The 57671-nt window shown below is 40.4% G+C and carries 55 protein-coding genes and 1 riboswitch (2 of these 56 cut by a window edge); of the genes, 38 read left to right on the forward strand and 17 right to left on the reverse strand.

Going from position 1 to position 57671, the window contains the following annotated elements; genetic code table 11:
- Positions 1 to 617 carry the start of a TrkH family potassium uptake protein gene (locus tag ACYVQ1_RS07980; RefSeq protein WP_048790667.1) on the reverse strand. 823 nt of this gene lie to the left of the window's left edge, so only the first 617 of its 1440 coding nucleotides appear in the window; its start codon is at positions 615 to 617; its stop codon lies off the left edge, out of view.
- A gap of 6 nt (positions 618 to 623) precedes the next feature.
- Positions 624 to 1973 (reverse strand): Trk system potassium transporter TrkA, encoded by a 1350-nt coding sequence (gene trkA, locus ACYVQ1_RS07985; protein ID WP_201041271.1) that lies wholly within the window; start codon positions 1971 to 1973, stop codon positions 624 to 626.
- A 277-nt stretch (positions 1974 to 2250) separates the two neighbouring features.
- Between trkA and ACYVQ1_RS07990 the strand changes: the two genes are divergently transcribed.
- From ACYVQ1_RS07990 to ACYVQ1_RS08015, 6 genes are all read left to right on the forward strand, one after another.
- Complete coding sequence (locus tag ACYVQ1_RS07990) at positions 2251 to 2760, forward strand: tRNA (cytidine(34)-2'-O)-methyltransferase (protein ID WP_461250356.1); 510 nt, start codon at positions 2251 to 2253, stop codon at positions 2758 to 2760.
- Between the two features lie 106 nt (positions 2761 to 2866).
- Positions 2867 to 2989, forward strand: a riboswitch (FMN riboswitch).
- An 80-nt stretch (positions 2990 to 3069) separates the two neighbouring features.
- Positions 3070 to 3627 (forward strand): ECF transporter S component, encoded by a 558-nt coding sequence (locus tag ACYVQ1_RS07995; protein WP_461250357.1) that lies wholly within the window; start codon positions 3070 to 3072, stop codon positions 3625 to 3627.
- 2 nt (positions 3628 to 3629) lie between these two features.
- Entirely contained in the window at positions 3630 to 4280 is a 651-nt protein-coding gene (locus ACYVQ1_RS08000) for a phosphatase PAP2 family protein (RefSeq protein WP_461250358.1), read from the forward strand.
- A 178-nt stretch (positions 4281 to 4458) separates the two neighbouring features.
- Positions 4459 to 5358, forward strand: coding sequence for a helix-turn-helix transcriptional regulator (locus ACYVQ1_RS08005; protein ID WP_049545716.1), 900 nt, complete (start codon positions 4459 to 4461; stop codon positions 5356 to 5358).
- Positions 5359 to 5532: 174 nt separating this feature from the next.
- Positions 5533 to 7629, forward strand: coding sequence for a peptide cleavage/export ABC transporter (locus tag ACYVQ1_RS08010; protein WP_461250359.1), 2097 nt, complete (start codon positions 5533 to 5535; stop codon positions 7627 to 7629).
- A 110-nt stretch (positions 7630 to 7739) separates the two neighbouring features.
- On the forward strand, positions 7740 to 8072 hold the full coding sequence (locus ACYVQ1_RS08015; protein ID WP_070838885.1) for a DUF805 domain-containing protein: 333 nt from the start codon (positions 7740 to 7742) through the stop codon (positions 8070 to 8072).
- Between the two features lie 67 nt (positions 8073 to 8139).
- Here the strand turns inward: ACYVQ1_RS08015 and ACYVQ1_RS08020 are convergent, their stop codons facing one another.
- On the reverse strand, positions 8140 to 9531 hold the full coding sequence (locus tag ACYVQ1_RS08020) for a DUF4153 domain-containing protein (protein WP_461250360.1): 1392 nt from the start codon (positions 9529 to 9531) through the stop codon (positions 8140 to 8142).
- Positions 9532 to 9921: 390 nt separating this feature from the next.
- On the opposite strand from ACYVQ1_RS08020, the gene ACYVQ1_RS08025 reads away from it, so the two are divergent.
- The 10 genes from ACYVQ1_RS08025 (at position 9922) to ACYVQ1_RS08070 (ending at position 20468) form a co-directional block, all read left to right on the forward strand.
- On the forward strand, positions 9922 to 10770 hold the full coding sequence (locus ACYVQ1_RS08025) for an amino acid ABC transporter substrate-binding protein (RefSeq protein WP_347105730.1): 849 nt from the start codon (positions 9922 to 9924) through the stop codon (positions 10768 to 10770).
- A 159-nt stretch (positions 10771 to 10929) separates the two neighbouring features.
- A complete protein-coding gene (locus ACYVQ1_RS08030; RefSeq protein ID WP_461250361.1) occupies positions 10930 to 11832 on the forward strand; it encodes a MetQ/NlpA family ABC transporter substrate-binding protein in 903 nt (300 codons plus the stop codon).
- Positions 11833 to 11892: 60 nt separating this feature from the next.
- Positions 11893 to 13266, forward strand: a complete 1374-nt coding sequence (locus ACYVQ1_RS08035; RefSeq protein WP_461250362.1) for a M20/M25/M40 family metallo-hydrolase — start codon at positions 11893 to 11895, stop codon at positions 13264 to 13266.
- Positions 13259 to 14326, forward strand: a complete 1068-nt coding sequence (locus ACYVQ1_RS08040; protein WP_195413375.1) for a methionine ABC transporter ATP-binding protein — start codon at positions 13259 to 13261, stop codon at positions 14324 to 14326. The genes ACYVQ1_RS08035 and ACYVQ1_RS08040 overlap by 8 nt, the downstream gene beginning before the upstream one ends.
- Positions 14326 to 15018: a methionine ABC transporter permease gene (locus ACYVQ1_RS08045; RefSeq protein WP_002883771.1), complete on the forward strand. Its 693-nt coding sequence runs from the start codon at positions 14326 to 14328 to the stop codon at positions 15016 to 15018. Before ACYVQ1_RS08040 ends, ACYVQ1_RS08045 begins: the two co-directional genes overlap by 1 nt.
- Positions 15019 to 15140: 122 nt before the next feature.
- The gene (sstT, locus tag ACYVQ1_RS08050; protein ID WP_461250363.1) at positions 15141 to 16349 is read left to right on the forward strand and encodes a serine/threonine transporter SstT; all 1209 of its coding nucleotides are present in this window, start codon (positions 15141 to 15143) and stop codon (positions 16347 to 16349) included.
- Positions 16350 to 16499: 150 nt separating this feature from the next.
- The gene (locus tag ACYVQ1_RS08055) at positions 16500 to 17348 is read left to right on the forward strand and encodes an SAM hydrolase/SAM-dependent halogenase family protein (protein WP_461250364.1); all 849 of its coding nucleotides are present in this window, start codon (positions 16500 to 16502) and stop codon (positions 17346 to 17348) included.
- A 9-nt stretch (positions 17349 to 17357) separates the two neighbouring features.
- Positions 17358 to 17903 carry an ECF-type riboflavin transporter substrate-binding protein gene (locus ACYVQ1_RS08060; RefSeq protein WP_060973167.1) on the forward strand — a complete coding sequence of 182 codons (546 nt, stop codon included), beginning with the start codon at positions 17358 to 17360 and terminating at the stop codon, positions 17901 to 17903.
- Positions 17904 to 17968: 65 nt separating this feature from the next.
- Complete coding sequence (locus tag ACYVQ1_RS08065) at positions 17969 to 19645, forward strand: ABC transporter ATP-binding protein (protein WP_461250365.1); 1677 nt, start codon at positions 17969 to 17971, stop codon at positions 19643 to 19645.
- The gene (locus ACYVQ1_RS08070; protein WP_461250366.1) at positions 19638 to 20468 is read left to right on the forward strand and encodes an energy-coupling factor transporter transmembrane component T family protein; all 831 of its coding nucleotides are present in this window, start codon (positions 19638 to 19640) and stop codon (positions 20466 to 20468) included. Before ACYVQ1_RS08065 ends, ACYVQ1_RS08070 begins: the two co-directional genes overlap by 8 nt.
- 87 nt (positions 20469 to 20555) lie before the next feature.
- Here the strand turns inward: ACYVQ1_RS08070 and ACYVQ1_RS08075 are convergent, their stop codons facing one another.
- The 3 genes from ACYVQ1_RS08075 to rsmG all read right to left on the reverse strand — a co-directional run bounded on the left by ACYVQ1_RS08075 (position 20556) and on the right by rsmG (position 23413).
- Entirely contained in the window at positions 20556 to 21227 is a 672-nt protein-coding gene (locus ACYVQ1_RS08075) for a potassium channel family protein (RefSeq protein WP_461250367.1), read from the reverse strand.
- 39 nt (positions 21228 to 21266) lie between these two features.
- Positions 21267 to 22631 carry a TrkH family potassium uptake protein gene (locus ACYVQ1_RS08080; protein ID WP_461250368.1) on the reverse strand — a complete coding sequence of 455 codons (1365 nt, stop codon included), beginning with the start codon at positions 22629 to 22631 and terminating at the stop codon, positions 21267 to 21269.
- Positions 22632 to 22699: 68 nt separating this feature from the next.
- Entirely contained in the window at positions 22700 to 23413 is a 714-nt protein-coding gene (gene rsmG / locus ACYVQ1_RS08085) for a 16S rRNA (guanine(527)-N(7))-methyltransferase RsmG (protein ID WP_048673867.1), read from the reverse strand.
- 298 nt (positions 23414 to 23711) lie between these two features.
- On the opposite strand from rsmG, the gene ACYVQ1_RS08090 reads away from it, so the two are divergent.
- The 8 genes from ACYVQ1_RS08090 (at position 23712) to ACYVQ1_RS08125 (ending at position 31407) form a co-directional block, all read left to right on the forward strand.
- Complete coding sequence (locus tag ACYVQ1_RS08090; RefSeq protein ID WP_455454864.1) at positions 23712 to 24248, forward strand: DUF177 domain-containing protein; 537 nt, start codon at positions 23712 to 23714, stop codon at positions 24246 to 24248.
- A gap of 155 nt (positions 24249 to 24403) precedes the next feature.
- Positions 24404 to 25093, forward strand: a complete 690-nt coding sequence (locus ACYVQ1_RS08095) for a response regulator transcription factor (RefSeq protein ID WP_002883757.1) — start codon at positions 24404 to 24406, stop codon at positions 25091 to 25093.
- Positions 25090 to 26619 (forward strand): HAMP domain-containing sensor histidine kinase, encoded by a 1530-nt coding sequence (locus ACYVQ1_RS08100; RefSeq protein WP_461250369.1) that lies wholly within the window; start codon positions 25090 to 25092, stop codon positions 26617 to 26619. The genes ACYVQ1_RS08095 and ACYVQ1_RS08100 overlap by 4 nt, the downstream gene beginning before the upstream one ends.
- 121 nt (positions 26620 to 26740) lie before the next feature.
- Positions 26741 to 27220 carry a transcriptional regulator NrdR gene (gene nrdR / locus ACYVQ1_RS08105; RefSeq protein ID WP_002883820.1) on the forward strand — a complete coding sequence of 160 codons (480 nt, stop codon included), beginning with the start codon at positions 26741 to 26743 and terminating at the stop codon, positions 27218 to 27220.
- Positions 27217 to 28392, forward strand: a complete 1176-nt coding sequence (locus ACYVQ1_RS08110; RefSeq protein ID WP_461250370.1) for a DnaD domain protein — start codon at positions 27217 to 27219, stop codon at positions 28390 to 28392. Before nrdR ends, ACYVQ1_RS08110 begins: the two co-directional genes overlap by 4 nt.
- A gap of 3 nt (positions 28393 to 28395) precedes the next feature.
- Positions 28396 to 29298, forward strand: coding sequence for a primosomal protein DnaI (gene dnaI, locus ACYVQ1_RS08115; RefSeq protein WP_461250371.1), 903 nt, complete (start codon positions 28396 to 28398; stop codon positions 29296 to 29298).
- 105 nt (positions 29299 to 29403) lie between these two features.
- Positions 29404 to 30714 carry a ribosome biogenesis GTPase Der gene (gene der, locus ACYVQ1_RS08120; RefSeq protein WP_084870047.1) on the forward strand — a complete coding sequence of 437 codons (1311 nt, stop codon included), beginning with the start codon at positions 29404 to 29406 and terminating at the stop codon, positions 30712 to 30714.
- A gap of 63 nt (positions 30715 to 30777) precedes the next feature.
- Positions 30778 to 31407, forward strand: coding sequence for an HI_0552 family protein (locus ACYVQ1_RS08125; RefSeq protein WP_461250372.1), 630 nt, complete (start codon positions 30778 to 30780; stop codon positions 31405 to 31407).
- Between the two features lie 34 nt (positions 31408 to 31441).
- On the opposite strand, the gene serS is transcribed toward ACYVQ1_RS08125, so the two are convergent.
- The 9 genes from serS to ACYVQ1_RS08170 form a co-directional block, all read right to left on the reverse strand.
- Positions 31442 to 32719, reverse strand: coding sequence for a serine--tRNA ligase (gene serS, locus ACYVQ1_RS08130; protein ID WP_461258412.1), 1278 nt, complete (start codon positions 32717 to 32719; stop codon positions 31442 to 31444).
- Between the two features lie 209 nt (positions 32720 to 32928).
- Positions 32929 to 33303, reverse strand: a complete 375-nt coding sequence (locus ACYVQ1_RS08135) for a DUF956 family protein (RefSeq protein WP_060972160.1) — start codon at positions 33301 to 33303, stop codon at positions 32929 to 32931.
- Positions 33304 to 33381: 78 nt separating this feature from the next.
- Positions 33382 to 34293, reverse strand: coding sequence for a PTS system mannose/fructose/sorbose family transporter subunit IID (locus ACYVQ1_RS08140; RefSeq protein ID WP_014633591.1), 912 nt, complete (start codon positions 34291 to 34293; stop codon positions 33382 to 33384).
- 14 nt (positions 34294 to 34307) lie between these two features.
- Positions 34308 to 35123, reverse strand: coding sequence for a PTS mannose/fructose/sorbose transporter subunit IIC (locus tag ACYVQ1_RS08145; protein ID WP_038675304.1), 816 nt, complete (start codon positions 35121 to 35123; stop codon positions 34308 to 34310).
- Between the two features lie 67 nt (positions 35124 to 35190).
- On the reverse strand, positions 35191 to 36183 hold the full coding sequence (locus tag ACYVQ1_RS08150) for a PTS sugar transporter subunit IIB (RefSeq protein ID WP_455468517.1): 993 nt from the start codon (positions 36181 to 36183) through the stop codon (positions 35191 to 35193).
- 265 nt (positions 36184 to 36448) lie between these two features.
- Entirely contained in the window at positions 36449 to 36835 is a 387-nt protein-coding gene (locus ACYVQ1_RS08155; protein WP_347096125.1) for a DUF956 family protein, read from the reverse strand.
- A 12-nt stretch (positions 36836 to 36847) separates the two neighbouring features.
- Positions 36848 to 37762, reverse strand: a complete 915-nt coding sequence (locus tag ACYVQ1_RS08160) for a PTS system mannose/fructose/sorbose family transporter subunit IID (RefSeq protein WP_414358922.1) — start codon at positions 37760 to 37762, stop codon at positions 36848 to 36850.
- Between the two features lie 15 nt (positions 37763 to 37777).
- On the reverse strand, positions 37778 to 38578 hold the full coding sequence (locus tag ACYVQ1_RS08165; RefSeq protein ID WP_002886606.1) for a PTS mannose/fructose/sorbose transporter subunit IIC: 801 nt from the start codon (positions 38576 to 38578) through the stop codon (positions 37778 to 37780).
- 17 nt (positions 38579 to 38595) lie between these two features.
- Positions 38596 to 39603 carry a PTS sugar transporter subunit IIB gene (locus tag ACYVQ1_RS08170; protein ID WP_461250374.1) on the reverse strand — a complete coding sequence of 336 codons (1008 nt, stop codon included), beginning with the start codon at positions 39601 to 39603 and terminating at the stop codon, positions 38596 to 38598.
- Between the two features lie 378 nt (positions 39604 to 39981).
- Between ACYVQ1_RS08170 and ACYVQ1_RS08175 the strand changes: the two genes are divergently transcribed.
- Positions 39982 to 40713: a cyclase family protein gene (locus ACYVQ1_RS08175; RefSeq protein WP_461250375.1), complete on the forward strand. Its 732-nt coding sequence runs from the start codon at positions 39982 to 39984 to the stop codon at positions 40711 to 40713.
- 44 nt (positions 40714 to 40757) lie between these two features.
- On the opposite strand, the gene ACYVQ1_RS08180 is transcribed toward ACYVQ1_RS08175, so the two are convergent.
- Complete coding sequence (locus ACYVQ1_RS08180) at positions 40758 to 41570, reverse strand: Cof-type HAD-IIB family hydrolase (protein WP_461250376.1); 813 nt, start codon at positions 41568 to 41570, stop codon at positions 40758 to 40760.
- A gap of 208 nt (positions 41571 to 41778) precedes the next feature.
- Between ACYVQ1_RS08180 and ACYVQ1_RS08185 the strand changes: the two genes are divergently transcribed.
- From ACYVQ1_RS08185 to ACYVQ1_RS08235, 11 genes are all read left to right on the forward strand, one after another.
- Entirely contained in the window at positions 41779 to 43200 is a 1422-nt protein-coding gene (locus ACYVQ1_RS08185; protein WP_070655576.1) for an NCS2 family permease, read from the forward strand.
- 273 nt (positions 43201 to 43473) lie between these two features.
- Entirely contained in the window at positions 43474 to 43917 is a 444-nt protein-coding gene (gene tsaE / locus ACYVQ1_RS08190) for a tRNA (adenosine(37)-N6)-threonylcarbamoyltransferase complex ATPase subunit type 1 TsaE (RefSeq protein WP_155211774.1), read from the forward strand.
- Positions 43910 to 44431 (forward strand): GNAT family N-acetyltransferase, encoded by a 522-nt coding sequence (locus ACYVQ1_RS08195; RefSeq protein ID WP_461250377.1) that lies wholly within the window; start codon positions 43910 to 43912, stop codon positions 44429 to 44431. The genes tsaE and ACYVQ1_RS08195 overlap by 8 nt, the downstream gene beginning before the upstream one ends.
- Positions 44432 to 44439: 8 nt before the next feature.
- Positions 44440 to 45693: a glycopolymer--peptidoglycan transferase LytR gene (lytR, locus tag ACYVQ1_RS08200; protein ID WP_155211770.1), complete on the forward strand. Its 1254-nt coding sequence runs from the start codon at positions 44440 to 44442 to the stop codon at positions 45691 to 45693.
- Between the two features lie 152 nt (positions 45694 to 45845).
- Complete coding sequence (gene rimP / locus ACYVQ1_RS08205) at positions 45846 to 46319, forward strand: ribosome maturation factor RimP (RefSeq protein WP_022496349.1); 474 nt, start codon at positions 45846 to 45848, stop codon at positions 46317 to 46319.
- A gap of 65 nt (positions 46320 to 46384) precedes the next feature.
- On the forward strand, positions 46385 to 47527 hold the full coding sequence (nusA, locus tag ACYVQ1_RS08210) for a transcription termination factor NusA (protein ID WP_461250378.1): 1143 nt from the start codon (positions 46385 to 46387) through the stop codon (positions 47525 to 47527).
- Between the two features lie 20 nt (positions 47528 to 47547).
- Positions 47548 to 47844, forward strand: coding sequence for an RNase P modulator RnpM (gene rnpM / locus ACYVQ1_RS08215; RefSeq protein ID WP_002883779.1), 297 nt, complete (start codon positions 47548 to 47550; stop codon positions 47842 to 47844).
- A complete protein-coding gene (locus tag ACYVQ1_RS08220) occupies positions 47837 to 48139 on the forward strand; it encodes a YlxQ-related RNA-binding protein (protein WP_002883776.1) in 303 nt (100 codons plus the stop codon). The genes rnpM and ACYVQ1_RS08220 overlap by 8 nt, the downstream gene beginning before the upstream one ends.
- 18 nt (positions 48140 to 48157) lie before the next feature.
- Positions 48158 to 50974 carry a translation initiation factor IF-2 gene (infB, locus tag ACYVQ1_RS08225; protein WP_461250379.1) on the forward strand — a complete coding sequence of 939 codons (2817 nt, stop codon included), beginning with the start codon at positions 48158 to 48160 and terminating at the stop codon, positions 50972 to 50974.
- 93 nt (positions 50975 to 51067) lie between these two features.
- Positions 51068 to 51421, forward strand: coding sequence for a 30S ribosome-binding factor RbfA (rbfA, locus tag ACYVQ1_RS08230; protein WP_002883798.1), 354 nt, complete (start codon positions 51068 to 51070; stop codon positions 51419 to 51421).
- Positions 51422 to 51485: 64 nt separating this feature from the next.
- Positions 51486 to 52049, forward strand: a complete 564-nt coding sequence (locus ACYVQ1_RS08235) for an LOG family protein (protein WP_461250380.1) — start codon at positions 51486 to 51488, stop codon at positions 52047 to 52049.
- A gap of 19 nt (positions 52050 to 52068) precedes the next feature.
- On the opposite strand, the gene ACYVQ1_RS08240 is transcribed toward ACYVQ1_RS08235, so the two are convergent.
- Positions 52069 to 53514 carry a UDP-N-acetylmuramoyl-L-alanyl-D-glutamate--L-lysine ligase gene (locus ACYVQ1_RS08240; RefSeq protein ID WP_461250381.1) on the reverse strand — a complete coding sequence of 482 codons (1446 nt, stop codon included), beginning with the start codon at positions 53512 to 53514 and terminating at the stop codon, positions 52069 to 52071.
- A gap of 94 nt (positions 53515 to 53608) precedes the next feature.
- On the opposite strand from ACYVQ1_RS08240, the gene ACYVQ1_RS08245 reads away from it, so the two are divergent.
- Complete coding sequence (locus ACYVQ1_RS08245) at positions 53609 to 55240, forward strand: putative polysaccharide biosynthesis protein (protein WP_037610593.1); 1632 nt, start codon at positions 53609 to 53611, stop codon at positions 55238 to 55240.
- A 115-nt stretch (positions 55241 to 55355) separates the two neighbouring features.
- Positions 55356 to 57671 carry the 5' portion of a cation-translocating P-type ATPase gene (locus ACYVQ1_RS08250; protein WP_461250382.1) on the forward strand. The gene runs 465 nt beyond the window's last position, so 2316 of the gene's 2781 nt are visible here — the first part of the coding sequence; the start codon lies at positions 55356 to 55358; its stop codon lies off the right edge, out of view.

Genomic DNA, 57671 nt, shown 5'->3' on the forward strand with positions numbered 1-57671 from the left:
ATTGGCATACCGCAAAGCCAGAGAATAACAGCAAAAATAACAAACATAGTCAGATAGATGATGTAAAGAATCTGAGCTGTATTTTTGAGCTTGGCAACGACTTTACCAAATACTGGACCAGGCACCTCTGCACGCATAACCTCATGGTGACCATTTTTACTGTTGTTCATGATGGCTAGGGCAAAGACCAATACCCCCATCCCTCCAATCAAGTGGGCGAAGCTTCGCCAGAAAAGTAGGGAGTGGGTAAGTACTCCAGTATCTGTGAGAATAGTAGCCCCCGTGGTTGTGAAACCAGAGCTCATCTCGAAAAAGGCATCAATGACACTTGGGATCTGACCAGCAAAGACGAAGGGCAATCCTCCAAAGAAAGACCAGAGCACCCAACAGAGGGCTACAATAAGCATTCCTTCTTTGGTGTAAATATGGTAGTTCTTCGGTTTAAAGAGAGTACCAAGCACCCCGAGAAAGAAGAGAATCCCCATCGTACCCAAGATGCTGGCAAATACTTTAGCATCTTCTTGATAAATAAGAGCGACGATAAGTGGCACAACCAAGAGAGCAGCCTCAATCAGTAGGAGCTTGGCAATAAGAAAACGGACAATAGATCGATTCATGGTGGCTTACCTCTTCAACAAGTCGTAAATGTGAGTTACATTTTGTAAGAGTGTAACGACCACGATTTTATCCCCAATAGCGAGTCTGTCTTCTCCTGTTGGGAAAATAGATTTTCCATTGCGGATAATAGCAGCGATAAGGACACCGTTAGCAAGTTCAAGCTCAGAAAGTTTCTTTCCGGCGATTTTGTTATTTTCCTTAATTTGGAATTGCAAGGTTTCGATACGACCATTAGCCACATGGTGAAGGGCATCAAGACTAGAGTCTTTGGCATTAAAACGCCCGCGTACAAAGTGCATTACAGTGTCAACAGCGATACTCTTAGGAGTGACAATTGTTGTTGTCTCACGTGGATCGATAATCTCTAAGAGACTAGTACGGTTAACCTTAGTAATATTCTTGTGAATACCAAGGCTTTCGAGGAACATAGAGGTAATGATATTTTCCTCATCTACTCCAGTTAGGGTAGCTACGGCATCATAACTGGCTGCACTTTCCTCGAGAAGAAGGTCTTTAGCAGTACCGTCACCTAAGATAACAGAAACTTCAGGGAAGACCTGACTAAAGGTTTGCGCACGGTCCATTTTTTGCTCAATCAATTTGACCTTAATACGATTGTTTTTCAAGATATTGAGCAAGTAGTAGGAGATGCGCCCAGCACCAATCAACAAAAGTTTTTTGATGCTTTTTGGCTTGATGTAACTGTGGAAAAGTGCCATATCAACACGTTTACCAGTGACATAAATCTTATCCCCAATTTGCATGGTAGCATTTCCATCTGGAATGATGAGTTCACCCTGACGGTGAATCGTACAAACTAGAATATTACCGAATTTCCTACGGAATTGTTCCATTGTCATACCAGATAATTGGCTATTTTCAGTAACTTTAAATGCCATAAGAATAACGCGTCCATTAGCAAAAGTTTCAACTGATAGGGCGTTTGGAAATTCAACTGTATTGGCAATATAGCGAGCTGTTAAAAGTTCAGGGTTAACTACTAATGAGAATCCAAGAAAGTTCTTGTCTTTGAAATAAGCATTAGAGTATTCTGGGTTACGTACGCGAACAATAGTTTCTTTGGCACCCATTTGTTTAGCCAGAACCGCTGAAATCATGTTCACCTCATCTTTATCGGTCATTGCGATAAAGACGTCACAGTTGCTAACCTCGGCTTGTTCCAAAATTTTAAAATTAGCCCCATTTCCAGCAAAGCCCATAACATCATAGCGTTTGCTGAGGCGTTTGAGGACCTCTTCCTTTTCTTCAATTAAAATAACATCGTGCTTTTCTTCAACAAGAGAACGACAGAGTGCGGTACCGACCTTACCGGCACCTACGACAATAATACGCATGAGTTACCTCCAAATAATCATTACTATGATACTCTATTTTAGCGGAAAAATCACCCTTTTCAGCTAGCTTTATCAACTATTCTTATTTAAGTGAATAAAGGTAAAATTTTTCTTTAAATTGTCTTGACTTTTAGACCAGAAGTGCTAAAATATATTCAAAGATTCGTTATTTTAAATCTAACCTGTCATGATTTAAGCTAATGAACGTCCACAACCATGTCGTCTGCTGAGCTTGACTCCGGGCGACATGGTATTTTTTATGTCTAGGAGAATTGAGATGTCACGTAATCATATTGTCTTGTTTGAACCTCGTATTCCACAAAACACCGGAAATATTGCCCGTACCTGTGCAGCGACTAATAGCTCTCTTCATATCATCCGTCCTATGGGCTTTCCAATTGATGACAAGAAAATGAAACGTGCAGGTTTAGACTACTGGGATAAGCTTGACATCACTTATTATGACAATTTGGCAGATTTCATGTCTAAAAATCAAGAGGGGCGTTTGCATTTAGTCACGAAATTTGCGGATAAGACTTATTCAGAAGAGGCCTATGCCGATGGTGAGGACCACTATTTTATGTTTGGTCGTGAGGATACAGGCCTACCTGAAGATTTTATGCGTGAGCATCCTGAAAAAGCTATTCGTATTCCGATGAATGATGAACATGTACGTAGTCTAAATGTGTCCAACACTGTTTGTATGATTGTTTACGAAGCGCTTCGTCAGCAACAATTTGAGGGGCTAGAGCTGAGTCACCGTTATCAGCATGATAAATTAAAATAGATACTTCATTTTGTTTTAAAAGAATAATTATAGTCATTGACTATCAACAGATTAGAAATCCATAATTTGAGAACCTTGTCACCAAGGTTTTTTTATGTTATCCTTAAAAGGTCTTCAGGGCAGGGTGAAACTCCCGACCGGCGGTGATTCTTTGGATAAGTCCGCGAGCGCAAGCTGATGAGGTGTAATTCCTCAACCGACAGTACAGTCTGGATGGAAGAAGACCAGTCTTTTTGCGTAGGCTCTTTTTGGCATGGGCAAATCCATTGGGAACTTCTTTCAAATTGTTAAAATTTGGAGGAATTTTTTATGACAAACACACGTAAATTGGCTTACATTGCCATTTTATCCGCAGTTTCATTCTTGTTGCTTTATTTTTCATTTCCATTGATTCCAGCAGCAGATTTTTTGAAGGTTGATTTTTCAATCCTTCCTGTTCTTATTGCCTTGGTTATCTTTGATTTTAAGAGTGCCATTGGTGTTCTCTTGCTTCGTTCATTGTTGAAGCTCTTGCTAAACAATGGTGGACCAGGATCAATGATTGGACTTCCTATGAATTTTGTTGCTCTAGGCGTCTTTGTTTGGGGCCTAAGCTATTTTTGGAAGAAAAATCAAACAAGCAAGAATTATATTCTTGGTTCTGTTTTAGGAACTGTTTTGCTTACAGTTGCTATGGTTATTCTTAACTATATTTATGCAGTACCACTCTATGCTAAATTTGCCAACTTTGATATTGCGCAATTTATAGGTCTCTATAAATACCTTTTCGCTATGGTAGTACCTTTCAATTTACTTGAAGGTTTGATTTTTGCGCTAGCCTTTGCTTTGATTTATGCTCCACTTAAGTCTATTCTAGTAAAATTATAAATATGAAACACAAACACACACATTATACTTATGCTTCTTTTGCCTTATTGTTATTTGTTGCTCTCGGTTATATGGTTAAGTTCTATCCTGAAGCCTTGACAGGATTTGATAGCAACATTCAAACTTGGGTTCGAGGAGGCTTACCAGTAGGATTGACACGCTTTTTTAAAACGATTACCATACTTGGGAATACGCCTGTACAGGCTATTATTGCAATCGTAGCAGTCATCTGGCTTTATCTACGTCAATATAAATCAGAAGCTATCTTTGTGGGAGCCAGTGGGCTTCTCGCTAGTATCTTGATTGTAAGTTTGAAGTATATTTATCAGCGTCAGCGCCCATCAATTACGCATTTAGTGCACGCTAGTGGTTATTCTTTCCCTAGTGGTCATTCTTTGGGAACCTTTATGATTCTTGGAGCAATTGCCATTGTCCTTGCTCAGCGTTTGGAGAAAAAAGAATCTAAAATAGTAGTTTATGCTATTACTGGGCTTCTGATTTTCCTTGTTGGACTTTCGCGTATTTATGTAGGTGTTCATTATCCAACAGATGTTTTAGCTGGCTTTACCTTAGCCTTTGGGTTGCTTAATGCGATTTATCCAACTTATGACCGCATTCGCTTTGAATGGCGATTCCAAAGTAAACAGAAATAAAAAAACATGTAGTTTTAAACTGCATGTTTTTTTGATACAAAGGAAGGTCTTTCCTATATAAAATGTATAAAAATAGCTTATTTTGACTATTGTTCTGTTAAAAATGCATTAACCGTATATTAATTATATTACAATTATGATATAATGTTTTTAAAATTTCGAAATAAAGGAGTGTCTCTTGAACATAAAAGACAGCATTGGACTAAGAATCAAAACTGAGCGTGAACGCCAGCAGATGTCACGTGAAGTGCTATGTTTAGATGGTGCGGAATTGACTGTTCGTCAGTTAATTCGCATTGAAAAAGGGGAGTCGCTCCCGTCTTTGGATAAATTATCTTATATTGCAAAACGTCTAGGAAAAAATATGACCGATTTATTGGATCATGATAATATTACTATCCCTGACGAATACTACGAGATGAAGAATCGTCTGATTAAGTTTCCAACGTATAGAAATCCAGAAAGAATAAAGGCTAAACTTGCCTTAATTGAGGAGGTCTATGAGAAATTCTTTGAACTTCTCCCAGAAGAAGAATTGTTAACTCTAGATATTTTGGAAAATATTTTGAGCTTTACTAGTTGGGAAGAGAGTCCTAAAGTTGAGGAGATATATGAAGACTTGTTTGAACAAGTCAAAAGGAAGAGGAAATTCTCAACTAACGATTTATTAGTTATTGACTACTATTTCTTCCATCTTTATGGAAGAAAACAGTATGATAAAAAACTTTTTGAAAGAATCGTAAAGAGAGTATTAAATCAGGAAATTTGGACAGATGATGTCTATAATATTGTTTTGTTTAATGATTTGATGGCTATCGCTGCTTTGAAGATTTTTCACAATTCCTTCTCAGACTTCTTAACAGTTGTGGATAAAGCCTTAGCTGTTATAGAAAAATCGCAATTCTATAGCTATAAACCTAGTGTTTTTGTTCTCAAAGCCAAATATGAACTTCTTCATAAAGGAAACAAGAAAGAGGCTGCAGAAAATTACGATAAGGCCATAATGTTTGCTTCCGTTTTAGAAGACTCGGTGCTAGAAGAAAGTATAAAGGCAGGTAAAGCGGCAGATGGTTTATAGAAATGGTGGTGACATAAATGTCACTACTTTTTTAATGGTTAAATGTTTACTATAGAAACATAAATAACAGTTAAAAGGAGTTTTATTTTGAAAAAACTAAAATTATTTACACTATTCTCACTACTTATCACTATCTTGCCTTATTTTGCAGGTTGTCTTTAATAAGGAGTCACCATGTCAAAATATCCATATATTTCACAGGTTGATCAGCGTGATTGTGGTGTCGCTGCCTTGGCCATGATTCTTAAACACTATGGTTCATCTTATAGTTTAGCTTATTTGCGAGAGTTGGCTCAGACTTCTCGTGAAGGTACTTCTGCGCTTGGTTTGGTGGAAGCGGCCAAGCAGTTGGGTCTTGAAACTCAGGCTATTCGTGCGGATTTAGACTTGTTTAAACAAGAAAACCTATCTTATCCTTTTATTGTACATGTGGTTAAAGAAGGTGGGCTGCAACATTATTATACGGTGTTTGGTCAAATCAAGGGGCAGCTTGTTATTGGTGATCCAGATCCTAGCAAGAAGGTCATTAAAATGCCCTTAGAGGAATTTGCCAAAGAGTGGACGGGAGTTGCTCTCTTTTTTGTTCCAGGAGAAGCCTATACTAAATACAAAGAAGATGTACCTGGACTTCTTTCATTTTTACCAATTTTGTTTCGTCGTAAGGGTTTGATTGCAGTTATTGTCTTGCTGAGTTTTCTAGTGACCCTAGTTAATATTATTGGTTCTTATTATTTGCAAGCTATTATCGACCGCTTGATTCCTCAGGAAGCCTATAATCTTCTGACCATGATTTCGCTAGGCTTATGTATCTCTTATCTTGCTCAACAAGTTTTTACTTTTTTCAAAGATTATCTTCTACATCGATTGGGTAATTACCTGTCCATTGCTGTCATTCTTCCTTATATCAAGCATGTCCTTTCCTTACCTATTAGTTTCTTTAGTTCACGTCGTACTGGTGAAATCACGTCACGTTTTGGAGATGCCAACACCATTATCGATGCTCTAGCTTCAACGATTTTATCGATTTTCCTAGATGTGACCATTGTGATGACTCTAGCTGTGGCTCTTATTGTACAAAATCAGTCACTTTTTGTGATGACTCTCACAGTAGTTCCTCTTTATGTTTTAATCATTCTGGCATTCTATAAGCTTTTTGAGAAAGAAAATTATCAATTGATGGAGGCAAATAGTCAGGTCAATACCGCTGTTATTGATGATTTGCGAGGCATTGAAACCTTAAAATCCTTGAGGGTTGAGGAAAGACGTTATCGGGAAATTGAGGTGAAATTCCATGACTATTTGAAGAAGTCCTTGTCTAAGGCCAAGTGGCAATTAACGCAGGATGGGTTAAAGACAGGGGTTCAGTTAGTTTCTAATGTCTTTATCCTCTGGTATGGGGCACAATTGGTCATGGAAAGGCAACTTTCTGCGGGTCAGTTGATTACCTATAATATGTTGTTAAATTATTTTACAACTCCTTTAATTAATATCATCAATCTCCAATCTAAAATTCAGCAAGCCAAAGTCGCCAATAATCGTCTTCAAGAAGTTTATGTTGTAGACAAGGAAGAAAAAGGAAAACTTAAAGAGTTATCTTTTAAACAACTTGCTTTTAAAGGAGTCAGTCACCGTTTTAGTTATCAGCAAGAGACTCTTAGTAAGATTGATTTAACGATTCATAAGGGTGAGAAAATCGCCCTCATGGGTAAAAGTGGATCTGGAAAAACGACCTTAGCTAAAATGTTGTCAGGTTATTATACGAAATCTAGTGGTCATGTAACCCTAGATAAAGATGCTATTAGCCATGCGGAGTTGCGCCAGTTGGTAACCTATGTTCCACAACAGACCTATGTGTTTACGGGAACCATTTTAGAAAATCTGCTATTAGGATTTGAAGGAGAAGTTGACGAGAAAAAGCTTCTTAAGGTTTGCCAACAAGCTGATATCTTAGAGGATATTCAAAAAATGCCACTAGGCTTTCAGACCCAACTATCTGAAGACGGTGGTCTATCAGGTGGTCAAAAACAACGCTTGGCTATAGCGAGGGCTCTCTTGTCCAAACAGCCTATCTTGATTTTTGACGAAGCTACCAGTGGTCTCGATAGTGATACTGAAAGCAGGGTCATGGCTAACCTTGCTAAGATTAAACGAACAATGATTTTTATTGCTCACCGCAATAGTGTACGTCAACATGTCAGTCGTGTAGTGACCATGGTGAGTGGCCAGATTGAGTCAGACAGTCCTAATTTCAATCCATTCCAGTTTATTTAAAATAATCTTCCTATTATATATGTAGAAAACTTAAGAAGTCTAAATTTTCACATCTTGCACCTATCTTATTAATATAGTATACTGGTAGCAGACTATTAAGAGGTGTAAACATGTTAGAGGCATATAAAAATTTTTGGTTAGGCTATCTCGATTTTTATGGTCGTACAAAACGATCAGACTATTGGTGGGTTGTCTTGATTAATGGAATTATCGGTAGTTTGATTTTCCTACTGATGGACTTACTTGGGGAAACAAGAGCTGCTGGCTTTACATTGACAGCTTTCATTCTATTTATAGCAGCAACGGCGCTTCCTACAATTTCTATTCAAATTCGTCGTCTGCGTGATGCCAATTTCAATGTTGCTTGGATTGTATTAAAAGCAACTCCATTAACAGTAGCTCTTTGGGTGATGTATGCCTTTCCCACAAGAGATTCAAAATAACTCCAATATAAAAAGGGTGAAACTAGTTAATCTAGTTCCACTCTTTTTTCTTATAAAATAAAGCTACCTATAAAATAAAGCTACCTAAGAGGCTAACCAAGGTGAAGCTGATAGTTGCATAAAATATAGCGAGACGGGTTGCCTGGATAGGCTTATAAAGTCTAATAAGTGTTAGGACACACCAAATAAAGAGTACTGTGACAAACCAACCTGATAGTAAGCGACGTGGCGTTACACCATAGAGTGCTATATAAACGCCAAAGAGTTTCCAGCCGGCGATAAGGGCAAAGAGGCTAGCAAAAGTAAAGAGTAGGGTACTCAGCAAACGAAGCCCCTTGTGGGTGAAGAAGTTTTCTTTAGAAAAAATGTAAAGTCCAGCTAGGATTCCCAAGTTAAGGGTAGAGACTCGAACTAATTGCCAGAAGCCCTGAACAGCAATATGTGAGGCTTGATGGGCTGGAATGTTGACTTGGTTGAGAGAAAGGAGTTCTCCCATTTGACTAGTGGCAGTTAATATGAATAGGGCATAAGTAAGGCAGAGGCTTCCGAGTACGATATAAGCTGCTACTTTTGGAAACTGACGGGTTGTTTTAAGACGGCCTTCAAATCGTTTTTGACTAAGTGGCTTTTCTTTTGCCAAATAGGTTGCAATGAGTTGAGCAAAAAGTCCTAGAGCCAGAGGGATACTAGTTATTAAACGAGAGAACAATAATCCGTTATCCTTGAAGGTGATAGTAAAATCAAGTAGAGTAGCAAGTGTCTGGAAGAACTGTTGCCAAAGTTGTCCGAAAGCAGGCAAGACCTGACTAAGCTGACTAGCAGCGAATACAGTCAGTACCAAGGCAATCATGATACTAATGAGAATCATCCATTTGTGGTTCTGAACTGCGTGTTTTTCTTCTTCAGAGAGCTCTTGTTTAGGTGCTGTTTTATAGAGTAGTGTCCAGGCTCCGATAAAGAAATATTTCAGTGGGAAGATGCAGCTAGTGTATATGAGGTCTAGCCAAACCATAATTCCCAAACGGTCTTGACTACTTTGTTCAGTACGTGCCATTAAGTAAAGGAGGATACTCGCATGAAGGCAAAGAATCTGAGCGTTCTCCCAGTTGTCGTGCAGACCCCAAAGACTAATTTGTAAACCTTGTAGTAGACTAGTGACCATAAATATTGCCGATTCAAGTCGCATTCCCTTTGCTTTTCCACCTAATAGACGGCAGCCCAGTTCAATCGTACTTATCAAGACAACGGTTGCTGGAAAGGCAAAGGAAAAATGGGTCAAGTAAGTGACATATAGGAAGCAGGCCACGAGACAGGCGACAATCAGTCCCTTAATTTTCCAAATGTCTTTTGGTGAAAAATATTCCAAGAGTTTCTTGGTTCTGGTTTGAAGACTAGTCTTTTCGTCGGAATATTCCTGGGAGACTAGCTGTAAATTAGTAGTATAGTTATTTGTTTCCATCATAATTCTCCTTTTGGATGTTAGTCCAAAAAAGACTTTATCATAAAAAAAGTTTGATTTTGACACCCAACTGTAAAATTACTAAAAATAGGTCTATGGACTTAGGTCTGGAGAATGAGTTGGAAAAATAGGTGAGTAAAAAATATTGTGCTCACATTGAATGATAGATTGTACGGGCTATATTGTCAGAAACTGTCAAATGCTAAAGATAGTTTTTTAGAGATTAACTGTTTGTATCCATTATTAGATATTGGAAAAGACTTTTTCTTTGTCAAACAATTGATATTTTTAGGTGATAGTATTTTCTTATCACCTTGATTATGTTTAAGTATTAGTTAAGCTTAGTGAATTCTGTTACAATAAAAACAATCAATCTCAAAGGAGAGTATTATGAAACTTAAAAAAATTCTTGGAATCACAGGTGTAGCCATTGCTTCAGTAGCTTTGCTTGCTGCATGTTCATCTAAATCATCAAAAGAAGCATCTAAATCTTCAGGTGCTAAAGAAACAATTAACTTTGCCACTGTTGGGACAACAGCACCGTTCTCATATGAAGAAAACGGTGAATTGACTGGTTACGATGTGGAAGTGGCTAAAGCAGTCTTCAAAGACTCTGACAAATATGAAGTGAAATTCCAAAAAACAGAATGGTCTTCAGTCTTCACAGGTCTTGACTCAGCTAAATACCAAATGGCTGGGAACAATATCTCTTATTCAGAAGAACGTGACCAAAAATATCTCTTCTCATATCCAATTGGTACCACACCAGCTGTTTTGACTGTTCCTAAAAATAGTGATATCAAGAAATATGATGATATTGCTGGACACTCAACGCAGGTTGTTCAAGGAACATCGACAGCTACTCAATTGACAGAGTTTAATGATAAACATTCAGACAAGCCAGTTGAACTTAACTACACAAATGAAAATATTACACAAATGTTGACAAGTTTGAATGAAGGCAAGTACGACTTCAAGATCTTTGATGCACCAACTGTTAATGCAATCATCAAAAACAATAAATTGAGCAACTTGAAGACTATTGAGCTTAAATCTGATCAACAACCATACATCTATTTCTTGTTCGCAGATAACCAAAAAGATCTTCAGAAATTTGTAAACAAACGTTTGGAAGAACTCCAAAAAGATGGTACTTTGGCTAAGTTGGCTGAAAAATTCCTTGGAAATAAAGATTATATTCCAACTAAAGACGCTTTGAAAGTTCCAAGTAAAAAATAAGAAAGGAGCTGGGAATGATTCTCAGCTTTTTCATATAATTAAAATCTAGGACACGTTATAGTTAAAAACTATAGATATATACAATTATAAACAATTTGCTACAATTCTTATCCTATGGGATAATAATTTTACACTTAAAACAATTAAAGGGAGTTCATTATGAAACTTAAAAAAATTATTGGAATTACAGGATTGGCAGTCGCTTCAACAGTAGCTTTGGCTGCTTGTGGTGCTGGCGGTAACAAATCAGCTAAGGATGATAAAACTTTGACAGTTGGTGTCATGACTTTGGATGACACTACTGAGCCATTGTGGGATAAAGTCAAAGAATTGGCTAAAGACAAGGGTGTTACTATCGAGTTGAAAGAGTTCACAGACTACAACCAACCAAATGAAGCCCTTAAAAACGGCGAAATCGATGTTAATGCTTTTCAACACATTTATTTCTTGAACAACTGGAACAAAGAAAATAAAGGGGATGTTGTTGCAGCAGCTGACACACTTCTTAGCCCAATCCACCTTTTCTCAGGAACTGAAAACGGTAAAGCTAAGTATAAGGATGTTAAAGAGCTTCCAGAGGGAGCTACTATCTCAGTACCTAACGATGGTACAAACGAAAGCCGTGCGTTGACACTTCTTCAAACAGCTGGTTTGATTAAGTTGGATGTTAAAGATGGTGAATTGGCAACTATCAAGAACATTTCTGAAAATCCAAAGAAATTGGATATCAAAGAAATCGCAGCTGAACAAGCTGCCCAAACTCTTTCATCTGTAGATGCAGCAGTTGTTAACAACTCATACGCACAACAACAAAACGTTGACTATGACACAACTCTCTTCCAAGAAGATCCAAGCCAAGATTTAAAAGATTGGGTCAATATCATTGCAGCTAATAAAGATTGGGAAAAATCAAATAAAGCTGATGCTATCAAGACTTTGATTAAAGCCTACCAAAATGATGAAGTAGCGCAAATCATCTATGATGCATCTAACAAGGTTGACCTTCCAGCATGGAAAGGTGCCCCAACACAAGATCAATTGAAAGCTAATTCAAAGAAATAAGCTAAGGACAGAGGGCGTGTGAGAGCACGCCGTTTTGTCGTGTATGAAGGAGACGATTTGATGGCATTTTCAAGTGAAGAAGAGCAGCTACGAAAATTTCGTAACGATGAAATTGCTCAGCACTATTTTGAAGTTTTGCGGACTTTGATTTCTAAAAAATCTATTTTTGCTCAAAATATTGGTCTCTATGATGTGGCTGCTTATCTTGGTGAGATTTTCTCTGGTGTTGGCGCAGAGGTGACAATTGACGAGACCTATACGGCACCTTTTGTCTTGGCGAAATTCAAGAGTCCAAATCCAGATGCGAAAACAATTATTTTCTATCAACACTATGACACTGTTCCTGCGGACAATGATCAGCCATGGACCGATGAACCTTTCCGTCTGACTATTCGAAAGGGATATATGTATGGTCGTGGTGTCGATGATGATAAGGGGCATATTACAGCTCGTCTGACAGCCCTTCGGAAATATATTCGAGAAGTTGGTGATCTTCCTGTAAATATTACGTTTATGATGGAAGGTGCTGAAGAATCTGCATCAACAGACCTTGAAAAATATTTAGAAAAATACCGAGATGACCTTCTTCCAGCAGACCTATTGGTTTGGGAACAAGGAAACCGAAATAGTAAAGGTCAATTGGAAATCACAGGTGGCAACAAGGGGATTATTACCTTTGACTTGTCTGTCGAGAGTGCTGATGTTGATATCCACTCTAAATTTGGTGCAGTGATTGAATCGGCGTCATGGTACTTGCTTAATGCTATCTCAAGCATGAGAGATGACCAGGGACGTATCCTTATCGACGGCATCTATGAAAAGATTGTCCAACCAAACGAACGAGAGATGAATCTTATCGAAACTTATGCCATTGAAAATGCAGACAGTCTTCGTAGGATTTACGGCTTAAAACTACCCATTTTAGAAAGTGACCGCCGAGCGTTCTTAAAAACTTACTATTTTGAGCCTGCTCTTTCTATTGAGGGAATTTCAACAGGTTATCAGGGGCAAGGGGTTAAGACCATCTTACCAGCTCAAGCCAGAGCTAAGATGGAGATGCGTTTGGTCCCTGGCTTGACACCTGAGTACGTTTTGGAATGTATTAAGGCTCACCTCAAAAAAGAAGGATTTGACCGTATCAAGGTAACCTTCACTCTTGGTGAAGAAAGTTATCGAAGTGATATGTCTGATCCAGCTATTGTCAATGTTATTGAGTTAGCAAAAGGCTTTTATGAAGAAGGTGTCGCTGTCCTTCCAACAGCAGCAGGTACGGGGCCTATGCATATGATTCATCAGGCTTTGGGTGTTCCTATGGCAGCCTTTGGTATAGGGAATGCTAACAGTCGTGACCATGGTGGGGATGAAAATGTTAGTCTAGCAGATTACTACACCCATATTGAACTAATTAAGGAGTTAATTGCAAGTTATGAGTAATGTCATTATTGATTTGAAAAATATTGATATCACCTTTACGCAGAAACGCCGCACTATTCAAGCGGTTAAGGATGTGTCTATCCAGATTGAAAAAGGTGATATTTACGGAATCGTTGGTTATTCAGGGGCTGGTAAATCTACCCTTGTGCGTGCGATCAATCTTTTGCAAGTGCCTACAGCTGGTAAAATCACTATCGGTAAAGATGTGACTTTTGCAGATGGTAAGGTCCAATTGTCGACAAAAGAATTGCGTCAGAAACGTCAAACAATTGGGATGATTTTCCAACACTTTAACCTTATGGCTCAAAAGACGGCTTATGAAAATGTAGCCTTTGCCCTTCGTCATTCTAAACTAAGCAATGAAGAGAAAGACAAAAAAATTCGTGGTCTTTTGGAATTGGTTGATTTGGCTGATCGTGCCGAAAACTATCCTGCACAATTATCAGGTGGTCAAAAACAACGTGTAGCGATTGCGCGTGCCTTGGCTAATGATCCTGAAATCTTGATTTCAGATGAGTCTACATCAGCTCTTGACCCTAAAACAACTAAGCAGATCCTTTCACTTTTGCAGGATTTGAATAAAAAGCTTGGTTTGACAGTGGTTATGATCACCCACGAAATGCAAATTGTTAAAGACATTTGTAACCGTGTGGCTGTTATGCAAAATGGTCAACTTTTGGAAGAGGGCAGTGTTCTTGATATCTTCTCAAATCCACAAGAAGATTTGACACAAGAATTTATTGAAACTGCAGCAGGGATTGAAGATGCTTTGACTAAGATTAATGCACAACCCTTAGTGAAAAACTTACCAAGCTCAGCCCTTCTCGTTCAACTTAAATATGCTGGTTCTTCAACAGATGAGCCACTCTTGACTGAAATTTTCAAAGATTACGGAGTTTCAAGTAACATCCTTTACGGTAACGTTGAGATTCTAGGTGATACACCTGTTGGTGAATTGGTCGTTGTATTGGATGGTGAGGCAGATAAGGTTCTTGCTGCTCAAAAAGCGATTGAAAATGCAGGTGTCAGCTTGCAAGTACTTAAGAAAGGAGCCCAATAATGGCAGATTGGATTCAACAAAACTTTCCAGATATTTATCGTATTGGTATGCAGGGGGTTAACTCTTGGCCAGATGCCATCTATGCGACTCTCTATATGACAGTTATTTCCTTTATCATTGGGGGGCTTCTTGGTCTTGTTATGGGGCTCTTCTTGGTATTGACAGGTCCTCGTGGAGTCATTGAAAATAAATTTGTTTTCCAAATCTTGGATAAAATCACTTCAATCTTCCGTGCCATTCCTTTCATCATCCTCTTGGCAATTTTGAAAGGCTTCACTTACTTTATCGTGGGGACTAACCTTGGTATGACAGCGGCCTTGGTTCCATTGTCAGCTGCGACTTTCCCATTCTTTGCACGTCAAGTACAGGTGGTGCTTGCAGATCTTGATCGTGGCGTTATTGAAGCAGCACAAGCTAGTGGCGCAACACTTTGGGATACGATTAAAGTTTACCTTGGTGAAGGTCTACCTGAGTTGGTTCGTGTATCAACCGTAACTCTGATTTCCCTTGTGGGTGAAACTGCCATGGCCGGTGCTATCGGTGCCGGTGGTCTTGGTTACATCGCTATCTACTATGGATATAACCGTTCTAGTACCTCAGTTACCATTTTGGCAACTTTCTTGATTTTGATTTTGATTTTCCTTATCCAATTCTTGGGTGATTTCTTGACCCGTAAATTGAGTCATAAATAGGATTTGAGAGCCTGTATGCCACAGGCTTTTCTCATGTCTTGACGATTTCAGATATTTATCATAGTATGGAAGCTATCGAATACTTTATGGTTGAGCTAACCATAAAAAGGAGTTAATGAGTTATGAAACGATTTATTTCAACTTGGAATAGGACCAGTCTAATCAAGCGTATTGCCATTGGTGTGGTAATTGGAGCTGTACTTGGTTTGCTTGTTCCTAAGTTTACGGTGATTGGTCTCTTAGGGGATATGTTTGTTGGTGGCTTGAAGGCAATTGCTCCACTCTTGGTCTTTGCCTTGGTAGCCAATGCCCTTTCTCAAACGCGAGAAGGGCAACAAAGCAACATGAAGACAGTTATTGTTCTTTATCTCTTTGGGACCTTTGCGGCAGCATTGACGGCTGTGATTTCTCACTATGTTTTTCCAATTTCTCTGAAGTTGGGAGCAGCGGCAGCGACTAAAGCGACGGCACCTCAAGGTGTGGGAGAAGTCTTTAAAGATTTGTTGCTTAAGATGGTGGATAACCCTGTCAATGCCTTGGCCCAAGCCAACTACATTGGTGTTTTAGTATGGGCGGTTGTCTTTGGTTTCGCCATGCGAACAGCTAGCAATCACACGAAAGATTTGCTACATACCTTGGCAGAAGTAACTTCACAAATCGTTCGTTGGATTATTAACTTGGCACCATTTGGTATCCTTGGTCTTGTCTTTAATACTATTTCTGAGAATGGTGTTGGTGTTTTGGTGGATTATGGTGTCCTAATCCTTGTTTTAGTGGGAACAATGGCCTTTGTTGCCTTGGTTGTTAATCCTATCATTGCTTTTGTGATGATGGGTAAAAATCCTTTCCCACTGGTTTTCCGTTGTTTGAAAGACTCTGGGATTACAGCCTTCTTTACTCGCTCGTCAGCAGCTAATATTCCTGTTAACCTTCAGCTTTGTAAAGATCTTGGTTTAAATCCTGATACCTATTCAGTTTCTATTCCTTTGGGGTCAACTATTAATATGGCTGGGGCAGCCGTGACAATCAATGTCTTAACTCTTGCTGCAGTAACGACTTTGGGAATTCAGGTCGATTTTGCGACAGCACTCATTCTTAGTGTGGTTTCAGCTATTTCTGCCTGTGGTGCCTCAGGTATTGCTGGAGGATCCCTTCTATTAGTGCCAGTAGCATGTAGCCTCTTTGGTATCTCAAATGATTTGGCCATGCAAGTTGTTGGTGTTGGCTTTATCGTAGGTGTCATCCAAGACTCTTGTGAAACAGCCCTTAACTCTTCAACAGACGTGCTTTTTACAGCAGTAGCAGAAAAGAGCCGTTGGAAGAAAGTATAGATAATTGTATAAGGTCGGCCTATTTGGCTGGCTTTTTGATTTTGGAGAAAACATAGTCAAAGACTATAGCTAGCTCAAGAATCTATCATCTTTAAAAAGCCCATAAAATATGATAAAATAAACCGTTCAAAGAGAGAAGGTGAAACATTTATGACTAATAATTTATTGGTGCTTCAATCAGACTTTGGTTTGGTTGACGGTGCTGTTTCGGCCATGATTGGTGTGGCCCTTCAAGTAGAACCAAGTTTGGGAGTTCATCACCTTACACATGATATTACACCCTACAACACTTTTGAAGCTTCCTATCGTCTGTTTCAGACTGTCGAGTACTGGCCAAAGGGAACAACCTTTGTTTCGGTAGTTGATCCAGGTGTAGGCTCATCACGTAAAAGTGTGGTTGCCTTAACAAAGACGGGGCAATATATCGTCACACCAGATAACGGAACACTTTCTTATATCAAGAAGGATGTCGGTATCGTTGCTGTCCGTGAAATTTCAGAAGTTGAGAATCGTCGTAGTAATACGGGGCTGTCTTATACCTTCCATGGTCGTGATGTTTATGCCTATACAGGTGCCAAATTAGCTTCTGGTCATATCAGTTTTGAAGAAGTAGGTCCTGAGTTACCTGTGGACAAAATTCTAGAGCTTTCAGTGGTTGAAACCATCATAGAGGATAATTTGGTTCGTGGTGCAATTGACATTTTGGACGTCCGTTTCGGCTCTCTTTGGACCTCTATCACACGTGATGACTTTTATGCCTTGGAACCAAACTTTGGTGATCGATTCGAGGTGACCATCTTTAACAATGATATGTTGGTCTACCAAAATCAAGTTACCTATGGGAAATCTTTTGCGGATGTTCGTATCGGTCAGCCAATTATTTATATCAATTCCCTTTATCGTGTTGGCTTAGCCATAAACCAGGGGTCTTTTGCCAAGGCCTATAATGTTGGTGTGGGGGCTAACTGGCACATTGAAATCAAACATTTAGGAGATTAAAGTAAGATTATGAAAAATAATTCAATTCGTACAGTAGTTGCGACAGGTATTGGTGCAGCACTCTTTATTATCATTGGTATGTTTGTTAATATTCCTATTTTTGGGAATACCAGCATCCAACTTCAGTATGCTGTTCAAGCCCTATTCTCAGTGATTTTTGGGCCTATTACTGGTTTCTTTATGGGCTTTATTGGGCATGCGCTTAAAGATGGTATTCAATACGGAAATATCTCATGGGCTTGGGTGTTTGCAAGTGCCATTACAGGTCTTGTAATTGGTCTATTCAACAAAAAATATGATGTGACAACTGGCAAGTTTTCTTTGATGAGTATGATTTGGTTTAACCTAGCACAAGCATTGGCCCTCCTTATTGCCTATGGTATCGTTACCCCTATTGGTGATAGACTCCAATTCGCACAAGCCTGGTCATATCTTTATGCACAAAGTTTTGTAGCTGGCGTAGCCAACTTTATTACAATTGCAATCGGAGGAACCCTCCTTCTTGCAATCTATGCTAGCTCACGTACACAATCTGGTAGTCTTACCAAAGACTAGCATGAATCATAGGAGAGTGGGACTGTCAGTTTGCTTTGATACCTCCTCTCTTTTTTAGTAGAAACATGGATAAATACATTAGTTTTAATCAGTTTACATTTCAATATGATGCGCAAGCAGAAGCGACGCTTAAAGATATCAGCTTTGATATTGTCAAAGGCGAGAAAGTGCTCATTTTAGGCCCTTCTGGTAGCGGAAAGTCTACCCTGGCTCAGTGTCTCAATGGTATCATACCTAATATCCATAAAGGCCAGGCACAAGGCCAGGTAAGGATAGCTGGACAGAATATTTTCAAGCAATCTATCTATGATAAGTCACAGTTAGTATCTACGGTATTGCAGGATCCAGATGGTCAGTTTATTGGCTTAACAGTAGCCGAGGATTTGGCTTTTGCCTTGGAAAATGATTGTGCTAATCAAAGTGAGATGAAGGATAAGGTAGCTCTCTGGGCTGAACGTCTAGACTTGACTTCTCTTTTGAATCACCGCCCTCAAGACTTATCAGGTGGCCAAAAACAACGAGTTAGTTTGGCTGGAGTCTTGATTGATGAGAGTCCTATTCTTTTATTTGATGAGCCTCTAGCAAATTTAGATCCTAAATCAGGACAGGAAACCATTGACCTCATTGATAAAATCCACAAAGAGGTGGGAGCTACAACAATTATTATTGAGCATCGTCTAGAAGATGTTCTTTATCGTCCTGTTGACCGGATTTTACTGGTCAATGATGGTACCCTCCTCTTTAACGGTAGCCCAGATGAGCTTTTATCAAGTACTCTCTTACTGGAAAATGGGATTCGCGAACCTCTATATGTGACGGTTTTACGTCAGTTGGGATTTGACACAAGAGATGCACAAAATCTTAGTCAATTGGATGCTTTAGACTTATCTGGCCTTGTTCTACCAGATAGAGTTTTGAAAGATAAAAGAGACAGTTCAAGTGATTCTATTTTGAAGGTTGAGGGGCTTAGCGTTTCCTATGGGGATAATCCAGCGATTATAGAGGATATGTCTTTTAGCTTGAAAAAAGGTGAGCGACTAGCGATTGTCGGTAAAAATGGGGCTGGAAAGTCGACGCTTGCCAAGGCTCTATGCGGTTTTGTCCCTAGTCAAGGGAAATTAACTTACAAGGGTCAGGATATCAGTCAGGATAGCATCGCCGAGCGTTCAGAGCGTATAGGTTTTGTTTTGCAAAACCCTAATCAGATGATTAGCCAAACTATGATTTTTGATGAAGTGGCTCTTGGTTTACGCTTGCGAGGGATTGAAGAAACTGAGGTTGAAGAGCGTGTTCATGAGGTCCTGAAGACTTGTGGCCTCTATAGTTTTCGTAAATGGCCTATTTCTGCGCTTTCCTTTGGTCAGAAAAAGCGTGTGACCATTGCGTCTATCTTGGTCTTGAAACCTGAAATCATTATTTTGGATGAGCCAACGGCTGGTCAAGATTACAAGACTTACACAGATATCATGAATTTCTTGGACAGTCTTCAGAAGCAAGGCCATACCATTGTGATGATTACCCATGACATGCAGCTCATGTTGGAATATAGTGATCGTTGTCTCGTTGTGGTTGAGGGGGAAATCATTGCAGACGACAATCCTGTTACAATTCTTAATCAGAAGGATTTACTTGAGTCAGCTAATCTCAAGCAGACATCTCTGTATACTTTGGGTCAGAAATTGTCAAGTGATCCAGTAGAAGTAACCCAGTATTATATCGAAAAAGGAGGCCCTAATGTCTAATCGTTTAATTGGTTATCAGTCAGGTCAAGGTTTCCTCTATGATTTGTCTGGGGCAAGTAAGATGCTTTTCTTTATCTTGGTTTCGGTTGCTTGTATGGCAACCTATGACCCACGTTTTATTCTAGCAGTAGGCTTACTTTCTATTTATCTCTTTTATTTGGCCAAAATTCGTTGGCGAGATATTTCTTTCGTTGTTAAGATTATTGGATCAATTGCTCTCTTTAATTTACTTATGGTCTACCTTTTCGCACCTGGTTATGGTGAAGAAATTTACGGGGCTAAGGCGGTTCTTATTGAAGGCTGGGGGCGTTTCTATCTAACCAGTCAGGAGCTTTTTTACCTTGCAAATCTATTGCTCAAGTATTTTTCAACGGTCCCTCTTGCCATTCTATTTCTTATGACCACTCATCCCAGTCAGTTTGCGGCTAGCCTGAATCAAATTAGGGTTCCTTATAAATTTGCCTATTCCGTGAGTTTAACCTTGCGTTATATTCCAGATGTTCAAGAAGAATTCTTTACGATTCGTAAGGCTCAGGAGGCTCGTGGTTTGGATTTGTCGCAAAAGGTGGGATTGGTCAAACGCATTCGCGGGAATCTCCAAATTGTTCTTCCACTAATTTTTTCATCTCTCGAACGAATTGATACCATATCGACAGCCATGGAGTTACGACGATTTGGTCGCTACAAAAAACGTACATGGTATGTTCATAAATCTTTGATGAAACAAGATTACCTTGTCATCCTATCAGCTATCCTTATATTTGGGATTAGTATTGGATTAATCTTCTTCAATCATGGTCGCTTTTATAATCCATGGGGATAATGCTCTTAGCATAGAGAGAATCTGCCATTAAGCATAATAAAAAACGTTCCCATCTTGTCCAGATGAACGAGATTGGAGCGTTTTTTGTTATTTCAAATAGCCTAGATAATCAAATTTTTCTAGTGTCCGATTGTCGGCGACAACTAGGATGATTCCGTCGTCAGGTAGTTTCTTACTTGGGTCAAAGTGAGTGTTTAACTTGCCATTTTGCTCATCTCTAAAACCAATAACGTTGATGTTATAATTTTGTCTTAGATTTAATGTATGCAAGGACTTTCCAGCCCATTCCTTTGGAATTTTAAGTTCAATTAAAGCTACGTCGTCCTCTAAATGAAAAACATTTGAAATGTTATAACGGAGGATGTTTGAAGCCAAGTCTTTTGCTGTGCTACGCTCAGGAGTGATGACCCAGTTGGCCCCCATTCCGTAAAGGACTTCCTCATAATTGTTATTCATAGCTTTAGCAATAATATTTGTAATACCAAGTTTTTTACATTGCAGGAGCGCTAGCGCAGACGATTCTAGGTGTTCCCCAGTTGCAATAATAACCGTATCGCAAGTATCAATACCAGCAGAACGTAGAAAGTCAATGTCAGTAATGTCACCAACAGCGGCCTTAGTCACCTGATCAGCAAGGGAATCAATTGTTGTAGAGTTATTATCTAAGGCAATAACGTCTTGTCCAAAAAAGGAGAGTTCGGTTGCAATGGTTTGTCCAAAGATTCCCAAACCGAGGACCCCAATAATTTGTGTTTTCATATAAAATCCTTTCAGAATATTGTCAATGAATAAAATTGTTTAGCCAACTGAAATATCAGTTGGGGCATAAGAGACATGCTTTTCTTTTTTTGTCATCAAGCTCAAGAGAACAGTGATAGGTCCAACACGGCCAATGAACATCAGAGACATGATAACGAGTCGTCCTAGAGTATTTAGATTAGGGGTCAAATCCATTGAAACACCAACGGTAGCAATGGCTGACACACTCTCAAAAAGTAGGCCTAGGGGCGATAGTGTAGGATTAGTCTCCAGCAAAATAACATAGCCGACAAAGAGCATTGTTAGGAAAAAGAGTATAACTGTGAATGCTTGTAAAACAGTCTTATTAGATATAATACGATTTCGAAAAACAACGCTCGAGTTACCAGATAGCTCTGACTTAAAAAGTAGGAACATGATAGAGGCAGTTGTCACCTTGATACCACCCGCAGTTCCTCCAGGACCACCCCCAATAATCATTTGAATCATAAAAAGAAGATTTGTGGAGAAATCGGCATTGGTATAGGAAATAGTTGCAAAGCCAGCGGTACGCATGGTTACAGTCTGAAAGAAACTCACCAGAAGTTGTTGCCAGACATTGAGAGTACCGATTGTCTTAGAGTTATCCATTTCCAGTAACCAAGCAAGTAGTGTTCCTCCTAAGAGGAGACAGCCTGTACTTATAAGAACAAGACGGCTTTGATTGCTGAAAGGCCTACAAGCTAATTTCCAGTTCCTAGGACGATCTGTCATATAGCGTCTTATTAGTTGAATCAAATCAATCCAAACTGCAAATCCCAAACTTCCAGACATAATGAGAAAAGCTACAGCAAGGTTAATGGTTGGATTGGTTGCATAATCCTGTAAACTGTTAGAACCTAAGTTGTCAAATCCAGCATTACAAAAGGCAGAGACAGCTAGAAAGAGACTATTAAAAATGCCGTGACCAAGTCCAAAACGAGGAACGAAATCAGTCATGATCACAAGTGCTGCTAAAGCTTCAATAGAAAAAGTAATTTTATATACCTTAAAAAGATAAGCTTTCAAATCTTTTTGGTTATCCCTGCTAAGTGCGGATTGAAGGAGATCTTGATCACTCAGTCCTAATTTATTTTTCAGGGTATAGGTGCTAAAGGCTATAAGAGAGACGAGCCCAAGTCCTCCCGTCTGCATGAGAAGCATAGAGAAAATTTGACCGAGACCATTGTAAGCCTTACTGACCGGGACAACAGAAAGTCCAGTTACACAGACCATTGACACAGTATTGAAGAGATGATCCAGGTAGCTTGTTTCTGGACTATTAGCATAGTGGCTTATGGGAAGGCTAAGTAAAATACTCCCCACTATAATGACAAAGACAAAGCTGAGCACCAGCTTTTGCGTGACAGAAAGACGATTGATCAATGAAAACCTCCGAGTTATCATAAGAGTAAATAATAATCCAAGGAGTAAGACACCTCCTTGGATAAACGTTATAGCGGCTTCTTGTTAGGAATTCCAGCACGACGTGGGTACTTATTTGGGGTTTCTTTTTTCTTATCGACAATAGTGACATTACGTCCATCCCCATTTGGCAGTCTGTAGTTCTCGTTGAGAATAGGCTTGGCAAAAAGCGAGTTCAAGGCATTTTTAGCATCGGCTAACTCTTCATCAGCTGCTGCAGCTTTAAGTGCAATAAGTTGTCCACCAACCTTCAAGAAAGGAATGGTCAATTCTGAGAGAACCTGCATGCGTGCGACGGCACGGGCAGTAACAATATCAAACTGAGCACGGAAGGCCTTGTCTTGTCCAAAATCCTCTGCACGTCCATGATAGAAGTGAACACCGCTGAGCTCAAGTTCATCAGCCAAGAGATTGAGGAAATTGATGCGTTTATTAAGAGAGTCGATGATAGTCACATCAAGCTCAGGGCAAAGGATTTTCATAGGGAGACTTGGAAATCCAGCTCCAGCTCCGATATCCAGAAGTCGAATACTTTGATTTTTAATATGCCCTTGAAGAACAGGAGCCAGAGAATCATAGAAATGTTTGAGGTAGACCTCGTCTCTTTCTGTGATTGCAGTAAGGTTGATCTTTTCGTTCCATTCTACCAAAAGCTCAAAGTAGCGTTGGAATTGGTCTTTTTGTTTTTGGCTGAGATCGAACCCCAGTTCTTTCAGAGCCTTGTAAAAATCTTCAGGTGTCATTATATATTCCTTTTATCTAGTTTCAATGCTCTTATTTTACCATAATTAAGAGCTTTCATCTAACTCTATAGGACAGATGGAAACTGGGTCTGAGTAAGTTTCTCATTAGCTTTGAAAAAAGTTCTAAGTTTAAGAAATATGTAATATTAAAGGTGTTATTTTTTCTTAAAAATTTGATATAATACTAATTAAGTCTAAAATCATAATCATGCTCTCTAATGAAAAGTGAATGTAGGGGATTATGGTCTTGTGGATTGAAAATAGATCCCTATGGGGAAATTTAATTTGAGGATTAAGAATGATTTATCTTTCAGAAGTTAGAAAGTCTCCAGAGGGGCTCGCCTTTACCGAAGCACCTTCTTTGTTGGAGTCTATTAAAGAACGCTATGATCAAGTTTTAAATCTTGAACAGATTCAAGCAAGTGGTCAGGTAGCCTATGATAATGGCTTGTACCTTTTGGACTATCAACTTAGCTATGATATTACCTTGCCATCTAGCCGTTCACTTGAACCTGTGACACTTAGCTTTAACTATCCGGTTTCAGAAACCTTTATACAAGAGGCAGATGCTGCTCTTCAAAAGGAATTAGTCGAAGAAAATCTAGTTCTTATCTTGGATGGAGATACCATTAATCTTGATGAGAGTATTCTAGATAATATTCTTCTTAATATTCCTTTGAGAGTATTAACGCCTGAGGAAGAATCAGGACAAATTTCGCTCTCAGGTAATGACTGGGAAGTCTTGTCAGAAGAGGACTTTGCCGCACTTCAACAGAAGAAAAAAGAGGCAAGTAATCCCTTTGCCCAATTGAACGGTCTATTTGACGAAAATTAATTCAAAAAAACAAACTAAAAATGTTTGACAATTTTAAAAAACTATATTATTATATCATTAGAAGTTAATTTTCGGATTTATTTATAGGGTAAATCTACAGACTTTTTAAGGGAAATAGAAGTCAAAAAATTTTAAGAAAGTGGTAAATACTTATTATGAGCAAACGCATTTTGATTGTTGAAGATGAGAAAAACCTTGCTCGTTTTGTCTCTCTTGAACTTCAACACGAAGGATACGACGTTGTGACAGCAGACAACGGACGTGAAGGACTTGAAATGGCACTCGAGAAAGATTTCGATCTTATTCTCTTGGACCTTATGTTGCCTGAGATGGACGGTTTTGAAGTAACACGTCGTCTCCAACAAGAAAAAGATACTTATATTATGATGATGACAGCCCGCGATTCAATCATGGACATTGTTGCTGGTTTGGACCGTGGTGCTGATGACTATATTGTAAAACCTTTTGCGATTGAAGAACTATTGGCACGTATTCGTGCAACCTTCCGTCGCCAAGATATCGAAGCTGCTAAGAATGCACCAGCTAAAGCGTCAACTTATCGTGATTTGAAATTGGATGTTCAAAATCGTACAGTTGTTCGTGGTGATGAAGCAATTCCATTGACAAAACGTGAGTTTGATTTGTTGAACACACTTTTGAGCAATATGAACCAAGTGATGACCCGTGAGGAACTCTTGCTTCAAGTTTGGAAATATGATGATGCAATCGAAACAAACGTTGTAGATGTTTATATTCGTTACTTGCGTGGAAAAATCGATGTTCCAGGTAAGGAATCATACATTCAAACAGTGCGAGGAATGGGTTACGTTATCCGTGAAAAATGAGTAAATTACAAGATAAATTATTTGGTAAAGTAACCATTAGAAAAAAGTTGACCATGACAACTGCTGTGGTCTTCTTTCTTGTATTGTCGATGTTCACTCTGGTTGTTGTTTTCTCGGCCAATACGCTTCTTTTGCAACGTGAACGTCAAAATGTAAATAATACAATTTCGAAAGTTGTTACTTATATCGAAAAGGACTGGGATTCTGATGAAGAGCTGAGTCCAGAACCGCTTTTAGCGGCCCTTTATTCGCCTAAAAATATCTATGCATCAATCATTAACGGTGTGCTTTCTGAAAAGCACTCTTTGGATGGTCAAGTTGCAATTTCTAATAAATTATTTTCTAACCAATCTGTTTTTGTTTATGACAAAAAGGGAACGTTTATCTTTACTTCTGAGGAAAACACAGACTCTCCTCCAGGCATGTCTGAAGTAAACAAACTGAAGTCAGTGTCCTATAAAGGAAAGCGTGGTTTCTTACTACAAGTTCCAATTTACGGTAAGGATAAAAAGACCATCGTTGGTTATGCTCAGATTTTCCATGATTTGGAATTCTACTATGCTCTGAAAGAGCGTTTGATTTTCTTATTGATTTTCCTAGAAGTGGGGATGACGGTCCTAGTTATCGCAGCAACTGTGGTTGTCTTGACATCTATTCTTCGTCCGATGAGACAGCTGCACGAAACGATGGGAGTTATCACCGATTCGCCAAGTGATTTGGAACTTCGTTCTAAGATTGAAAGTCACGATGAAATTGGTGATTTGGCGGTTAACTTTAACCGTATGATGGATAAAATCCAAGAAAATAATCAGATGCAGATGCGTTTCTTGAGTGACGTTAGTCATGAATTACGTACGCCGATTGCGGTTATCAAGGGCCATATGGACCTCTTGCAACGTTGGGGTAAAAATGACCCTGAGATTCTTGAGGAGAGTCTTGAGGCTGCAAGTCACGAGGCTAACCGTATGACGATTATGATTAATGATATGTTGGATTCTATCCGTGTCAAAGGATCATTTGAAAATCATAGAAATGATACGTGTGATTTGAATTCTTCAATCCGTACGGTTATTGGTAACTTCCGTGTCTTGCATGAAGATTACCAATTCTATCTCAATGATTTTGAGAGCTCAGAGCGTCCAGCACAGATTTACAGTCAACACTTTGAACAGGCGATTACTATTTTGATTGATAATGCGGTCAAGTATTCTCCTGTTAACAAGGAAATCCAGGTTACAATTAAGGCTCTGGAAGATGACATGTTGGTACAAGTACAAGATAATGGTGAAGGGATTTCTAAAGAAGATATTGAGCATATCTTTGAACGCTTCTATCGTTCAGATAAGGCACGTAATCGTACGACAACACAATCTGGTGTTGGTATTGGTTTGTCAATCCTTTACCAAATTGTGGAAGCTTATCGCTGCCGTATCGATGTTAGTTCTGAACTTGGTGTTGGAACACGTTTCGACCTTTACATTCCATTTGCGGATGGAGAAACGACGACACCTCAACTTGAGCTTTAAATCAATTTATAAGAGTCTTAGAGTGATTCTTGGTCGTGAGCACGCCTCGTTTAGAGCGTGCTTTTTATGTGTTTTTATGGTAAAATAGAGTACCGAATTTCAAAGATTGGTGGTGAAGTGCATGCGTTGTCCAAAATGTCAACATAATAAATCTAGTGTTATCGATAGCCGTCAGGCAGAGGATGGGAATACCATTCGTCGTCGTCGTGAGTGTGATTCTTGTCATGCTCGTTTTACAACTTTTGAGCGTGTGGAAGAAGTTCCACTTTTGGTTGTCAAAAAAGACGGTACTCGTGAACAATTCTCTCGCGATAAGATTTTCAATGGTATCTTGATGAGTGCTCAGAAGCGTCCGGTTTCTAGTGAGGATATCGAAAATGCCATCACCCGTATTGAGCAAAATATTCGCCGTAACCATGATGGAGAGGTTGATAGTGATGTCATTGGGAATTTAGTGATGAAAGAACTCGCTGACCTTGATGAAATTACTTATGTACGTTTTGCTAGTGTCTACCGTTCTTTCAAAGATGTTGATGAGATTGAAGAGTTACTTCAAGAAATCACCAAGACTGTACGTGCGAAAAAAGAGTCTAAAAAATGAGACCTATTGAAGAATTTGTCTATGTTGGTAATCAGGTTATCGTTCCCGATCAGGCAAGTTTAATGCGTTGCTATTATCCCATTATTGGGAGTGAGGGATACGCTCTCTACCAGTATTTCGTGGCTTTTTATGACAATGGTAATCGCCGCCATAAGTTTGCGGCTATTCTGAATCACCTTAACTTTGGAATGCAGCCCCTTCAAGAAGCACTAGCGGTTCTGACAGCAGTAGATCTCTTGGTCTTTTACCAGTCACCTCAAGGGTTTTATGTGATAGAGCTTAAGTCTCCCTTAACAATTGAGCAGTTTCTAAAACATGCCGTTTATAGTTCACTTCTCGAGCAAAAGATTAGTGAACCAGCAGTAGACGCTTTGAAACCGGCAGGTCTCCAAGGATTGCAAGATTTATCTAAACGTTTTTCGGATGTCTTTACCGATGAGCGTTTGGCTCAAAAGTCTGTGTCTGAAATCAAGCCTAAAAATTCATTTGATTTAACTAGTTTTAGGAATCGGATGCAGGCTGATGGTCTTGTCTTTTCAGATGAAAAGGCAGATGTGCCTGAAATCTATAAATTGTCTGAGATTCATCATATGAATTGGTATGATACCTATCTCTTGGCTAAAAAAACAGCTGTGAACCATCAGATTATTGTCAAGCGTATGCAGGTGCAATTAGAGCAGGCACAAGCTCAAAAATTGGGTGGTGACTCTGCTTTGACGGAGACTGAAGAAAAGATTCTTAAAGCGGTTAGGTCTGAAAAACCTATAGATTATCTACAAAGTGCCAAGGGTCCTGGTGGTGCTGTGACTAATTCTGAGAAGAAGATTCTCACAGATTTGGCACAAAGAGGCTTTATGGATGAGGTCATTAACCTCATGGTTGCCTACAGTTTGGGACGGACACGTTCGACGAATGTGAATCGAGAGTATATCTCTAAACTTGCTAACGACTTTGACTTTAAGAATATTCTCACTGCCGAACAAGGGCTTTTAGCTTTGCGTAGTGGTTACAACAAGAAATCACAACAAGCAAAAGCTGATTCTAAGAAGAAAACAAATGTGCCGAGCTGGAGTAATCCAGATTATGATAATCAAACCAGTCAGGCTGATCAGGCTAAATTGGATGAAATTAGACGTCGGGCTTTGGCAAAACTAGAAAAAGGAAAGGAGTAGCCTATGGAAAGAGTTGGACAAACCCTAAACCGAACAGGGCATCATGGGTCTGGCAATACAACAGATTTAACGAAGCAAATTTTGTCGGATCCAAGAGTGGCTAGCTTTATTCAAGAGCATAGCCTAAGCCAGGATGAAATCAAACGTAGTCTTCCTAAGTTTAATCAATTCCTGGTGGAATGCCGTAAAGTCAAAGAAGGTGATGCCTCCTATATTGCCAAAGGGTATGAGCCGATTCTGACCATGAATGAAGGCTACGCTGATGTGACCTATAAGGAGACGCGTCAGCTCAAAGAGCAACAAGAACAACAGGCTATCGCTAAACGGATTAATTTGGTGAGTCTGCCTCAGTCTTATCGTAAGATTACCTTTGCGGATATTGCTCTAGATGATGTGGCGCGTGTGGATACCTTTGAGAGTCTCGTGGATTTTGTGGCGAATTACCCTAGTCCAGACCAGAAAGGCCTCTACATCTACGGAGACATGGGGGTTGGAAAATCCTTCATGTTGGCTGCTATGGCTCATGAACTTTCCGAAACCAAGAAGGTTGCGACGACCATTATTCATTACCCATCTTTTACCATTGATGTTAAAAATGGAATTAAGGACGGTTCTGTCAAGGAACAAATAGACGCTGTCAAACAAGCAGAAGTTTTGGTTCTAGATGATATTGGTGCAGAGCAATTCTCTTCTTGGATTAGGGATGATGTTTTGCAAGTCATCCTCCAGCATCGTATGATTGAAGAGCTGCCTACCTTCTTTACGTCTAACTATAGTTTTGCGGATTTAGAAGCTAAGCTATCCAATGGACGTCAAGGAGACGAGACTTGGCAGGCCAAACGTGTGATGGAGCGTGTTCGTTTTCTTGCCAAAGAGGTTCACTTGAAGGGTGTTAATCGCCGCTAAGTTGAATCTCATAATGATAAAGAATAAGAGAGTTTGCTTCCCTTGGTGGAAGTGAGACTGCTAAATGAAGAAAGGAATCCCTATTTTAATCAGGGACTTAAACATATGACATTACCTACAGTTGCTATCGTGGGTCGCCCAAATGTTGGGAAATCGACCCTATTTAACCGAATTGCGGGTGAACGTATCTCTATCGTCGAAGACGTTGAAGGGGTAACACGTGACCGTATTTATACCTCTGCTGAATGGCTTAATCGCCAGTTTAGCTTGATTGATACTGGTGGTATCGATGATGTTGATGCACCATTTATGGAACAAATTAAGCACCAAGCTGACATCGCCATGACTGAAGCTGACGTTATTGTCTTTGTCGTTTCAGGTAAGGAAGGTGTGACAGATGCGGATGAGTACGTTGCCCGTATTCTTTATAAGACCAACAAGCCAGTTATCTTGGCGGTAAATAAAGTGGATAACCCTGAGATGCGTGCAGATATCTATGATTTCTATTCTCTTGGTCTTGGTGATCCCTATCCAGTTTCATCTGTTCACGGTATCGGTACAGGGGATGTTCTCGACGCTATCGTTGAAAACCTCCCAACAGAAGTTGAAGAAGAAAATCCAGATATCATCCGTTTCAGTTTGATTGGACGTCCAAACGTCGGAAAATCAAGTTTGATTAACGCCATTTTGGGGGAGGACCGTGTAATTGCTAGCCCAATTGCTGGTACGACTCGCGATGCCATTGATACAAACTTTGTGGACAGTGAAGGTCAAGAGTATACCATGATTGACACCGCTGGTATGCGTAAATCTGGTAAGGTTTATGAAAATACAGAGAAATACTCTGTCATGCGTTCTATGCGTGCCATTGACCGTTCTGATATTGTTCTTATGGTTATCAATGCCGAGGAAGGTATCCGTGAGTATGACAAGCGTATTGCTGGTTTTGCCCATGAAGCTGGTAAAGGGATTATCATCGTAGTTAACAAATGGGATACGATTAAGAAAGACAATCATACCGTTGCTAACTGGGAAGCGGATATCCGTGAGCAGTTCCAATTTTTGAGCTATGCACCAATTATCTTTGTATCGGCTGAAACTAAACAACGTCTTAACAAGTTGCCAGAGATGATTAAACGCATCAGTGAGAGTCAAAACCGTCGTATTTCATCGGCTGTCTTGAATGATGTTATCATGGATGCCATTGCCATCAACCCAACACCAACTGACAAAGGAAAACGCCTTAAGATTTTCTACGGCACACAAGTTTCGGTTAAACCACCAACATTTGTGATCTTTGTCAATGAAGAAGAGCTTATGCACTTCTCATACATGCGTTTCTTGGAAAATCAAATTCGTCAGGCCTTTGGTTTTGAAGGAACACCAATCCACTTGATTGCTCGTAAACGTAAATAAAAAAAAGACCAACCAGAATAGAATCTTTATGGGTTGGTCTTTTGTCATTGTAAGGAGAAAATGATGTTAGAAAATATTAAAGCTTATTTATCTAAACAAGGGGTTAAGTATATCAAACCTGAAAAAGCGGGTCCGCATCAAGAAGAGATGGAAGTGCTCAAGGCACTTGGTCAAGCAGCTCGTAAGGAAATGCAGACTTTAGCAAAACTTCTAGAGGAGCGTTTGGCACCCTTTAAGATGGATCGTGTCAGTAATTGGGCCAATCAGGCACAAATATGTCGCCCACACTTTTGGTGCTATTATAGGGCCCCTGAGAACAGTTTAGACGATGTTGCCATGGCGATTCGCCTTTATGGTCAGCCTGAAAAATGGGGGATTTCAGTTGAGGTTAGCTTTGTCGAACGGAAAAAATCAGACACCACTCTAGCTAAGCAACATAAGGTCCTAGACTTACCGATTGCCCCCTCTCTATACTATTTTGCCCAGGAAGATGGTGTCAGTCATCGTGTAGAAGGAACTGAAGAGAATCGTCAGATGCTTAAAGCAGCAGTTAAAGATGGTCGTATCCGCAAGGTATTGGTTAAGTATGATGTGGTAGTGACTACTAGTAAAACTATGGAAGAGTTAGTAGAAGAGCTTGCTGATGGATTTGATAAGTTGAAACCCTATTTCGAGAAAGCTAATAAAAACTAAAAAATCTCCAGGTTCTTTCTGGAGATTTTCCTTGTTATTTTGGTGCAATTACTTCAGTACCACCCATGTAAGGACGAAGAACTTCAGGGATAGTTACTGAACCATCTTCGTTTTGATAGTTTTCAAGGATAGCGGCTACTGTACGTCCAACAGCAAGTCCTGAACCGTTGAGAGTGTGAAGAAGTTTTACTTTACCATCAGCTTCGTCACGATAGCGGATTTGTGCACGACGGGCTTGGAAATCTTCTGTGTTTGAACATGAAGAAATTTCGCGGTAAGTGTTTTGTGCTGGAATCCAAACTTCCAAGTCGTAGGTTTTAGCAGCTGAGAATCCCATATCGCCAGTACATAAAGTGATGACACGGTATGGCAAGTTAAGTTTTTGAAGGATATTTTCAGCGTTAACTACCATTTTTTCCAATTCATCGTATGAGCTTTCTGGTTTTGAGAATTTGACCATTTCAACCTTGTGGAATTGGTGAAGACGGATCAATCCACGTGTATCACGACCAGCTGAACCAGCTTCTGAACGGAATGAAGGGCTCATGGCTGTGAAGTAGATTGGCAATTCTTTACCATCAAGGATTTCACCGCGGTAGTAGTTTGTCAAAGGAACTTCAGCGGTTGGGATAAGGACATAGTCAGTACCGTCAAGCTCGAAAGTATCTTCCTTGAATTTTGGATATTGACCAGTACCGAACATTGAGTCGTGGTTAACCATGTAAGGTGTGATCATTTCAGTGTAGCCTTCTTTAGCGTGCTCATCCAACATAAAGTTGTAAATCGCACGTTCCAATTTTGCTCCAAGTCCTTTGTAGAAAAGGAAGCGAGAACCAGTGACTTTAGCACCACGTTCCCAATCTAGGATACCAAGGTCTTCCCCAAGATCCCAGTGAGCTTTAACTTCAAAATCAAAGTCACGAGGTGTTCCCCAACGGCGAACTTCTACGTTTTCGTCTTCGTCAGCACCTACTGGAACAGAGTCGTTTGGTGTATTTGGAAGTGTCACAACGATGGCATTAAGCTTTTCATCGATAGCATCAAGTTCGGCATCAATTTCCTTAATTTCTGCAGAAACTTTTTGCATGGCTGCAATTTGTTCTGAAGCATCTTCTTTGTTACGTTTAGCTTGAGCGATACCATCTGAAGCGATATTACGTTGAGCTTTGAGTTCTTCAGATTTGATAAGAAGCTCACGGCGTTTAACATCAAGCTCTTTAAGTTCATTTAAAGTTTCAGCAGCAACACCACGTGTAGCCAATTTTTCGGCAAGGGCATCGAAGTCGTTACGAATACGTTTTACATCTAACATAAGTTCCTCCAAAAAGTAAAACACTCCAGTGAAAGTGTTGGAGTGACATGAGCCACGGTTCCATCCAACTTCACAGGAGTGCACTTGTTTATGTTTTTAATTATTAGAAACGGTAGAATTTCGTAGGTTAACCCTACCTGCTCGCAGCAACCGCAGGCTTTCTGAAAGGATCTAGCTAGTACTTATCCGTCTGTTATATTATACAAAAATTATGATTTTTTGGCAAATAAACCTTTGAGTCGAGTGCCGATAGTTTGAATGAGAGTTGGCAACTTGACGACTTTTTCATTACCAAGATGTTCCCTAGCAATCTTTAGAATCTTTCCAGAATCTTTAGAGGCAAAGAGGAATTTGCTCTTGTCTGTCAAAACCTCAAAGTGGCGACTAATTCTTTTTCCGGAGACATTCGCACCGATTTGAGTGATGCTTGTCCATGGGATTTGAATGTATTGCTCGACATTGACATCTGGGTAGAATTCAAGAGCCACATCTCCTATTAGAAACTTACCGACTTTACCTCCGATAGCCATGTAGGAAACGCCTGTTGTATGCAATTCAACTGTTTTGTTTAATGATTGTGCCATATCTATCTCGCTTTTTGATTGTAGTACTTTTATTATAGCATAAGAAAAGAGTTCAGCTTTGCTAAACTCTTACTCTTTTTACATGATTCCGAAGAAGCTTGCAATGATACCAACTACAAAGAGTCCGATGATGATTGTGATTGGTGAAACTTTCTTCTTAAGCAACCACATACATGCAAAAGTAAGAAGAAGTCCCATCAAACCTGGAATCAATGAATCCAATTGTTTTTGAAGGGTGTCAACTTGAATCTTATCGAAGCTAAGTTTGTCATTAACTTGCCCGAGGATAGTCTTAAGTTGGTCACCGCTGACATTACCTTTAGGCCATTCGATATAGGCACCTTTAGACAAAACTTTACCTGGAAGGTTTACAGTGAAGACGATAGATACCCAACGTTCAACGAGGACGGCCAAGATGAACATACCAAGGATTGATGCCCCTTTAGTAATATCTTTTAAGATACCACCAGACATGTCTTTAGTGATTTCTGAACCTGCTTTGTAACCAAGTTCTTGAGTGTACCACAAGAAGGCCATACGGATAAGGTTCCAACCGATGAAGAAGATAAGTGGACCAGCGATGTTACCAGCTTGTGCCAATGATGCACCGAGGGCACCAAGGATAGGACGAACTGTGAACCAGAAGACAGGGTCACCGATACCGGCAAGAGGTCCCATCATACCGATTTTAACCCCTTGGATAGCAGCATCTTCGATGTCAGTACCGTTAGCTTTTTCTTCTTCAAGAGCCAAGGTAACACCCATGATAGGAGCAGCTACGTAAGGGTGGGTATTGAAGAATTCCAAGTGGCGTTTAAGAGCTGCAGCTTGGTCTTCTTTGTTAGTGTAGAGTTTTTTGATAGCAGGAATGAGTGAGTAAGCCCAACCCAAGTTTTGCATACGTTCATAGTTCCATGAACCTTGCAAGAATTGTGAGCGCCACCAAACCTTTTTACGATCTGCTTGAGATAATTGAATTTTTTCAGCCATGAGAGCACCCCTTCCTAGTAGTCTTCCAAGATATCGCCGATTGGGTCGCCTGAACCAGATGAAGTTCCGCCACCATTTCCGCCACCTTGTTTAGAAAGGTTGAGGTAGATGAAGGCGATAGCGACACCGATAGCACCAAGAGCGATAAGTGTCAATTGGCTTATTGCTGCGAAAGCAAAACCGATGGCGAAGAATGGCCAAACTTCACGAGTTGCCATCATATTGATAACCATGGCGTAACCAACGGCTACGACCATACCACCACCGACAACCATACCGTGGTTGAGCCAGTCAGGCATCAAACCAAGGGCGTGTTGAACAGATTGAGCTGGGATAGCAAGAAGAAGGGCAGCAGGCACAGCAATACGCAACCCTTGAAGAAGAAGGGCAAGGTAGTGTGCGCGTTCAACACCAGCGATGTTTCCGCTTTCTGCTGCTTTATCTGCAGCATGAACAAGGGCAACTGATGCTGTACGAACAAGCATAGTTAGGAAGAGACCGGCAACCGCAAGTGGGATAGCTGTTGCAGTCGCAACACCGATACCTTCGGTTGTGAAGTTACCACCTTTAACCAAAATGATGGCAGCAGCAACAGAGGCGAGGGCAGCGTCAGGAGCGACAGCGGCACCGATATTAGCCCAAGCAAGGGCAATCATTTGAAGAGAACCACCAAGCATGATACCTGCAGTGAGGTTACCTGTAGCAGCACCGATAAGGGTACATGCAACAAGTGGTTGGTGGAATTGGAATTGGTCAAGGATACCTTCAAGACCAGCAAGGAAGGCAACAACTACGACCAAAATTGCAGAAATAATTGACATATCTGACATGGTAATAATTCCTTTTCTATTGAGTTGTGATTAGTTGAGTTTATCAACTAATTTATCCGGATGAAGATTATTGAACGTTAGCTTTCTTGATAAGGTCAAACAAGTCTTTCTTAGAATCGTTTGGAACCTTACGGACGTCAAATTCAACACCAAGGTCACGTAATTTTTCGAAGCAAGCAACATCGTCTTTGTCCATAGACAAAACGTTGTTAACCATTGTTTTACCAGTTGAGTGAGCCATAGAACCAACGTTAAGTTCTTTGATTGGCACGCCACCTTCGATAGCACGAAGTGCGTCTTGAACAGTTTCGAACAAGATAAGCGCGTGTGTGTTACCAAAACGTGGGTCCTTAGAAGCATCAATCAATTTTTGAATTGGAACAACGTTTGCTTTAACACCGTTTGGTGCTGCTTGTTTGATCAATTCTTTACGAAGCTCATCTTTAGCAACGTCGTCTGAAGCAACAATGATACGGTCTGCTTTAGAAGCAGGTGTCCAGTTAGTTGCTACCTGACCATGCAAGAGACGTGTGTCCAAACGTGCCAAGTTAATCTTGAGTTTACCATCTCCGATAACTGTCCCTTCTGGGATAGCTCCTTGCGGTGCTGCAGCTTCCGCAGGAGCTGCAGTTGTTTCCTCAACTGGATTTAGCTCCTCTGGAAGTGCCTTGATACCACCCTTAGCTTCCTTGATGATATTAGCAGCAACTTGCTCTGCAGTAGCGTTAGCATCCATCATACGTTCAGTGTATGCTTGGATTAGCATTGGCAAGTTAAGTCCTGTGATGATGGCAATCTTGCGATCTGGATTTTCTCCAGCAATTCGGCTAGCTTGGTTAAATGGTGAACCAGACCAAAGGTCAGCCAAAACTAGAATTTCATCATCAGCATCGAATTGTGCAATGGCGTCGTTGAAGTGAGCGTATAAATCATCAGGGCCTTCACTTGGCATGAAAGTCACGACTTGAACTTTCTCTTGGTCTCCAAAAATCATAGAGCCTGATTGGTGGATCCCTTCAGCGAACTTACCATGGCTGGCAATAATAATACCGATACCCATTCGTGTTCTCCTCCTTATAAATTATTTTTTCCTAGGCTTAAAAAGACTATCTCCGATTTTTTTCAAGACGCTAAAAAAAGCGTCTCTCAATCTTTTTAAACATAAGAAATCAAGAACAATTATATTGTAAAACGCTTTCACGTAAATGTCAATAGCTAGTGAGATAAAATTTCAAAAGAAGTCAATTTCTTTCAAAAATGAGCAAAACATTATAAAAAGATTGCCCAACGATTAGATTGGACAATCTTTTTATAATATTCGGAGATTATTTCTTCTTGACAATGAGTCGGAAAAGATTCTTAAAGCCTTGTTTGAGAACAACGATAAAGCTAGGTGCTTTTCTTAAACTTTCTCGAGGAATTCTTTTTTGAATCTCTTTCAAAGTTAATCGGCTTTTTCGACTGGCAAAACGGAAACGTCCATTTTGCTTAGTACGGATTTCAAATCGTGGGATGAACTTACCACCGAAGTATACATCAGCAATCACATAAGTGACTTCATCCCAAGGAATTTGAACGTAGTCTTGTAACTTCGTATCATTGTAAAATTCGAAGGCCTTATCACCGACCATGATATTTCCGTAAATAGGCCCTTCACGGAACCAAGTTCCCTTAGATGTGTGAGCCATTTCCGTATTGAGCGATTTAACCATACCTTGCTCCGATTAAAGCACACCAATAATGTGGAGCACAATAGCTAGAACAAAGATACCTAAGATGATAACGATTGGAGAAACTTTTCTCTTAAGAAGATACATACAGAGGAAAGTCAAACCAAGGGCAGCAAGACCAGGAATCAATTGGTTCAAGTTATCTTGCAAGGTTGTCACCTTGTTAGCTTCGAGTGATTTACCAGAAGCTTGTTCTAGGAAGGCTGCTTTAACACCGGCAATACCTTTTGGAAGCTTATCCCACTCGATATAAGCACCTTCTTGTTGTTTAACAACAGAGACAACAGGTGTGAAGGTAATGCTTACCCAACGTTGGATAAGAGAACCAATGACGAACATCCCCATCATTGATGCGCCACGAGTTACTTGTTGAAGAAGGTTACCTGACAAGTCGTCTGTGATTGCAGTACCAGCACGGTAACCAAATTCTTGAGTATACCATTTAACGGCAGCTACCATGACGTTCCAGAGAACGAAGAAGACGATTGGACCTAGGACGTTACCTGAAACAGCCAAACCTGCTCCTAGTGAAAGGAAGATTGGACGAAGGGTAAACCAGAAGAGAGGGTCACCGGCACCTGCAAGAGGTCCCATCATACCGACCTTAACCCCTGAGATAGCAGCATCATCAATCTCAGCACCGTTGGCACGTTCTTCTTCCAAAGCAAGTGTAACCCCAAAGATTGGGTTGGCCATGAAAGGTTGTGTATTGAAGAATTCCAAGTGACGCTTAAGGGCAGCAGCACGCTCTTCTTTAGTTTGATAAAGTTTTTTGATTGCAGGAATAAGGGTGTAAGCCACACCACCATTTTGCATACGTTCATAGTTGAATGAAGCCAAAAGGAAGTATGAGCGCAAGAAAGCTTTGAAACGATCTGCTTTTGTTAATTTAATTTTTGAATCAGCCATTTTCTTTCCTCCTAATTAAAAGTCTTCCAGAATTTCACCGAGGGGATCACCTGATCCTCCATCATTTGAAGAACCATTTGAACCACTAGCTTCAAGTGCAAGGTACATAACGGCAAGACAGAGACCGATGATACCCAAGCTAATCAAGGTCAACTCTTTGAGGGCAGCCAAAGCAAAACCAAGGAAGAAGAATGGCCAAACTTCACGACTAGACATCATGTTGATAACCATGGCATAACCAACGGCTACAACCATACCACCACCGATTGTCATACCTGATTTCAACCATTCAGGCATAGCTTCAAGACCAGATTGTACGAGGTGTGCAGGAATCAATAGCAAAAGGAGGGCAGGGATAGCAACACGGAGACCTTGAAGGGCCATACCGATAAAGTGCCATCTTTCAACACCAGCGATATCAGCAGCTTCTGCACGGCTATCCATAATATGAGCGATGAAGACAGTTGCTGTACGGACAACCATTGTCAAGGCAAGACCGGCAACAGCCAAAGGCACCGCAAGGGCGATGGCAGGACCAATTCCTTTAGTTCCTTGACCACCCAAGATAAGGATGATTGTAGAAGCTACAGCGGCAAGTGAAGCGTCTGGTGCCATGGCAGCACCAACGTTAGCCCATCCCATAGTGATCAACTGCAAGCTACCACCCAACATTACACCGAGTTCGAGATGACCAGTAACAAGACCGATTAGGGAACAAGCCACAACTGGCTGGTATGTTTCGATTTGGTCGTTAACTGAGCTACAACCGATAATGAAAGCAACAATTACGACTAAAATAATTTGTACTAAACTCATTTATGCATCCTCCAAAATTATTTCTTCTCTGCTAATTTAGTTTCAGCTGACTTAATCAAGGCATCAACGTTTGCTGGGCTATCACTTGGCACTCCACGAACGTCAAATTTGACACCCAATGATTGCAACTCTTTGATAGCATCCACATCTGTTTGGTCAAATGAAAGAGCCTTAGTAACGTTAACTTTACCTTCTTTATAAGCTGAAGAACCAAGGTTGATTTCTTTAACATCAACACCTGCCTTAACAGCAGCAAGAGCATCTTCAACAGATTCAAAGAGAAGCATAGCACGTGTATCACCAAAACGTGGGTCATTGTTTGCTTTAACCATGTTTTTAATTGGGATAACGTGAACTTGAACACCAGATGGAGCAGCTTGTTTAATCATGTTTGTACGAAGTTTATCATGACAAACAGTGTCTGAAACGACGATGATACGGTCTGGGTGAGTTGAGTGAGTCCAACCTGTTGCGACCTGACCGTGGAGGAGACGTGTGTCAACACGAGCCAAAACGTATTTGATTTTTCCATCACCAAGAACTGTTCCTTCAGGAATAGTGCCTTTAGGAATAGAAGGCTTAGCGTCGGCTGGTTTAGTGTCTTCTGCAGGAATAAGACTTTCTGGAAGGACCTTAACACCTTCTTTGGTTTCCTTATAAATGTTAGCGACAACCTCTTCAACCCCCGCGTCAGGAGCTACCATACGTTCCGTATATGCTTGGATAAGCATTGGCAAGTTGAGTCCTGTCACGATAACCATCTTGCGATCAGGATTTTCTTCCTTGATTCGGCTTGCCTGGTTAAATGGTGATCCAGACCAAAGGTCTGCAAGGACAAGAATTTCATCGTCAGCGTCAAATTGAGCGATGGCATCTTTGAAGTGAGCGTACAAGTCGTCAGGACCTTCATTTGGCATGAAAGTAACCACTTGAACTTTCTCTTGTTCACCAAAAATCATAGAACCTGATTGGTGAATACCTTCAGCGAATTTACCATGGCTAGCAATAATAATACCGATACCCATTAGTGTTCTTCCTCCTTTTATATATTGCTTCTTAGGAATAGAAAAATGATTATTGGTATTATCATTCAAGATATGAAAATGACAACAATATTTTTTTAGCCCCTCGAAAATTAGAACACTCTAATTATAAAGCGTTATCATTGGTTTGTCAATAGTTTTCGTAACAAAAGTGTCATAAAATTGAAAAAAACATCAAATTTTTGCAAATATACTTTCTTTTCAGATAAAAAGAGTTAGATATAGTTTGAAGCTATACCTAACTAGAGGAAATAGGATTAAGAAAAAATGAGATAAATGCTTGTAATAGCTAGTGGCGACTGCTATAATTTCTTCAATTAACTATTTAAGGTTAAATCTATAAGAAAAGAGGACCTCCTTATGTCAGATTTACTAAGTATTTATAATGAATTGCAATCTAAGAAATGGGTTGACTTGACCCACAAAATTAATGCGGAAAGTCCACATTTTCCAGCCCTCCCTGCTTTGAAACAAGAAGACCTTTTTACCTTAAAAGATGGTTTCCATGTTCAAAAATTTACAGTGGTTGGTCAATACGGAACTCATATTGATGCACCTATTCACTTTGTCGAAGGAGGTCGCTGGCTAGATGAGATTGCCCTCAAGGATCTCCTTTTGCCACTCTATGTTATCGACAAGTCTAAGGAGGTCTCTGAGAATCCAAACTTTATCTTGAGCAAACAAGATATCTTAGACTTTGAAGCAGAGCATGGAAAAATTACAGAAGGAGCCTTTGTTGCTTTTCGTAGTGATTGGTCGAAGCGTTGGCCAGATCAAGATGCCATGCGCAACCTTGATGAGAATGGTGTTCAGCAAAGTCCTGGTTGGAGCCACGAAGCTTTGGAATTCTTAATCCATGAGCGTCATGTCAAGGCAGTGGGGCATGAGACTTTTGACACAGATGCTGGTATTCCAGCAGCAGAACATGGCTTGGTTAACGAATACTACCTCTTGGAACAAAACATTTATCAGGTAGAAGTCTTGAATCAATTGGATCAAGTTCCAGCCGTTGGTGCTTTGATTTCAATTGCATTTCCTCACTGGGACAAGGCGACAGGTTCCCCAGTGCGTGCAGTGGCTATTTTACCTTAATCATAAGAAAAAACACCGAAGAAATTTTCGGTGTCTTTTCTTGTTTACAAAAAGAGTTCTTGGAGTTTGCGAGCAACGCCATCCTCTTCATTAGTCCACTCAATTTGTTCGTTTGCGTGGGGGAGAAGGACAGAGCTGGCATTCTTCATGGCATAACCAGTTTTAGCAAGTTCCAACATTTCTGTGTCGTTGTGTTCGTCACCAAAAGCAATCAAATCATCCGTTGATTTGCGCATGGCCTTGAGTAAGTAGTTTAGGGCGTAGGCCTTGTTAATACCTTTAGGTGAAAACTCCAAGATATTAAGTGGGCCACCCCAAGAATCAACTTCAATTTCTTCCTTGAAGTCCTTCTTGATGTCATCAGCTAGTTGGTACTTATCCTCATGACGAGTTTGCATAAGAAGAGCATTTGGGTTGCGTGTAATTTTTGCTGGTTCCAAACGCATAGCCTCAATGATTTTATCAACACCAAAGAGTTGTGGTTGAATACGCTCTGGGTGATTCATAGTGATATAGAAATGTTTTCGGTATTCACTTGCCAGAAAATCCATTTCTAACTCATTGTGTCGTTGTAGGAGGTCAATCAGATATTTTTTGTCTAATTTAACCGAATGCTCATAGGCCCAGTCTTGGTCTGGAAGATTGGTCAAGGAACCATTAAAGGTAATGAGTGGTGTTTCTAACCCAAGTGTTTTGTAATGGTCGATAGCCATACGATAAGGACGACCTGTAGCAATAACGACTTGGTGTCCTTTGTTTTGTACATCTTTAATCGTTTTTTGTGTGAATTCTGAAATAGTTCCATCTGAGCGCAAGAGCGTTCCATCAAGATCTAGTGCAATCAATTTTTTTGTCATGTTCCTATTATAGCAAAAATCTGTCCTTTGTTGGTGATTAAGAAAGAGCTTTCTGAGAACGTTCGGTTTTTCATAAGAAAAGTCTCAGGAAATAAACCTTGCACCGTCAAATAATTTCATGTAGAATAGTAACGTTGCATTCTACGTGAGAATGTTCCGAAATTATTCGGATTTTGACAATATTTTTTATTAAGGAGTCTAAACTTTCATGGAAAAGTTTTTCAAATTGAAAGAACATGGTACTGACGTCCGCACAGAAGTGACTGCCGGATTGACAACCTTCTTTGCCATGTCTTACATCCTCTTTGTTAACCCAGCGATGTTGGCTCAAACAGGGATGCCTGCACAAGGTGTTTTCTTAGCAACAATTATTGGTGCGGTTGCAGGGACATTGATGATGGCCTTTTATGCCAACCTACCTTACGCTCAAGCACCAGGTATGGGACTTAATGCCTTCTTCACCTATACAGTGGTCTTTTCTTTGGGATACTCTTGGCAAGAGGCCTTAGCGATGGTCTTTCTATGTGGTGTTATTTCATTGATTATCACAGTAACTAAAGTACGTAAGATGATTATTGAGTCTATTCCAACAGCCCTTAAATCTGCGATTTCAGCAGGTATCGGTGTTTTCCTTGCCTATGTGGGAATTAAAAATGCTGGTTTCTTGAAATTCTCAATTAATCCTCATACCTACACTGTAGCAGGTAAAGGTGCTGATATGGCCAAGGCTTCAATTACAGCTTCATCATCAGCTACACCAGGTTTGGTTGCCTTCAATAACCCAACTGTTATTGTCGGTTTGATTGGTCTTGCGATTGCGATTTTCTTTATCGTTAAAGGTATACGTGGTGGTGTTCTGCTTTCAATCCTCGTAACGACTATCATTGCTATTTTTGCTGGTGTCGTTGATCTTGGAAGCATTGACTGGCACGCAGCTAGCTTGACATCATCTATTAAAGATCTTGGTCAAGTCTTTGGTGCAGCGCTTGGATCTAAGGGATTGGGATCGCTTTTTGCAGATGTTTCTCGTTTGCCTGGTGTCTTTATGGCTATTCTCGCCTTTTCGTTGACTGACATCTTCGATACTATCGGTACCTTAATCGGTACTGGTGAAAAGGTTGGTATCATTGCTTCAACAGGTGATAACAACGAATCAAAAGCTCTTGACCGTGCCCTTTACTCGGACCTTGTTGGTACAAGTATTGGTGCCATTGCAGGGACTTCAAACGTTACAACTTACGTTGAATCTGCAGCTGGTATTGGTGCTGGTGGACGTACTGGTTTGACAGCTCTTGTGGTTGCTGTGCTCTTTGCCATTTCTAGTTTCTTTAGTCCAGTGGTATCAATCGTTCCAAATGCAGCAACAGCACCTATTCTTATTATTGTAGGTGTTATGATGCTCTCTAACCTTAAGAGTGTGGATTGGGAAGACTTGTCTGAAGCTATTCCTGCTTTCTTCACTTCTATTTTCATGGGATTCTCATATAGCATTACCTATGGTATCGCAGCTGGGTTCCTTACTTATACTTTGGTCAAAATTGTCAAAGGTCAAGCTAAGGATGTCCACTTTATTATGTGGATTTTGGATATCTTGTTTATCCTTAACTTCATCAGTATGGCTGTGTTCTAAACCTTGAAAGAAAAAGTCTGTACATTTGTCAGGCTTTTTCTTTTTGCAATTTTTATGTGGGAGAAAGGTGAGAGAGTTTCTTTTGATGAATTTTCAATGTCATAGAAATTTCACAAAAAATCTAATCTATGAGTATTTGATGTGTCTAAGATAAATGAAAAATTAAAACATAGATCTTAATTTCTTACTTAAATGATTCAATATTTATAAGTTTCTACTGTATTTTTACAGTGGATTCTAGTCCATATTTCTATTTTTTGATATAATGAGAACATGATTTACAGTCAAAATGAAGAAGAATTGATTAGTATCGGTCAAAAGCTAGGGCGACTGCTCAATTCTGGAGATATAATTGTTCTCTCAGGTGATCTGGGAGCTGGCAAAACGACCTTAACTAAAGGAATTGCCAAAGGTTTGGATATTTCTCAAATGATAAAGAGTCCAACCTATACTATTGTAAGGGAGTATGAGGGGCGACTGCCACTCTATCATTTAGATGTCTACCGCATTGGTGATGATCCTGATTCTATTGATTTGGATGATTTTCTGTATGGTGAAGGCGTGACAATCATCGAGTGGGGTGAGCTCCTAGACGAGAGTCTGTTAGGGGACTATCTCCTAATTTCGATATCACATCATGGAGACGGGCGTCGGTTGCTTTTTGAATCTTTCGGTCCTAGAAGTAAGGAGATTCAGGAGGAAATGGTAAATGGCTGAGCAAGAATTAGTCATTGAGGAAGCTCAAAGAGAGGATGCTGCCTCTCTAGCTCGCTTACTAGAGACTGTAGCCTTGGAATCGGATTTTCTAGCACAAGATGCTAGAAGTTCTATACTGAGTGCCAAACAGTTAGCATCTTATATTGAAGGCCATCAGCATATGCTTAATGAGATTTGTTTGGTGGCAAAATTGGGTCGTGAGGTCATTGGTGTTTGTAATGTAACCTCTGATCAAGATACTAAGACTAGTCATATTGGTGACGTATTTATTGCGGTTGCTAAACCCTACTGGGGAAATGGTGTTGGTCAGTTTTTGATGGAAACAATGATTGACTGGGCGGATCATACACCGATTATCCGCCGCTTAGAGTTGACGGTTCAAGCACGTAATAAACGGGCGGTTCACCTCTATCAAAAATTTGGATTTGACATTGAAGGCACTAAGAAACGTGGTGCAAGAACTAAAAATGGAGAATTTCTAGATGTTTACCTTATGGCTAAACTCATAGATTAGGAAAAAACATGAAACTTGGACGAAAAATTTTATTGATGTTGTTGGCGATTTTTGCAACGACAGTAGTAGCTGCTGGTATTTACCTAACGACAACTTATAATTACGCCACAGGCGAATTGTCAAAAACGTTTAGGGCTTCTAAAGCAACTTCTGGGAATAGTAAGGCCATTCAACAGACTAAGCCTATAACTATTCTGTTGATGGGGGTAGATACAGGATCCAAAGAACGTAAGGAAACCTGGGAAGGGAACTCTGATACCATGATCTTGGTAACAGTGAACCCTAAGACTAAGAAAACAACCATGACCAGTTTGGAACGTGACCTTTTGACAGATATTGAGGGGTCGGGGGAAGCAAAACTAAATTCAGCCTATGCTGAGGGTGGTGCTGACTTGGCTATTTCAACTATTCAAAAGGTTTTAGATATTGATATTGACTATTATGCACTGATTAATATGCAGGGTATGATTGATCTGGTAGATGCCGTTGGTGGAATTGAGGTAACGAATCATTTTGATTTCCCTATTTCAATTGCAGAAAATGAACCAGAATTTCAGGCAAAAGTTGAGCCTGGAACCCATAGAATCAACGGTGAGCAAGCCTTAGTGTATTCACGTATGCGTTACGATGACCCTGATGGTGACTATGGTCGTCAAAAACGTCAACGTGAGGTTATTCAAAAAGTTGTAGCTAAGCTCTTGAAGATGGACTCGATTGGTTCTTACAAGAAAATCTTGTCAGCTGTAAGTTCAAATGTTCAAACTAGCATTGATCTTGGTGATACCAATACTCTGCGTAGCTTGATGGGCTATAGTGATGCACTTAAAAATATTAAGTCATACCAATTGGCTGGTTCGGATGCCATGATCAACGGAGGAAGCTATCAAGTGGCCTCTACTGAGGATATTCTTAAGGTGCAAAACCGTATTAAGAAGGAAGTTGGTAAGAAAAAAGTCTCTGAATCCAATCTTAAGACTAGTTTGGTTCTCTATGGATCTGGTAGCTCTAACTATGGTTCAGATGATTTCGTTAATTCTAAAGGAAGTGCAGCTTCAAGTGAAGCATCTTCAAATTATGAGGCTGGGCCATCTGAGGCAGCAGGTGGTGGATCGGTAAGTACCTATAATGGAGGTTCTAACTATAGTAATAATTATAGTGAAAACACAGGTAATTATGTTCAGGAACAAGGTACGACAACCCCTACATACAATAATAATGGATCGGGTGTGACTACCTATAGCACTGTTCCAGCGGCACAATAAATGAGGTTGGGTGATTCCCAACCTTTTTGCTTTGAAATGACAGAGATATGGTTATTCCTTGCAATGGCTTTTGAGCTATGCTATAATATAGGAAAATAACGAAAGAGAGGCGGAGTAGAAACTTCGTCTCTTGTGTGTGTAAGGAGGTCATAATGTCGCAAAAAATTATTAATCTCGTGACGGCAGTCGTAGCTCCAGCTATTCCTGAGCCATACGAACTGGTCGATATCGAGTACGAAAAGCTTGGCGGTGACTATGTCTTATCAGTTTTGATTGATAAGCCAGGTGGTATTACTGTAGAAGATACTGCAGACTTGACTGAAATTATCAGTCCCCTCTTGGATACTATTCAGCCTGATCCTTTCCCGGATCAATACATGCTGGAAGTTTCTAGTCCAGGGTTAGAGCGTCCCTTAAAAACCAAAGAAGCTTTGACAAATGCTGTTGGTCAGTATATCAATGTTAGTCTTTACAAGGCTATTGATAAGATCAAGATTTTCCAAGGTGACTTGGTGGCCTTTGATGGGGAAACCCTAACAATCGATTACCTTGATAAGACTCGCCATAAAACTGTTGAGATTCCCTATCAAACAGTTGCTAAAGCTCGTTTGGCAGTCAAACTCTAAAACTCTTAGTGTAAATAAAGAAAGGATGCCAGTTTTGGCCAATAGAGGCTAAAACAACAAAGAATATGAGCAAAGAAATGCTAGAAGCCTTCCGTGTCTTGGAAGAAGAAAAACACATTAACAAGGAAGACATCATCGATGCTGTGGTTGAATCACTTAAGTCAGCCTACAAGCGTCGTTATGGTCAGTCAGAATCAGCTGTAGTTGAATTCAATGAAAAAACAGGTGATTTTCAAGTTTATACCGTTCGTGAAGTTGTAGATGAAGTCTTTGATAGTCGTTTGGAAATTAGCTTGAAAGATGCACTTGCTATCAGCTCTGCTTACGAGCTCGGTGACAAGATTCGTTTTGAAGAGTCAGTCGATGAATTTGGTCGTGTTGCAGCGCAATCTGCCAAACAAACCATTATGGAAAAAATGCGCAAGCAGATGCGTGAAATCACTTATAATGACTATAAACAACATGAAGGTGAAATCATGCAAGGAACAGTTGAACGCTTCGACCAACGTTTCATTTATGTCAATCTTGGAACACTTGAAGCCCAATTGTCACGCCAAGACCAAATTCCTGGCGAAAGCTTTAAGTCACACGATGTCATTGATGTTTATGTTTATAAAGTTGAAAACAACCCTAAAGGTGTTAACGTCTTTGTAAGTCGTAGCCATCCAGAATTCATCAAACGTATCATGGAACAAGAAATTCCTGAAGTATTTGATGGAACTGTAGAAATCATGAGCGTGTCTCGTGAAGCTGGTGATCGTACCAAAGTTGCTGTTCGCAGTCATAACCCTAACGTTGATGCTATTGGTACTATCGTTGGTCGTGGTGGAAGCAACATTAAGAAAGTTGTCAGCCGTTTCCACCCAACACGTTTGGATGCTAAAACAGGAATTGAAGTTCCTGTTGAGGAAAATATTGATGTTATTCAATGGGTTGAAGATCCAGCTGAATTCATCTACAATGCTATTGCACCGGCTGAAGTGGACTATGTTCTCTTCGACGAAGATGATAGCAAACGTGCGACAGTAGTTGTACCAGATAACAAATTATCTCTTGCAATTGGTCGTCGTGGACAAAACGTTCGTTTGGCAGCTCATTTGACTGGTTACCGTATTGACATCAAGTCAGCTTCTGAATACGAAGCACTCGAAGCTACACCTGTTGAAGTCACAACAGAAGAAGTAACTGAAACAACAGAAGCAGAATAAGAAGAACATAGAGGTGTTTGATGGCTAAAACACGAAAAATACCTTTACGCAAATCAGTTGTCTCAGGAGAAATCATTGATAAACGTGATTTGCTCCGCATTGTAAAAACTAAAGATGGTGAGATTTTCATTGATCCAACAGGAAAGAAAAATGGCCGAGGTGCTTACATTAAATTAGATAATGAAGAAGCTCTCCAAGCCAAAAAGAAACGTGCTTTTAACCATAGTTTCTCCATGGATGTTCCTGAAAGTTTTTATGATGAACTCATTGCTTATGTGGATCACAAGGTCAAAAGAAGAGAGTTAGGTCTTGAATAACACAGAAAAATTGTCAAATATGTTGGGACTAGCACAAAGAGCTGGAAAGCTTATTTCTGGCGAGGAACTTGTCATTAAGGCAGTCCAATCAGGGCAGGCGAGACTAGTTTTTCTTGCCAATGATGCTGGTAGTAACGTGACTAAAAAGACGACTGATAAATGTAACTACTATAATATAGAAGTCTCCACAGTGTTTAACGCACTGGAATTAAGCATGGCTATTGGTAAACCAAGAAAAACGGTTGCTGTAGTTGATGCTGGATTTTCAAAGAAAATGAGGACTCTTATGGACTAAAGAATAGGAGGACATCACGTGTCAAAGAAACGATTATATGAAATCGCAAAAGAGGTTGGTGTAGAGAGCAAAGTTGTTGTTGCAAAAGCTCAAGAACTTGGTCTTTCTGTGAAGAGCCACTCCTCATCAGTTGAAGAAGCTGATGCTAATCGTATCACTTCAAGTTTAAAAGGGGGAGCTGTTAAGGCTGAAAGTAAGCCAGCTTCCAAAGTGGCACCTGCTCCTAAAGAGGAAAAGGTAGCGCCTAAGGTTGTTGAGGCTCCTGCTTCGAAACCAACTCCTGCTAAGGAGTCTCCAAAGGCTGAGGCAAAGGAAACACCTGCGACTCCAAAGAAACCACAAAGCCGTAACTTTAAGGCAGAACGTGAAGCGCGTGCCAAGGCAGAAGCAGAACGTCGTCAAAATGGCGGAGGCCGTGACAACCGTAATCGTAACCGAAAACAACAAGGAAACGATCAAGGTAAACGTCAGAATAATGATCGTCGCAACCAAAATGGAAATGGTCAAGGAAACCGTAACAATGGAAACCGCGATAACAAGAGTAATCGTGACCGTAATTTCCAAGGTAAACAGCGCAATGATCAAGGTCGCAATAAACGTAACGATGCTGCCCGTAACAATCAGGCAGGACCACGTATTGACTTTAAAGCGCGTGCAGCAGCCTTGAAAGCAGAGCAAAATGCAGAGTATTCACGTCAAAGTGAAACACGCTTCCGTGAAGAAAAAGCTGCAGAGCAACGCCGAGCGAAAGAGCAGGAAAAGGCAAGAAAAGAAAAACAACAGGCTGAAGTCGCTGCTCAAAAAGCAGTTGCTGAAGCTAAGCCAGCTCCAAAACCAGCACCGGCTGCACAAGAACAAGATACACGTCGTAAAAAGGCACGTCCAGATAAATCACGTGATAATCGTCGCGAGAATGAAGATGGACCTAAGCAAACAAGAAATAATAAGTGGAATAATCAAAACCAAGTGAGAAATCAACGAAATAGTAACTGGAACAAAAACAAAAATAAAAAAGGTAAAAATAACCGTGGTAATTCAGCTCCAAAACCAGTAACAGAGCGTAAATTCCATGAATTACCAAAAGAATTTGAATACACTGAAGGCATGACGGTTGCAGAAATCGCAAAACGTATTAAACGCGAACCAGCTGAAATCGTTAAGAAACTCTTCATGATGGGCGTTATGGCAACTCAAAACCAATCTCTTGACGGGGATACCATTGAGTTGTTGATGGTTGACTATGGTATTGAGGCAACCAAGAAAGAAGAAGTCGATAATGCTGATATCGAACGTTTCTTTGTTGACGAAGATTACCTTAACAAAGATGCTATGGTAGAACGTGCACCAGTTGTTACTATCATGGGACACGTTGACCATGGTAAAACAACCCTTCTTGATACCCTTCGTAACTCACGTGTTGCGACTGGAGAAGCTGGTGGTATCACACAGCATATTGGTGCCTACCAAATTGAAGAGGGTGGTAAGAAAATCACCTTCCTTGATACTCCTGGACACGCGGCCTTTACATCTATGCGTGCCCGTGGTGCTTCTGTTACAGATATTACTATCTTGATTGTAGCTGCGGATGACGGTGTAATGCCACAAACGATTGAAGCTATCAACCACTCTAAGGCTGCGGGTGTTCCAATCATTGTTGCGATTAACAAGATTGATAAACCAGGCGCTAACCCAGAACGTGTTATCGGTGAATTGGCTGAGCATGGAGTCGTTTCAACAGCATGGGGTGGCGATAGTGAATTCGTTGAAATCTCAGCTAAATTTGGTCAAAATATTGAAGAGTTGCTTGAAACCGTTCTTCTTGTGGCTGAAGTGGAAGAGCTTAAAGCGGATCCAAGTGTTCGTGCTATCGGTACTGTTATCGAAGCTCGTTTGGACAAAGGTAAAGGTGCAGTTGCTACCCTACTTGTTCAACAAGGTACCTTGCATGTTCAAGACCCAATCGTTGTTGGTAATACTTTCGGACGTGTCCGTGCTATGACCAATGATCTTGGCCGTCGTATTAAGACTGCTGCGCCTTCAACACCAGTTTCAATTACTGGTTTGAACGAAGCGCCTATGGCGGGTGACCATTTTGCCGTTTATGAAGATGAAAAAGCAGCTCGCGCAGCCGGTGAAGAACGTGCCAAACGTGCCCTTATGAAACAACGTCAACAAACACATCGTGTTAGCCTTGATAACCTCTTTGACACCCTTAAAGCTGGTGAATTGAAGACTGTTAATGTTATCATCAAGGCTGACGTACAAGGTTCTGTTGAAGCCTTGGCAGCGTCACTTCTTAAGATTGATGTTGAGGGTGTTCGCGTTAATGTTGTTCACTCAGCAGTAGGTGCTATCAACGAATCTGATATTACTCTTGCGGAAGCTTCAGATGCCGTTGTCATCGGATTTAACGTTCGTCCTACACCACAAGCACGTCAACAAGCGGAAACTGATGAAGTTGAAATTCGTCTTCACAGCATCATCTACAAGGTTATCGAAGAAATCGAAGATGCCATGAAAGGGATGCTTGATCCTGAGTTTGAAGAAAGAGTCATTGGTGAAGCTATTATCCGTGAAACCTTCAAAGTTTCTAAAGTCGGAACAATCGGTGGGTTCATGGTTACTAGTGGTAAAATCACTCGTGATTCAAGTGCCCGTGTGATTCGTGATGGTGTCGTTATTTTTGATGGTAAATTGGCAAGCTTGAAACACTTTAAAGATGACGTTAAAGAAGTCGGAAACGCTCAAGAGGGTGGTTTGATGATTGAAAACTACAACGATATTAAAGTTGATGACGTTATCGAAGCTTACATTATGGAAGAAATTAAACGTTAATTTTGTTAGCTTTAAAAAGCTTACTTAGGAGATAAAGCTAGGTCATCTGGCCTGGCTTTTGTTCCATCATAATAAGAGAGAAAGGATAAGACTATGGGAAATTCATTTCGTGTAGACCGTGTTGGTATGGAAATCAAACGTGAGGTCAATGAAATTCTTCAAAAGAAAGTTCGTGATCCACGTGTACAAGATGTCACTATCACAGATGTGCAAATGCTTGGCGATTTGTCAGCTGCTAAGATTTTTTACACTATTCATTCAACCTTGGCCTCAGATAACCAAAAAGCACAAACTGGTCTTGAAAAGGCTACTGGGACAATCAAGCGTGAACTTGGTAAAAAATTAACTATGTATAAGATTCCAGATTTGACCTTCATTAAGGATGAATCTATCGAATACGGTAATAAAATTGATGAGATGCTTCGTAATTTGGAGCGTAAAGACTAAGAAAAAATTCCTGTCAGTTATGGCAGGAATTTTGCGTTATAATAGAATAAAAAGGAGGACTTCGATGAAAGTAACGGTCTATTTGGGAGCTAATATGGGTGACAATCCTAGCTTTAAGAAAGCAACGATTGCCTTGGGTCAGTGGATTGCTAAAAATGGGCATACCCTAGTCTATGGTGGCAGTAAGATGGGACTTATGGGAGTTCTTGGTGATACGGTTTTGGAAAATGGGGGACAGGCTCATGGCATTATGCCACAATTCCTCAAAGATAGGGAGATAGCCTATGAGGGATTGACTTCAATGACCATAGTAGAAACCATGGCGGAACGAAAGACTGCCATGCTAGAGCAAGGAGACCTCTTCATCGCCCTTCCAGGAGGTCTAGGAACACTGGAAGAAATTTCTGAAGCTATTGCAGCTGCTCGCGTCGGTAAGCTGGACAAACCCTGTGTTTTCTTTAATCTCAATGGCTATTATGATGCTATGAAAACAATGTTGGATACCATGGTTACTCATGACTTTTTAGAGACTGAAACAGCAGTAAAATTCCTCTTTACAGATGATTTTTCAGAAATCGAAGCTTTCGTCCAGTCTTACACGCCTCCTCAATTGAGACGTTATCGGTAGTATTGCTTTAATTAAATGTTTACAAATATTTCTTAGCGACTTCAATATCACCAGCATAGTTATCACGTTTCCCATTTACGATTTGGAAAGCATCAGCACCTTTACCGGCAATAACCACAGCGTCTTTGGAGTCTGTAGTCTCAGACATTGCTGTTTTGATTGCTTCTTCTCGATCAACAATGATACGTACCTCACGGTTGATGTGACTGGCAATTTCTTGACAGATAGCAAGAGGATCCTCCTTGTTAGGATCGTCGGCTGTTAGGAAGATATCAACATCAGGGTAGGTATTGAGGACATGTCCGAAGTCTTTACGACGACTTTCACCTTTATTTCCAGGAGCCCCTAGAATTAGGCTAATATGGCCATCTTGATGGCTGGTTACGACTTGTAAGAGCTTATCTAGGCTATCTCCATTGTGAGCATAGTCCACAAAAACCTTGGCTCCTTTAGTTTGTGTAAGAACTTCCATACGCCCTGGAACAGAGGTCTGAGCAATCCCTTCTTTGATGTCTTGAAGGCTAGCTCCAAGACGTAGGCAGGCTAGACCTGCAGCCATAGCATTGTCCTGGTTAAAGTCACCGATAAGTTGGATATCATAGTCGCCGGCTAATTTCCCACTTGCCTTAAAGCTAAAACCTGAGCCATGTTTAACAGCATTGTCGGAGTTTTTACCATAGAAGTCATACTCTTTATCCGCAACTTCCTCAGCGACAAAAGCAAAGTGATCCATACCGCTATTGACGATAACAACTCGACTGTTTTCCAAGAGAAGACGCTTATGGTAGAAGTAGTCTTCAAAGGTTGGATGTTCAATAGGTCCAATATGGTCTGGGCTGATGTTAAGAAAGACACCTACATCAAAAGTCAGTCCATAGACACGCTTAGTCAGATAGGCTTGACTTGAGACTTCCATAATCAGATGGGTCATGCCATTATCAACAGCTTCAGCCATCATACGGAAAAGGTCCAAACTCTCAGGTGTTGTTAAGGTAGACTTGAAGAAGTTTTTTCCGTCTAGTGTCGTGTTCATGGTTGAAAGCATAGCAGGTTTATGACTTTGCTTGAGAATATTGAAGGCAAAGTAGGCTGCTGTTGTTTTCCCTTTTGTCCCAGTAAAAGCCAGCAATTTTAGTTTGTCTTGGGGGTATTGGTAGAAGGCCTGAGCAACGAGGCTCATAGCCTGCTTGATATCTGTTACGATAATGACAGGAATTCCCACTTGATAATCTTTTTCAGCCACGTAGAAACTCAAGCCAGCTTTGACAGCATTCTCTAAAAATTCAGGCTTAAAGGCAGCCCCTTTGGCAAAAAAGAGGGAAGATGGTGTGACATCACGACTGTCGTAAGAAAGATGATCAAAAGTCACTCCAGTCCATGAATAGTAGTAGTTGTCTTGGTCAATAATATCTCTAAAATTACGGTCCTTTTTGAGAACCTCTAGAACTTGTTCAATAGTAATCATAGTTCCTATTTTAGCCTTAATGTTCTTGTTTTACAAGTCACAGCCAAAAGTTTATAATAAACTAGATTATATTTTATTCTTTAGAAAGAAAGTTATGACTGAAACTAAAACTGACACACAGCAGCAGCAGATGCTAAGAGGGACGGCGTGGATGACAGCATCCAATATTATCAGTCGTCTATTAGGGGCACTTTACATTATTCCTTGGTATGCTTGGATGGGTAAACAGGGCGACCAAGCCAATGCCCTCTTTGGTCAAGGGTATAACATTTATGCCCTTTTCCTTTTGATTTCTACAGCAGGGATTCCAGTCGCAATTGCCAAACAGGTGTCTAAATACAATACTCTTGGAAAGATGGAGACGAGTTTCTTCTTACTCAAGCGTATCTTGTATTACATGATTGGTCTCGGCTTGATTTTTGGCGTTTTCATGTACTTTGCTTCGCCGTGGATGTCTTACCTTTCTGGGGGAGACGAGGATTTGGTTCGCGTAATGCGTAGTCTCTCTTGGGCAGTTGTTATTTTCCCATCTATGTCTGTTTTACGAGGCTTTTTCCAAGGCTTTAACAACATGAAGCCATATGCCTTAAGTCAGATTGCGGAGCAGATTATCCGTGTTATTTGGATGCTGTTGGCGACCTTCTTCATCATGAAAATCGGGACAGGCGATTATGTGACAGCAGTTGTCCAATCGACTTTTGCTGCTTTCATCGGTATGCTGGCTAGTTATGGGGTGCTTTTCTTCTACCTTTGGAAGGAAGGTAAGCTCAAGAGTCTTTTTGGTAAGCAGGCCGTTCATCCTGATATCAATCCAACTGCAATTGTTATTGAAACCTTTAAGGAAGCCATTCCTTTCATTATCACTGGGTCAGCGGTCCAACTTTTCCAGTTGATTGACCAATGGACCTTTATCCGTACTATGGAGAAGTTTACAAGCTATAGTAACAGTCAGCTTCAGGTTCTCTATGCTTACTTGTCTTCAAACCCAAGTAAGATTACTATGATTTTGATTGCCGTTGCTATTTCTATTGCTGGAGTTGGGATTCCACTCCTGACAGAAAATATGGTTAAGAAGGATCTTAGGGGAGCGGCTAAACTGATTATCAATAACCTACAGTTGCTTTTGCTCTTTATTGTACCTGCCATTGCAGGATCAGTGATTCTGGCTAAACCACTCTACACAGTTTTTTACGGGGCACCAGATAGCCAGGCCCACTTGCTCTTTGTAGCCAGTCTGATTCAAGTGATTTTCTTGGCCTTGTATAGCGTTTTAGCACCTATGCTTCAGGCAATCTTTGAAACCCGTAAAGCTATCAACTATTTTGCGATTGGGGTTTTAGTTAAGGGAATCTTACAGTTACCATTGATTATTTTCCTAGGAGCTCTTGGACCAGTTATTTCAACAGCCATCGGCTTAGGTGTTCCAATTGCTCTGATGTATAATCGCCTCCACACTGTTACGCACTTTAGTCGTAAGACAGTGTTTAGAAAAGCCTTACTCATCTGTATCCTTACAGTGCTCATGGCTATTCCAGTTGCAGTCTTCTATGGGGTGTTCCAGTTTGTACTTTCACCAACAAGCCGTGTGGGCAGTGTGATTTACTTGATCATTGGAGGAGGCCTTGGAATTGGTGTCTATGGCGTTCTTGCTCTTGTAACTCGTATGGCTGACCAATTGCTTGGCACCCGAGCAGCTAGCCTACGTGCTAAATTACATATTAAATAAAATCTAAAACCAAGTCTTGTGGCTTGGTTTTTCTTTTCAACCTTTTCTGAAAAAGGAGTATAATAGTGGTGAAAAAATGAAATCGTTTTAATGATTTAGAATCGAGGAAAGGACTATGACTGATTCTAGACAAGAAAAGATAAAATTAGGGACCTATCCTCCTGAACAAGTTTACCAAGTCTTGCAGACAAGCCGTCAAGGTTTGAGCTCACAAGAGGTTAAGGAGAGACAGGCGACTTATGGACCTAACCAATTGAAGGAAAGTAAGACGGAGCCTATTTGGCTGACCTTTTTCAGACATTTTACTAGTCTCATGGCTCTCTTATTGTGGGCTGGTGGCTTTATCGCTATGCTCTCTCATAGCTTAGAGTTGGGGATTGCAATTTGGTTGGTCAACATTATTAATGGTCTCTTTAGCTTTATTCAAGAATATAGAGCAAGTCAGGCTACGGCAGCTCTTAACAAGCTTCTTCCATCTTATGCGCGAGTTCTTCGTGATGGTAAGGAGGACAAGATTCTAGCTCAAGACTTGGTGCCAGGTGACTTGGTTTTCATTGAAGAAGGGGACCGTATTTCTGCTGATGGACGCTTGGTCACTGTGACAGATTTGCAGGTTAATCAATCGGCCCTCACTGGTGAGTCTAATCCTATTTATAAGTCAGATCAAGCAGATTTGACTCCCGACAAGACTGAGTTAGAATATGACAATATGGTATTTGCAGGGACGACAGTCTCTTCTGGTTCTGGACATTTTATAGTATCTGCTATCGGTATGAAAACTGAGTTCGGACAAATTGCAGACTTGACGCAAAACCTAGCTCAGGAAAAAAGTCCACTGCAAAAGGAACTAGACCATTTAACCAAACAGATTTCGGTCATCGCAGTATCTGTAGGTCTCTTCTTTATGGTGGCAGCGACTCTATTTGTCCATCAGCCCTTGTCTCAAGCCTTTATTTTTGCATTGGGGATGATTGTGGCCTTTATTCCAGAGGGACTTCTTCCCACAGTTACTCTCTCTCTAGCCATGGCAGTTCAGCGTATGGCTAAGGATCATGCTTTGGTTAAGAAGTTGTCCTCGGTAGAGACGCTAGGAGCAACTTCTGTTATTTGTTCGGATAAAACAGGGACTTTGACGCAAAATGCTATGACGGTTAACCACCTGTGGACCTTGTCAGACAGTTATGGGGTAACTGGGCTAGGTTACGCACCGGAAGGGCAGATTGAGCAGGAAGGACAACCTGTTTCTCTTGAAGAAAATGAGCTCCTTAATCGTTTGGTCCGATTCTCACATTTGGCTAGTAATGCTCAAGTTGTAGCTCCTAGTGCTGATAATCCCAATTATACGATTTTAGGTGATCCGACGGAGGCTTGTCTTAATGTTCTTGTTGAAAAAGCAGGAATTAATTTAAATGACAATCATACTTGGGCCCCTCGAATCAAGGAAATTCCCTTTGATTCTGATCGTAAACGGATGACAACAGTGCATAAGCTTGAGTCAGGATTAGATGGTAGTTATCATATATCTATCACCAAAGGTGCTCCAAAAGAAGTGATGGAGCTTTGCTCAGATTACTTTGATAATCAAGGGCTGATTAAATCATTGACAGCTACTGAGCGTCAGGTTATCCTTGCAGCTAATGATAAGTTTGCCCGTGATGGTCTACGTGTTTTAGCTGTGGCCTATAGACCTTTAGATAGCGAGCATATTGGAGAAGACCGGTGGGACATGCAGACCCTGGAGGACAATATGGTCTTTCTAGGTTTAGTTGCCATGAGTGATCCTCCACGTCAGGGGGTGCGAGAGGCTATTGAAAAATGCCATAGAGCCAGTATTCGTATTATCATGGTGACAGGTGACTATGGTTTGACAGCTCTTAGCATTGCCAAGAAAATCGGAATTGTACAAGGGGATGACGCGCGTGTTGTTTCGGGACTTGAACTAGCTACCATGGATGACGACCAGCTCAAAGAAGCGCTTAAAGGGGAAATTGTTTTTGCTCGTGTGGCTCCTGAACAAAAATACCGTGTGGTCAATGCACTTCAGGAGCTTGGTGAGGTTGTCGCTGTTACTGGTGATGGTGTTAATGATGCCCCTGCCCTTAAAAAAGCTGATATCGGTGTAGCTATGGGGGTATCAGGAACCGATGTTGCCAAGGAATCTGCGGATATGATCTTAACAGATGATCATTTTGTTTCGATTGTACATGCTGTTGAAGAAGGTCGTGCGGTTTATAGAAATATTCAAAAATTCCTGACTTATATTTTTAATTCCAATACACCTGAAGCTGTACCCTCTGCTTTCTTCTTGTTCTCTTTGGGACGCATACCTCTTCCCTTAACGGTTATGCAAATCCTAGCTATTGACTTGGGGACAGATATGGTACCTGCTTTGGGATTGGGGGTTGAACCACCTGAAGAAGGAGTGATGGAT

The organism is Streptococcus parasalivarius, from assembly GCF_054785155.1.

Excerpts from the sequence above, each read along its gene's own strand:
- trkA (WP_201041271.1), bottom strand. The coding sequence starts at position 1,973 with ATGCGTATTATTGTCGTAGGTGCCGGTAAGGTCGGTACCGCACTCTGT.
- ACYVQ1_RS07990 (WP_461250356.1), top strand. The coding sequence starts at position 2,251 with ATGTCACGTAATCATATTGTCTTGTTTGAACCTCGTATTCCACAAAAC.
- ACYVQ1_RS07995 (WP_461250357.1), top strand. The coding sequence starts at position 3,070 with ATGACAAACACACGTAAATTGGCTTACATTGCCATTTTATCCGCAGTT.
- ACYVQ1_RS08000 (WP_461250358.1), top strand. The coding sequence starts at position 3,630 with ATGAAACACAAACACACACATTATACTTATGCTTCTTTTGCCTTATTG.
- ACYVQ1_RS08010 (WP_461250359.1), top strand. The coding sequence starts at position 5,533 with ATGTCAAAATATCCATATATTTCACAGGTTGATCAGCGTGATTGTGGT.
- ACYVQ1_RS08015 (WP_070838885.1), top strand. The coding sequence starts at position 7,740 with ATGTTAGAGGCATATAAAAATTTTTGGTTAGGCTATCTCGATTTTTAT.
- ACYVQ1_RS08020 (WP_461250360.1), bottom strand. The coding sequence starts at position 9,531 with ATGGAAACAAATAACTATACTACTAATTTACAGCTAGTCTCCCAGGAA.
- ACYVQ1_RS08025 (WP_347105730.1), top strand. The coding sequence starts at position 9,922 with ATGAAACTTAAAAAAATTCTTGGAATCACAGGTGTAGCCATTGCTTCA.
- ACYVQ1_RS08030 (WP_461250361.1), top strand. The coding sequence starts at position 10,930 with ATGAAACTTAAAAAAATTATTGGAATTACAGGATTGGCAGTCGCTTCA.
- ACYVQ1_RS08035 (WP_461250362.1), top strand. The coding sequence starts at position 11,893 with ATGGCATTTTCAAGTGAAGAAGAGCAGCTACGAAAATTTCGTAACGAT.
- ACYVQ1_RS08040 (WP_195413375.1), top strand. The coding sequence starts at position 13,259 with ATGAGTAATGTCATTATTGATTTGAAAAATATTGATATCACCTTTACG.
- ACYVQ1_RS08045 (WP_002883771.1), top strand. The coding sequence starts at position 14,326 with ATGGCAGATTGGATTCAACAAAACTTTCCAGATATTTATCGTATTGGT.
- sstT (WP_461250363.1), top strand. The coding sequence starts at position 15,141 with ATGAAACGATTTATTTCAACTTGGAATAGGACCAGTCTAATCAAGCGT.
- ACYVQ1_RS08055 (WP_461250364.1), top strand. The coding sequence starts at position 16,500 with ATGACTAATAATTTATTGGTGCTTCAATCAGACTTTGGTTTGGTTGAC.
- ACYVQ1_RS08060 (WP_060973167.1), top strand. The coding sequence starts at position 17,358 with ATGAAAAATAATTCAATTCGTACAGTAGTTGCGACAGGTATTGGTGCA.
- ACYVQ1_RS08065 (WP_461250365.1), top strand. The coding sequence starts at position 17,969 with ATGGATAAATACATTAGTTTTAATCAGTTTACATTTCAATATGATGCG.
- ACYVQ1_RS08070 (WP_461250366.1), top strand. The coding sequence starts at position 19,638 with ATGTCTAATCGTTTAATTGGTTATCAGTCAGGTCAAGGTTTCCTCTAT.
- ACYVQ1_RS08075 (WP_461250367.1), bottom strand. The coding sequence starts at position 21,227 with ATGAAAACACAAATTATTGGGGTCCTCGGTTTGGGAATCTTTGGACAA.
- rsmG (WP_048673867.1), bottom strand. The coding sequence starts at position 23,413 with ATGACACCTGAAGATTTTTACAAGGCTCTGAAAGAACTGGGGTTCGAT.
- ACYVQ1_RS08090 (WP_455454864.1), top strand. The coding sequence starts at position 23,712 with ATGATTTATCTTTCAGAAGTTAGAAAGTCTCCAGAGGGGCTCGCCTTT.
- ACYVQ1_RS08095 (WP_002883757.1), top strand. The coding sequence starts at position 24,404 with ATGAGCAAACGCATTTTGATTGTTGAAGATGAGAAAAACCTTGCTCGT.
- ACYVQ1_RS08100 (WP_461250369.1), top strand. The coding sequence starts at position 25,090 with ATGAGTAAATTACAAGATAAATTATTTGGTAAAGTAACCATTAGAAAA.
- nrdR (WP_002883820.1), top strand. The coding sequence starts at position 26,741 with ATGCGTTGTCCAAAATGTCAACATAATAAATCTAGTGTTATCGATAGC.
- ACYVQ1_RS08110 (WP_461250370.1), top strand. The coding sequence starts at position 27,217 with ATGAGACCTATTGAAGAATTTGTCTATGTTGGTAATCAGGTTATCGTT.
- dnaI (WP_461250371.1), top strand. The coding sequence starts at position 28,396 with ATGGAAAGAGTTGGACAAACCCTAAACCGAACAGGGCATCATGGGTCT.
- der (WP_084870047.1), top strand. The coding sequence starts at position 29,404 with ATGACATTACCTACAGTTGCTATCGTGGGTCGCCCAAATGTTGGGAAA.
- ACYVQ1_RS08125 (WP_461250372.1), top strand. The coding sequence starts at position 30,778 with ATGTTAGAAAATATTAAAGCTTATTTATCTAAACAAGGGGTTAAGTAT.
- serS (WP_461258412.1), bottom strand. The coding sequence starts at position 32,719 with ATGTTAGATGTAAAACGTATTCGTAACGACTTCGATGCCCTTGCCGAA.
- ACYVQ1_RS08135 (WP_060972160.1), bottom strand. The coding sequence starts at position 33,303 with ATGGCACAATCATTAAACAAAACAGTTGAATTGCATACAACAGGCGTT.
- ACYVQ1_RS08140 (WP_014633591.1), bottom strand. The coding sequence starts at position 34,293 with ATGGCTGAAAAAATTCAATTATCTCAAGCAGATCGTAAAAAGGTTTGG.
- ACYVQ1_RS08145 (WP_038675304.1), bottom strand. The coding sequence starts at position 35,123 with ATGTCAGATATGTCAATTATTTCTGCAATTTTGGTCGTAGTTGTTGCC.
- ACYVQ1_RS08150 (WP_455468517.1), bottom strand. The coding sequence starts at position 36,183 with ATGGGTATCGGTATTATTATTGCCAGCCATGGTAAGTTCGCTGAAGGG.
- ACYVQ1_RS08155 (WP_347096125.1), bottom strand. The coding sequence starts at position 36,835 with ATGGTTAAATCGCTCAATACGGAAATGGCTCACACATCTAAGGGAACT.
- ACYVQ1_RS08160 (WP_414358922.1), bottom strand. The coding sequence starts at position 37,762 with ATGGCTGATTCAAAAATTAAATTAACAAAAGCAGATCGTTTCAAAGCT.
- ACYVQ1_RS08165 (WP_002886606.1), bottom strand. The coding sequence starts at position 38,578 with ATGAGTTTAGTACAAATTATTTTAGTCGTAATTGTTGCTTTCATTATC.
- ACYVQ1_RS08170 (WP_461250374.1), bottom strand. The coding sequence starts at position 39,603 with ATGGGTATCGGTATTATTATTGCTAGCCATGGTAAATTCGCTGAAGGT.
- ACYVQ1_RS08175 (WP_461250375.1), top strand. The coding sequence starts at position 39,982 with ATGTCAGATTTACTAAGTATTTATAATGAATTGCAATCTAAGAAATGG.
- ACYVQ1_RS08180 (WP_461250376.1), bottom strand. The coding sequence starts at position 41,570 with ATGACAAAAAAATTGATTGCACTAGATCTTGATGGAACGCTCTTGCGC.
- ACYVQ1_RS08185 (WP_070655576.1), top strand. The coding sequence starts at position 41,779 with ATGGAAAAGTTTTTCAAATTGAAAGAACATGGTACTGACGTCCGCACA.
- tsaE (WP_155211774.1), top strand. The coding sequence starts at position 43,474 with ATGATTTACAGTCAAAATGAAGAAGAATTGATTAGTATCGGTCAAAAG.
- ACYVQ1_RS08195 (WP_461250377.1), top strand. The coding sequence starts at position 43,910 with ATGGCTGAGCAAGAATTAGTCATTGAGGAAGCTCAAAGAGAGGATGCT.
- lytR (WP_155211770.1), top strand. The coding sequence starts at position 44,440 with ATGAAACTTGGACGAAAAATTTTATTGATGTTGTTGGCGATTTTTGCA.
- rimP (WP_022496349.1), top strand. The coding sequence starts at position 45,846 with ATGTCGCAAAAAATTATTAATCTCGTGACGGCAGTCGTAGCTCCAGCT.
- nusA (WP_461250378.1), top strand. The coding sequence starts at position 46,385 with ATGAGCAAAGAAATGCTAGAAGCCTTCCGTGTCTTGGAAGAAGAAAAA.
- rnpM (WP_002883779.1), top strand. The coding sequence starts at position 47,548 with ATGGCTAAAACACGAAAAATACCTTTACGCAAATCAGTTGTCTCAGGA.
- rbfA (WP_002883798.1), top strand. The coding sequence starts at position 51,068 with ATGGGAAATTCATTTCGTGTAGACCGTGTTGGTATGGAAATCAAACGT.
- ACYVQ1_RS08235 (WP_461250380.1), top strand. The coding sequence starts at position 51,486 with ATGAAAGTAACGGTCTATTTGGGAGCTAATATGGGTGACAATCCTAGC.
- ACYVQ1_RS08240 (WP_461250381.1), bottom strand. The coding sequence starts at position 53,514 with ATGATTACTATTGAACAAGTTCTAGAGGTTCTCAAAAAGGACCGTAAT.
- ACYVQ1_RS08245 (WP_037610593.1), top strand. The coding sequence starts at position 53,609 with ATGACTGAAACTAAAACTGACACACAGCAGCAGCAGATGCTAAGAGGG.